This window comes from Nocardia sp. NPDC050412 (assembly GCF_044458825.1).
GTDB lineage: Bacteria > Actinomycetota > Actinomycetes > Mycobacteriales > Mycobacteriaceae > Nocardia.
In genome coordinates, this window is record NZ_JBITIJ010000006.1 from 325328 (window position 1) to 380523 (window position 55196).

A 55196-nucleotide genomic window follows, 5' to 3' on the forward strand; every position below is an offset into this window, starting at 1 on the left:
CTGCGGAGTTCGGCCCAGCACTGCGGAGTTCGGCCCAGCACTGCGGAGTTCGGCCCAGCACTGCGGAGTTCGGCCCAGCACTGCGGAGTTCGGCCCAGCACTGCGGAGTTCGGCCCGGCACTGCGGAGTTCGGCCCGGCACTGCGGACCGCCAGCGGGGCCGACGGTCCGCAGTGACCTATGCGAAATCCGTTATCCGAGAACCGGATAGTTGGCGCGGATCACCGACCGCGGGTCGCGCGCCCGCTTGATCTCCCGCAACCGCGCCAACGTCGACGAGTCGAATGCCGCGGCGGCCGTCTCCTCCGGGGTGAGGAAGGTGTAGGGCTTGAGTCCGCTGATATGCGCGCCGATGGCGTCGACAATCTCGGCACGCCGGGCCTTGACGGCCGCCGCGATATGCGGAAGGCCGAGTCCCAATGCGTAGAGCAGATAGGGCTCGGTGACCGGCCCACGCGCGCCACCGTCCGCGCGCGACCTGGCGAATGCGCCGCCGAGATGGCGGATCTGGATATCGACCAGCGGTGCGACCGGCTCGTCGAGCAGGGTCTTCACAACCGCGTCGCCGAGGTCGGTGAGCAGTTCGGCGCGCGACAGCGCCGGGCTGGGATCGGTTGGCTCCGTGGTGATTTCACCGAGATTCGCCACCGACAGCGCGCCGCGCTTATCGGCGAGCGGCCCGTCGATCGTGTCCAACCGGGTCAGCAGTGACCGGCCTATCTCGGGATCGCCGAGGTAGGCGACATCCAGCGCGACCATCGGCGGCGCATCCGGGAACTGGAACCGGTGCAACCACACCGACAGTTCGTCGGGTGCGTCGGCGGTGATCTCCTGGAACGCCTCGAAGACCTCCGCCGTGCGCGCGCCATGCCACATCACCCGCCCGCCGTAGAGCCCCGGAGCCGGGAAGAGGTCGAATTCGAGTGCGGTCACCACCCCGAAATCGCCACCGCCACCACGCAATGCCCAGAACAGTTCCGGATCGTCGGCGGTCACCCGCGTCCGCGTGCCCTCGGCGTCGACGATCTCGAAGGCGCGCACCGCATCCGAGGCCCAACCGTATTTGCGGCCGAACCATCCCAGCCCGCCGCCGAGGGTGTATCCGGTGACGCCGACCACCGGGTTGCTGCCGGCGAGTCCGGTCAGTCCGTGCGCCGCGGCCGCGGCCTGTACCGCGCCCCAGTTCGCGCCAGCGCCGACCTTCGCCACCCTCCGCTCGGCATCGATCTCGACGCTGTCCAGTCCCCCGGTGCGCAGCAGAATCGCGTCCTCGATGCCGCCCGCGGCGCCGTGCCCGGTCGGCTGCGCGACCACCTGTACTCCGGCCCGGCTCGCATGCGCCACTACCGCCGCGACGTCATCCGCGTCACTTGCCCGCACTACCGCGGCGACCGGCTGGGTAACCGTCAACGTCCACGGCCGCGCCGCCGCCTCGTAGCCCTGGTCGCCCGGCACGAGTACCCGGCCGGGTAGTTCAGCGCGCAGATCCTCGAATGTCATTGGTAGGTCCTCACTTCGCAGTTGTGCCTGCAAGAACTGCGGCCCGTGGATCGTGCCGCGACTACCCCAATGACGAAATAGGAGCGGTGAATGTAACAGCGGCCGCCCGACTTTCTCGGACGGCCGCTGCGAAATCAAGTTTTATCAGGCCCGTCGTCGGACTCGACGTCCTTCTTGTCGACCCGGGCGATACCGGGTTCGGTGCCCTCGTCGGCCGCCTGATCCGGCTCCGGATGGTCGGGCTCGAAGGTCGCGGGCAGGCCCTTGATATGCCGGTTCATCGACCGCACCAGCAGGACGGTCCCGGCGAGCAACAACAGAATGATCACCAGACCGAGCGGCGACGCCTTGCCGAATTCGGGTCCGGTTGGCGTGCCGGGAGATTGCGCGAGGAAAACCAACATCACCGGTGCTCGTCTTCGATACCGGCGAACAGATCGGTCTCGGGCAGCGTGGAGTCGACCCTGGACTTGGCCAGTTCGAATTCCTCGGTGGGCCACAGCCGCTGCTGCATTTCCATCGGAATCGCGAAGAACGCGCCGTTGGGATCGATCTGGGTGGCGTGCGCGCGCAGGGCGTCATCGCGCTGCGGGAAGTACTTGGCGCACTCGATCTGGGTGGTCACCCTGGTCATGCCGTCGGGGCGGCCCTGGCGGTAGGCGCGGGTGCGTTCCAGCCACTCCTGCAGCGGGAACGGCTCACCGATGCGCTCGTATTCGGCGGCGAAGACATCCAGGCGGGCCATGGTGAAACCGTGGTCGTAGTAGATCTTCAGCGGTTGCCACGGCTCGCCCGCATCCGGGAAACGGTCCGGATCGCCGGCCGCCTCGAATGCGGCCATCGACACCTCATGGCAGCGGATGTGATCGGGATGCGGGTAGCCGCCGTTCTCGTCATAGGTGGTCATCACATGCGGCTTGAATTCGCGCACCACGCGGACCAGCGCCTCGACGGCCTCCTCCAGCGGGACCAGCGCGAAGCAGCCCTCGGGTAGCGGTGGCAGCGGATCGCCCTCGGGTAGGCCGGAGTCGACGAAACCGAGCCAGGTCTGGCGCACGCCGAGTGCGGCGGCCGCGGCCTCCATCTCCTCGCGCCGGATCTCATCGATCCGGTCCAACACGCCGGGGGTATCCATTGCCGGGTTGAGGATGCTGCCGCGTTCGCCGCCGGTCAGCGTGACGATGAGGACATCGTGGCCCTCGTCGGCATACCGTGCGGTCGTCGCGGCACCCTTGCTGGATTCGTCGTCGGGGTGCGCATGAACCGCCATGAGCCGCAAGCCACTCACGTCTCGTCCACCTCATCAACCACCGTCATACCTCGTACTCTCCGCCGCCGGGGTCCGATCTGCCTGTCCCTATAGTTCCATTCGACAGACTTTTGTTCCGACGTACCCCCCGGAGTGAGACGGCATGAGTGAAACGCCCGGTGACACGCCGATCGACCGACGTGCCGACCGGTACGGAACCACGCCACGCCCGACACGCCGCTGGATTCCGTTCGCACTGGGTGCGGTCGTGCTCGCCGCGGGGCTCGGGGTCGCCTACGTCGGTTACCAGAAGTACGGACCGGAGGATATCGACGCCGAACAGCTCGGCTACACCGTGGTCGACGACTCCACCATCTCGGTCCATCTCAAGGTCACCCGCAAGGATCCGCAGCAGCCGGTGGTGTGTTTCGTGCGCGCGATGGCCAGGGACGGGTCCGAACTGGGCCGTCGCGAGGTGCTGATCGAGCCGTCCGGCAGCGGCACCGTTGAGCTGACGACCATTGTTCGCGCGTCGGCGCGGCCGGTGTCGAGCAGCATCTACGGCTGCAGCGATGACGTGCCGAAGTATCTGCGGGCGGGTTGATCCCGGGCAATAAACAACCGAGGCATCCACAAAATTAACGCCGACCTGCATGTTTGTGATTCATGCTAAAATGGCGTGATACACGGTTCCGGGGCTCGGAGCCGTGTTTGCTGCATTGGCGGCCAGCGCTGTGAGTTCCGGGTTAGTGAGTTTGCCGGACCTGAAGCCTGTCGGGGTTCGATGAACTTCCCCAGGATGGCACTAGCCGTCGGCTGGTGCGTGCCCGCCCCCTGTGGGCACTGCAGCGGATCAGGGAACCCGGCCTCGGTCGGGAACAACTACTAGGGAGTGATCGAGATGACTGAGACGCAAGTGACTTGGCTGACCCCGGAGTCGCACGACAGGCTCAAGGGTGAACTCGACGCGCTCATCGCCAATCGTCCGGTCATCGCCGCCGAGATCAACGAGCGCCGCGAAGAGGGCGATCTCAAGGAAAACGGCGGATATCACGCCGCGCGTGAAGAGCAGGGTCAGCAGGAGGCGCGCATCCGGCAGCTGCAGGAGCTGCTGAACAATGCCAAGGTCGGCGTCGCGCCCACCAAGTCCGGCGTCGCCTTGCCGGGTTCGGTCGTCAAGGTCTATTACGACGGTGACGAATCCGACACCGAGACATTCCTCATCGCGACCCGCGAAGAGGGGCTCAACGATTCCAAGCTCGAGACCTACTCGCCGAATTCGCCGCTCGGTGGCGCGCTCATCGACGCGAAGGTCGGTGACACCCGTGAGTACACGCTGCCCAATGGCAAGACCATGAAGGTCACGCTGGTCAGCGCCGAGCCGTACCACAGCTGATCGCAGGCCCGAAGCCAAGAAGAGCGGCCGCATCCGAGAAGTAAGGATGCGGCCGCTCTTCGTTTCCATATCTAGTTCGCCAGCGCCTGCTCGACATCGGCCAGCAGATCGCCGACATCCTCGATGCCGACCGAGAGCCGCACCAGATCGTCCGGCACCTCCAGTTGCGAGCCCGCGGTGGAGGCGTGCGTCATGGCGGCCGGATGTTCGATCAGCGATTCCACACCGCCGAGCGATTCGGCGAGGGTGAAGATCTTGGTGCGCGAGCAGAACTCGTGCGCCGCATCCTTGCCTCCGCTTAGCCGCACCGAGATCATGCCGCCGAAGCGCTTCATCTGCTTATCGGCGATGGCGTGGCCCGGATGCTCGGCCAGGCCGGGGTAGATGACCTGCGAAATGGCCGGATGCCTGGTCAGGAATTCGGCAATGGTCTCGGCGTTGTCGCAGTGCCGATCCATCCGCACCGCGAGAGTTTTGGTGCCGCGCAGGGTGAGGTAGGCGTCGAACGGGCCGGGCACCGCACCCGCACCGTTCTGCAGGAAGGCGAATGCCGCGTCGAGTTCCGGATCGTTGGTGATCAACGCACCGCCGACGACATCGGAATGCCCGCCCAGGTACTTGGTGGTCGAATGCGTGACGATATCGGCGCCGAGCAGCAGCGGCTGCTGCAGGTATGGCGTGGCAAAGGTGTTGTCCACCACCAGTTTCGCGCCCGCGATATGCGCGACCTCGGCCAGCGCCGGAATATCGCCGATGCTCAGCAACGGGTTGGTTGGGGTTTCGATCCAGATCAGCTTGGTGTTCGGGCGGATCGCGGCGCGCATCTCGTCGACATTGAATACGTGCGCGGGCGAATGCTCGATGCCCCACTGGCTGAAGACCTTGTCGATCAGCCGGAAGGTGCCGCCGTAGGCGTCGTCCGGGATGACGATGTGGTCACCGGGGCGCAGCGTCGCCCGCAGCGCACAGTCGGTGGCGGCCATGCCGGAGGCGAATGCGCGTCCGTAGCGGCCCGATTCGAGCGCGGCGAGGTTCGCCTCGAGCGCGGTCCTGGTCGGGTTGCCGGTGCGGCCGTATTCGTAGCCGTCGCGCAACCCGCCCACCCCGTCCTGGGCGAACGTCGAACTCGCGTAGATGGGCACGTTCACCGCACCGGTCCGTGCTTCGGGTTCGTATCCGGCGTGCACGGCTCTGGTGGAGAATCCCAGCTCAGCTTTGTTGATTGCTCGCTCGCTGCGCTCACTCATAGCGTCAGCCTAACCCCGGGCGATCGGCGGGCTATCGGCCGGATCATCGGTTGTGCCCGAACCCGGCTTTCGGCGCGGTGACGGCGGTAGGTTGAGCTTATGCTGAGCGTTGATGAATTGTTCGCGATCGATGCCCTGTTGACCGAGGACGAGCGCGAGATCCGCGATACCGTCCGCACGTTCGCGAACCATCGGTTGCGGCCGCAGATCGCGGAATGGTTCGAGGCCGGGACTTTTCCGGCCCGTGAGCTCGCGCCGGAACTCGGCAATATCGGGTTGCTCGGCATGCACCTGGAGGGTTACGGGTGCGCGGGCCTCTCGGCGACCGCGTACGGTCTGGCCTGCCAGGAGCTCGAGGCGGTCGATTCGGGTGTGCGCAGCATGGTTTCGGTGCAGGGTTCACTCGCCATGACCGCGATCCACAAGTTCGGCTCCGAGGAGCAGAAGCAGCAGTGGCTGCCGGATATGGCGGCCGGGCGCGCGCTCGGCTGTTTCGGACTCACCGAATCGGATTTCGGCTCGAATCCGGGTGGCATGCGGACCAGGGCCAAGCGTGACGGCACCGACTGGGTGCTCAACGGCTCCAAGATGTGGATCACCAATGGGTCGGTCGCCGATATCGCGGTGGTGTGGGCGCAGACCGAGGACGAGGGCAAGCAGGTGGTGCGCGGCTTCCTGGTCCCGGCGGAGGCGCCCGGATTCACCGCGCGCGAAATGCATCGCAAATTGTCGCTGCGCGCGTCGGTGACCGCGGAGCTGGACTTCGACGATGTCCGGCTGCCCGCCGATGCGGTGCTGCCGCAGTCGCGCGGCTTGAGTTCCCCACTCGCCTGTCTGAGCGAGGCGCGCTTCGGCATTATCTTCGGCGCGCTCGGCGCGGCACGCGACTGCCTGGCCGCGACCATCGAATACGCCCGGACCAGGGCGGTATTCGACAAGCCGCTGGCCGCCTACCAGCTGACCCAGGCGAAGCTCGCCGATATGGCGCTCGAGTACGGCAAGGGCCAGCTGCTCGCGCTGCAGATCGGCAGGTTGAAGGATCGCGGCGAGGTGCTGGCGGAGCAGATCAGCGCGGGCAAGTTGAACAGCACCCGGGAGGCCATCGCCATCGCTCGCGAATGCCGAACCATTCTCGGCGCGAACGGCATCACACTGGACTATCCGGTGCTGCGGCATGCGAACAACCTCGAGTCGGTGCTCACGTACGAGGGCACGGCGGAGGTGCACCAGTTGGTGCTCGGCAAGGCGCTCACCGACTCGAATGCATTCCGGTAACAGCCTTGCTGTCCGGTCGGCCGCTTGAATGAAACGTGACATTTCATAGCTGCTGCCCGGTTACCAGCACCGGCAGATGTCTTCGCTCGGCCCCGCGGTGCTCGAAGTGTCGGCACGGAAGAACTTTGAACCGGTTGGTGCCTTGGCGGGAGTAGTCGTCCTGGATGGGATGGTCGGGTTGCGGGACCTGGCCGCAGGCGGCTTACTTGGTTTATCCAGAGTTGTTGGTGGGCGGCGTCTTCGCGGCCGCGTTGGTAGGCCTGGGCGAGCTCACCGCCCCCCGCTCCACATCCGCGAATCCTGGTGCTCAACTGGCACATTCACCATCGCAGACTGGTCGCCCTACTTTCACAACCCGGATTACACCGCGTAGAGAACATTGTTACTGCCTGTCATCGCGGTGCCATCTCGGCGTCACCGAATTGCCAAGGGACGAGGCGCAAGCTATATCGCATCGAAATGTCCGTGGAGGTACACGATGCACGCGCTCTTACCCGCCGCCTCGAACTCTTTGGGAGCCAACCATGTTCGTGCGTAGTTACGCCCCGATCATCGAGGGCGCCCGAGCACTGCCGGATCAACGCGAATTGGTCGCCGCCTTCGGCGGACATCCGATCGAGGCGGGGCAGAATCATCCACTCATTCCGCTGGCACACGCACTCGCCGACCTGCACCGGCAGCGACACGGCGATCCGCTCGCCACGGCCGGAATAGATTGCCGCCGAGCCGAACTCGTCTCCACCATCGATACCTGGGTGATCACGCGAGTGCCGCAGCGGCAGTCGACCGCGCATATCCGCGCCGAATCCATCGGCGCGACCATGGATCGAATGGCCGCCGCCTACGTGCACGCCAGCCACCTACTGCATACCGCCGAGAAGGTCTCCGACGATCGCGTGCACGCCGCTTGGTACCGCCTGGCCCTACTCGCCGATCAGTGGACCGACCTCATAATCGGTGCCGCCCAAGACAACTCGCGCCCGCGCCGCACCGCGTGAGATCAAGATCAGGTGGTACTGGTGGCGAGGCTTCTCGACCAATGCCGCCATAGATTCCACCTGATCTCGATCCAGGTCGGGGTTAGATGGAGCCCGTGCTGAGGAAGCCGAGTAGGTCGTGGCGGGTGATCACGCCGACGGGTTTGCCGTCCTCGACGACCATCAACGCGTCGGTATCCGACAGTGCCTTGGTTGCGGCCGAAATCGGTTCACCCGAACCGATCAGCGGGAACGACGGGCTCATATGCTGGGCGACCGAATCCGTCAGGTGCGCACGGCCTTCGAAGACCGCCGACAGTAGATCCCGCTCGGTCACGCTGCCCGCGACCTCGCCAGCCATCACCGGCGGTTCGGCGCCGACGACCGGCATCTGCGAAACCCCGTATTCGCGCAGGATCTCGATCGCATCGCGCAGGGTCTCCGACGGGTGGGTGTGCACCAGATCCGGCAGCGCGCCCGATTTACCGCGCAGCACATCGCCGACCAAGGGCTCCGCCGCGCCGTCCATCCGATCACGCAGGAACCCGTAGGAGCTCATCCACTGGTCGTTGAAGATCTTGGACAGGTAGCCGCGGCCGCCGTCGGGCAGCAGCACGACCACGAGCGCGTCCGGATCGCGGCGGGCGACCTCGATGGCCGCGATCACCGCCATACCGCAGGAGCCGCCGACCAGCAGGCCCTCCTCACGCGCGAGTCTGCGGGTCATATCGAAGGAATCGGCATCGGAGACGGCGATGATCTCGTCCGGCACGGCCGGGTCATAGGCCGAGGGCCAGAAGTCCTCACCGACACCCTCGACCAGGTACGGCCGACCGGTGCCGCCCGAGTACACCGAACCCTCGGGGTCGGCGCCGACGATCTTCACCTTGCCGCCGGAGACCTCCTTCAGATACCGACCCGCACCGGTGATGGTGCCGCCGGTACCGACACCCGCCACGAAGTGCGTGACCTTGCCGTCGGTATCGCGCCAGATCTCCGGGCCGGTGGTCTCGTAGTGACTGTCCGGGCCGCCCGGGTTGGAGTACTGATCCGGCTTCCACGCGCCGTCGATCTCGCGGACCAGCCGGTCGGAGACGCTGTAGTAGCTGTCCGGGTGGTCCGGGGGCACCGCGGTCGGGCACACCACGACCTCGGCTCCATAGGCGCGCAGCACGTTGCGCTTGTCCTCACTGACCTTGTCCGGGCAGACGAACACGCACTTGTAGCCGCGCTGCTGCGCCACAAGCGCGAGTCCGACACCGGTATTGCCGGAGGTCGGCTCGACAATGGTGCCGCCGGGCCGCAGTGCGCCGGAGGCCTCGGCCGCCTCGATCATCTTCACGGCGATGCGGTCCTTGGAGCTACCACCCGGATTCAGATATTCGATCTTGGCCGCGACAATGCCGGCGTTGGATCCCACCACCGAATTCAATCGAACCAGCGGCGTATTGCCGATGAGGTCAACGACGTGATCAGCGATGCGCATGCCCCTATCGTTGCAGAAGGGGTCGGTATAGGTGCGCGCGCGTCTAGCGCGACAAATCGCACATGACCGTGATCACTTCCCTAGGATCGCAAACATGAAGCAGCCGAACATCGCTCGCGTCGCGACAGTTCTGGCCGGAGCGGCAGTGGCCGTCGGAGTCGTCGGGACCGCGCCCGCCCAAGCCGCGACCGTGCAATTCCCACAGGTGCCGACGCTGGCGCATGGCGGCCTCTGCTGGACGACCATCCGCACCTGGGCCGATACCAGTGCGCAGTGGCCGGGCCGGGCCGTACTGAATGTGCGCGCGGATCCGGCAGTGGGTCTCGGGCCCGGTGGCTATCCGCTGGCTCCGCTGTGCGAGGTCTACACCACCGTCTCCTGGCGCAATCTGAACACCGGTGCGACGGGCAGCTACGACAACAACGTGGTCACCGGCCTCTACGGCAGCATTCAGTACGCCCTGTTCCAGGACACCGGTCCCGGGCGCGTCGAGGTCACCGTCACAACCGATACCGCGAGCCTCCCCGCGCACGCGTGGTTCGACGTTCCCGGCGACCCACCCGCCTGAGCCGCGCCCAAGCCGGACCACACTGCGTCGAATTCGGCGCACCGCCCGGCTGCCGTAGCGGCGTGAAATCGGTAAATTCGTTCGAGTGAGTGCTCCTCGCATCGGGTGGAAGACGGCGGCAGTTACGGGTGCCGCGACGGTAGTGGCCGGTTCCGGCGCTGGGACCGCATGGTGGGCAACCTATCGACTGCTCATGGCACAGGCTGGGGTCGCGCGCGGGGTCATCGGACGCGATACCTCGAAACCGCCCGAGGCCGACGGCGTCTACACCGCGGGCTGTCTCGCGCCGCAGCCGTGGCGCACCGGTCTGCATGCCGACGTGCATCTGATGATCTTCGGCGATTCGACCGCGGCCGGGGTCGGCTGCATATCACCCGAGGAAGTTCCGGGCGTGCGCATCGCCCGCGGCCTGGCCGAGGCCACCGGGCAGCGAATCCGGTTGAGTACCAAGGCCATATCCGGCGCGACCTCGAAGGGCCTGTCCGGACAGGTCGACGCCATGTTCATCGCCGGTCCGCCGCCGGATGCCGCGGTCATTCTCATTGGCGCCAACGACGTCACCAAGAAGCACTCCATCCGCGCCTCCGCGGGCCGGCTCGCCGCCGCCGTTGCCCGCCTGCGCCGTTCCGACAGCATCGTGGTGGTCGGCACCTGTCCGAATCTCGGCACCGTCGTGGCAATTCCACAGCCGCTGCGGACCGTGGTGCGAAACTGGAGCGTCCGCTTGGCCCGGGCGCAATCCGTCGCGACCACGGTGGCCGGTGGCATCCCGGTGGCAATGGGTGATCGGCTCGCTTCGGAGTTCCGTGCCGCACCCGAGCAGCTGTTCTCCGAGGACGGATTCCACCCCTCTGCGGCGGGCTACGAACTGGCGGCCGCGCTGTTGCTCCCGGTCCTGATCGAGGCACTCGAGGAGACGACCCCGGGTTCCCGCCCAACAGGACGCGACGTAGATTCGATTCGAACGCACAAGTAACAAACGGTTCGAAGACCGCGTTTCGGACACCGTCCTGGCGCACCCTGACCGTCCGACAAAGGAGTCCTCATGCCCGAGGCCGTCATCGTTTCCTACGCTCGCTCGCCGATCGGCCGCGCCGGAAAGGGCTCGCTGGTGAGCATGCGGCCGGACGACCTCGCGGCCCAGATGGTCCGTGCGGCCCTGGACAAGGTTCCCGCGCTCGACCCCACCCAGATCGACGATCTGATCCTGGGCTGCGGCCAGCCCGCCGGTGAGGGCGGTTTCAATATGGCCCGCAGCGTTGCCGTGCAACTCGGCTACGACACCCTGCCCGGCGTTACCCTGAACCGCTACTGCTCCTCCTCGCTGCAGACCACCCGGATGGCATTCCACGCCATCAAGGCCGGTGAGGGCGATGTGTTCATCTCCGCCGGTGTGGAGACGGTGTCGCGCTTCCCGAAGGGCACCGCCGACGGCTGGCCGGACACTCACAACGCGCTGTTCGGTGAGGCCGAGGCCCGCACCGCCAAGCGCGCCGAAGGCGGCGCGGACGTGTGGACCGATCCGCGCGCGACCGGGATCCTGCCCGACGTCTACATCGCCATGGGCCAGACCGCCGAGAACGTCGCCCAGTACACCGGTATCACCCGTGAAGAGCAGGACCATTGGGGCGTGCGCTCGCAGAACCGCGCCGAGGAGGCCATCAAGTCCGGCTTCTTCGAGCGGGAGATCACCCCGGTGACCCTGCCCGACGGCACCATTGTCACCACCGACGACGGCCCGCGCGCCGGCACCACCTACGAGAAGATCTCACAGCTCAAGCCGGTGTTCCGCCCGGACGGCACCATTACCGCCGGTAACGCCTGTCCGCTCAACGACGGTGCCGCCGCGCTGGTCGTCATGAGCGACACCAAGGCCAAGGAGCTGGGCCTGACCCCGCTGGCGCGCATTGTCGCCACCGGCGTTTCGGGCCTGTCCCCCGAGATCATGGGCCTCGGCCCGATCGAGGCGGTCCGCAAGACCCTGAAGCACGCCAAGATGACCATCGACGACCTCGACCTGTACGAGATCAACGAGGCATTCGCCGTCCAGGTCCTCGGCTCCGCCCGCGAGCTGAACATGGATCTCGACAAGCTGAATGTGTCCGGTGGCGCCATCGCCCTCGGCCACCCGTTCGGCATGACCGGCGCCCGCATCACCGCCACCCTCATCAACAACCTCCAGACCCAGGACAAGCAGTTCGGTCTGGAGACCATGTGCGTCGGCGGCGGCCAGGGCATGGCCATGGTCATCGAGCGCTTGAGCTAGTTTCCCGGCACGAATTGGCCGCGGCCACCGGGATTCCGGTGGCCGCTTTCGTCTGAGATTCGGCACCGCACACTAAAAACAAAGGCGGTCACCGGCGTACCGGTGACCGCCTTCGCGCTGATCGGGCTAGTCGTTGTTGAAGTAGCTCAGCAGCCGCAGGATCTCGATGTAGAGCCAGACCAGGGTGACGGTCAGGCCGAGGGCGACGCCCCAGGCGGCCTTCTCCGGGGCCTGGGCGCGGATGAGCTGGTCGGCGGCGTCGAAGTCGAGTAGGAAGCTGAAGGCGGCGACCGCGATCACGACCAGGCTGAAGACGATGGCGAGCGGGCCGCCGTCACGCAGGCCGAGGCCGCCGTCGATGAAGAAGCTGGCGATCAGGTTGCCGACGATCAGGACCAGAATGCCGATCATCGCGCCGAAGATCATCCGGGTGAAGCGCGGGGTCACGCGGATCGCGCCGGTCTTGTAGACCACGAGCATGCCCGCGAAGACGCCGAAGGTGCCGAGCACCGCCTGCGCGATCATGGCACTGCCGCCGACGCCACCGAATTCGATATTGGTGAACATGAATGACAGCGCGCCGACGAACAGACCCTCGAAGACCGCGTACGAGAGCACGATTACCGGGTTGTCCATCTTCCTGGCGAAGGTCGCGACCAGCACCAGCACGAAGCCGATCAGGCCACCGCCGATGACGAACAGCGGCGCCAGTGCGGTGTTCGCGTTGGTCAGGCCGTAGGAGACGATCGCCGACAGCGCGAGCACACCGAGTGTGATGGCGGTCTTGGTGACCACATCGTCGATGGTCATGGCCCGGGTGGTCGGGGCCTGCTGATATTGGGGGTACTGCGGGTACTGCTGGGTCGTCTGGCCCACGCCCGTCACCCCTGACCCGAAGTTGGCATAGCCACTGCCCTCTTGCCGAGGGAGCTGTCTGAAAACCGGATTGCTAGTGGTGCGCACCGTGAATGCCTTTCTGGAGTCGTGGCTCACGTCGCCGTGGCCGTCAGTCCCGAGCCGTCTCATGCGAGCCGGTCGCTCGATATCCAACTAGGTTGTCCAACGTGTATCGATCCGGCCGAGTTCCCGAGCGACCCTTCGGTACGGACAAATCGGACTCTACTACCGCTGGACGTCGCGCAGTCCACGCACGGATCGCGTCACCGTGAATTTCCGATTGCGACCGATCACCTCGGTCTGGCCGACCATGCGCTGGACCACACCGCGATAGTTCAGATGTGAGTTGTAAACCGTCCACAGCTCGCCGCCGGGACGCAGTACCCGACCGGTTTCGGCGAACATCTTTATCGCCGAACCGGTGTGCACGGCGGCGCCGACGTGAAACGGCGGATTGCACAGCACCAGATCGGCGCTGTTGTCGGCGGCCGAGGACATGGCGTCGTCGCGTACCACGGTCACCCGATCGGCGACCTCGTTGACCTCCGCCGTCGCCCGTGCCGATGCCACCGCGGCGGCCGACTGATCGGTGCCGACCACCCGGATGCCGGGTCGCGCCTTGGCCAGCGCGACCGCCAGAATGCCGGTGCCGCAACCGAGATCGATGGCATCGCGAGCATCGGGTTTCATCCACTTGAAATGCTGCAACAGGAATCGGGTTCCGATATCCAATTTGGCGCCGGAGAATGCGGCACCGTGCGCGACCACGTCGATATCGATATCGTCGATCCGCTCACGTACCGGAAATGGCGGCGCGGCAACAGGTTTCGGCCCGCTCACCAATAGCGTGCGGGACTTCTGCCGACCTCGACTCGCGCGCACCTGCGAGAACGATTCGGCCAGTACATCGTTCATGGACTTGGTCAGATACTTGTCACGCCCGCCCGCGAATACGACTACCTCCGGATCCGCATAGCGGGCGATCGCGTCGGCGACCTCGGTGAGTCCGGCGAGCATGCGCGGTAGTCGCAACAGCACGACTTCGGCGTCGGCGAGCAACTCCTTGGAAAGCGCATGTGCCGCATAGCGGTCCGCGAGACCGAGCGCGCGGGCATTGTTGGCCAAGGCGAGTTCGCCGGTGAGCAGGTCCTGATGGACCCGCACATCGCGCAGCTCGTGCCCGGCGATCGCGCCGAGGGTGAGTGCGCCGTAGGCGTCGCCGATCACGGCGATCCGGCCGCTGCCAGCGGCATCGATGGCCTCGGCGGCGGCGTCGAGAATCAGCCGGTCGGCAGCATCCACGGCGTAGAGGTTCAGTGCCTCTACATCCGGATACCGCCGCAGTCGGCCAAGTACGTCCTCGACATCTCCCACACCTCAAGTGTGCTAGATCGTTGCCGATGGATCGCGGCCACCCCGGCATGTCGGCGACACTCCGATACCAAACACCCGGTCATCGCAAATCCCCGACGGCGCAGGGCACGGCCAATACCATCGGCCACATGCGTAACAGGATGGTGCTGCTGGTCGCCGCCGCGGCGACAGTGCTCGTCGCCTGCGGCGACGGCGGATCCAGCTCGAACACCACGACCGCCGCGCCGACCACGACCGGCACATTCACCGATGCGCCCGACACCGTGCCGCGGGATGCGCTGCCCAAGCGAGGCACTCCGTCCGGCGACGCGGGCGTGACCGTGACCGATATCCGGATCGGGCACCACGCGGGCTTCGATCGGGTGGTCTACGAACTCGGCGGCGCGGGCACGCCCGGCTGGATCGTGCAATACACCGGGCAGGCCATCCAAGACGGCAGCGGCAAGGTCGTCGATGTCGCGGGCCGCTCGATTCTGGAGGTACAGATCACCGGGTCGGCGTATCCGTTCGACAATGGCGTGACGCCGTATTCGGGTCCCGATCCGGCCACCGATCCCAGCGCGCCGGTAGTCGCGGGGGTGTACCGGAGTGGCGTCTTCGAGGGCACGACCCAATCATTCGTCGGGGTGAATGCCGATCGCCCAGCCTTCGAGGTCAGCACACTGACCAATCCGACTCGACTGGTCATCGATATCGCGGGTACCTAGCCGTGCCCGATACGGCCAGGGGGTATCGAAGCTTGCCGTGGGGCGCTCTCTAGAATGATGCTGTGGTCGAATCGCAGCCGCCTTCGCGCACTACCGGGCTTGTCCGGATGCTAGGCGTGTTGGTGCTGCTCGCAGGCGTTGTCGCCATGCACGCCGGAGTTTTCGTGGTCGCCCCCGCCGACGACGACCACCACATGGTGGCGACCATGGCGCTGCCCGTCGACCACCATGCGACCGCCGGACCGGACTGCACCGATGACGGTTGCGGCCACGCACACGGCGGCATGCACGCCTGTGTCTTCATCCTGACCGCCGCTGCGGTCGCCCTGATGCTCGTCCTGCTCTACTGGATCACCCTCGATCGACCGGGTGGCGGTGTGTCGAAACCGCGCCAGTGGCGGCCGATACGCGAACGCGCACCACCGTGGACCGTGCTGTCGCTGGCCGAATTGTCGATTCTGCGGATCTGACAGGCCCACCGCGCCCGTAACCGCGGACGCGGCTACCGCCTGCTCGAGAACGTTCATTTCGCAATTCCTCAGGAGCACAGACATGTTCATCACCCGTAGCCGAATCACCATCGCCATTGGCGCGACTACCACCGCCGCAGCGCTTTTCGCCGGAGGTTGTAGCAATGACAACTCCACGCCCGGTATGGATCACGGCTCGTCGTCGAGCCAGACCAGTTTCGGAAAGCCCGCTGCCCGAAGCGATTTCAACGATGCCGACGTGACCTTCCTGCAGATGATGTACCCGCACCACGCGCAGGCGGTCGAAATGGCGCGACTGGTCCCCAGCCGCACCCAGAACGAGCAGGTGCGCTCGCTCGCCGCGGGTATCGAACAGGCGCAGTCCCCGGAGATGGAGCAGATCACCACATTGCTGGAGAGCTTCGGTAAGCCCGCGCCGAGCACGGCCGGGCACGGCGGACACAGCATGGAGATGCCGAGCATGACCAGCACCATGAACATGCCCGGCATGACATCAATGCCTATGACCACAATGCCCACCACCTCGAATATGCCGGGCATGATGTCGAACGAGCAGATGAACGCGCTGGCAGCGACTTCCGGCGCCGATTTCGACCGGCAGTGGATGCAAATGATGATCGAGCACCACATCGGCGCGATCACCATGTCGAACACCGAACTCGCCAGCGGTATCAATCCGGATGCGAAGGCGCTGGCCACCGCCATCGTCGCCGCCCAGCAGTCCGAAATCGGCACCATGCGCGGGCTGCTCGGCCAGCGCTGACGCGGCGTCGCGGAGCACGCCGCAACGTACGCGATCCGGTGTGCTCCGCACCGACCGCACGGTCGGTGACCAGTGGTTTTTCGGCCGTTCGATATCGGTTGGTCATCGATACCGGTCCGGTCGGCTGACGTCGACGGCCGCGAACAAGTACGGTCTTTAGGTCCGGCTTTCCACGCGCCTCCAGCGGCCGGATGTTCGGAGGGGAGAGAGGGGAAACCGACATGCGACGACTAGAGCGGACCGGCCTCGTCGCTGCTGCGGCGGCCACCGCGGTGGGCGTCCTGACCATCGGCGCGTGCTCGAAGCAGATCAATGGCAGCGCGCAGGTCAACCAGACCGAACTGGCCGCCTACGCTTCAGAGGTCACGGCATCGTCGGTGGCCGCATCCTCCTCACGCGCGGCGGCGGCCGAACGCGCGGCGGGCACCGCGTGCGACACCTTCACCAGCGCGAACAGCAGCTCGATCCATACCTTCAACGACTACATCGACGCGAGCAATAGCAAGGGCGTCAACGATCCGGAGACCAACGCCAAGGCCAATGACGCCGTCACCGCGCTGCGCAACAACGCGCGCACCATCGACTCGAAGGTGACCTCCGATGTGCCGCTGGCCGTCGCGGGTCCGCTGCGCAGCTACCGCGACGACAGCAACGCCCTGGCCGACACGCTCGATCGGCGCGCGCCGACCGATACCCTCAATGCCGCGATCGATAAGTTCAACGCCACCAAGAACGTCGCCGAGGATGCGTGCAAAGCCTACTGACGCAGGCTAATTCTGGTGGGCGCGGTTGAAGAAGTCTTCGTGCAGTTCGTGGTTCCGCCGGTCGACTTCGCCGCATCGCCGGTGTGGCACAGGGGCTTTCGCCGGAGCTGATCTCGGCCGAGCGCGTCGGTCCGGTATCGAATCGCGGCTGAGCGAGGACGCCACCCGACGAGCGGCCCGCGGCGCTGAGCGCCGAAATCGGCAGATGCCAACGGCGGCAATGGTCGCCGAGGAACTACGTCGAGGAACTATGTCGGGGGATGAATCAGGCGCCGGGTGGGACGGTCGATTGCCAAGGTGCGGGCTGGTCCGGGGTGCGCGGCTGCGGCCGGCGGCGCTCGACGAGCACGAGGGCGATACCGGTCAGGGAGGCGGCGAGGGCGACGAGCGCGAAGATGAATGCGGTACCGGGAAAGCCGAGAACACCGATTACCGCGGCGGCGATCGCGACGAGTCCGCCGATGATCAACAGGATGAATCCCGGCCAATTTCTGGCGTCCGCCAACGTAATTCCCGGCTGGGGCTCGGTCGCGCGGGCGATATCCGGAGCGTCGTCGAGCGGGGGAATTTCCCACGGCCCTTCCGCTGTCATGGTGCTACCTCACATTTCGGTGTCAGGCTGGGTGCTTATGCCTGATGCCTATAAGGTGCCCCCGACGTGGTGATCCGAAACAGGCAGGTCGGCTAACCGACGGTGCGGCCGCACACTCGTGCGAACGCACGAGTGAGATCGTTGGCCGGGCGCTGCGGGGGATCGGCGCACGCCAGGCGACGATCTGATCGGATAGCACGAGAAGTGCACCGCGGGCGGTGATTCCGACCCGCTCCGGCCAGTCCCGCGCTTCGATCACCACCGCAGGAAGGGGTCGGAGCAGACGGTCGGCAACCTGCCTGCGGATGAACCGTCGGGTCAGCGGCTTTGGAAGGCGGTGCGGTAGGTGTGCGGGCTGGTGCCGACCACCCGTTTGAAGCGGTCACGGAAGGCGGTGGGCGAACCGAAGCCGACCTGGGTGGCGATGCGGTCGACCGGATGGTCGGTGGCTTCGAGCAGGTATTGGGCTTGGCGAATGCGGGCGCGATGCAGCCATTGCAGCGGGGTGGTACCGGTCTGTTCACGGAAGCGCCGGTTGAGCGTGCGCGGACTCATACCGGCTTGGGCCGCAACATCTTCCAAGGTGATTGCGGTCGCGGCGTGCTCCTCCAGCCAGCGCAGCAGCGGTTCCATCGACGCACCCTGTGGCGTCGGCGGCTGGTCGTGCACGATGAACTGCGCCTGTCCCCCTTCGCGTTCCAACGGCATGACCGCGAGGCGGGCGGCGTCGGCGGCAACGGCGGAGCCATGATCGCGCCGAATCATGTGCAGGCAGAGGTCGATACCGGCGGCAGCACCCGCGGAGGTGAGGAATTGACCGTTGTCGACGTAGAGCACATCGGGGTCGACATCGATGGCGGGATAGCGGGCGGCGAGGGTCGGGGCGGCGAGCCAGTGTGTGGTGGCGCGCAGTCCGTCGAGCAGACCGGTGGCGGCGAGGATAAAAGCGCCGACGCAGATGGAGGCGATGCGGGTGCCATTGGCCGCAGCCGTGCGCAGGGCCTCGATGACCTCGTCGGGGACCGCAACAGTGGGGTCCGCGCATCCGGGTAGGACGATCGTGTCGGCCTCGGCCAGTGCCTCCAATCCCCAGCGAGCCTTGATGGTGAACAGTTCGGTCTCGACGGTCGGCGTGGTCGCGCACACGCGGACCCGGTAGGCGGGGCGGCCGTCGGGTAGGCGGCTGCGGCTGAAGGATTCGATCGGCGTGGAAAGGTCGAAGGGCAGGACCTGGTCCAGTGCGAGGACGGCCACGGTGTGCATGCGGCTACCGTAGGCCATCGGTAGCTTTTCGCCAATGCTTGTGACCTGCGGCATTACATGTCTTTGCAGATCAGCCCCATTGGCGAGAATCCGTTGACATATGGCAATTCCGCCAGTTCCCGCGCCGCTCGGCGATCATTACCGTCAGCAGCACCGACAACATGAAGGAGCCGATACGGTGCTCGCCCAGTTCGTACTATTCGACGGATTCGACCCGCGCATCGCGAATGCGGTTGAGAAACTCATCGCCCCCGAGCGCCGCGGCACCGTCTGGCGCAATACCGGCCACACCCCCGCCGTCTGAGCGCCGCCCGTGACGAAACTTCTGCTCTCGCTGCATGTTCTGGCTGCCATCATCGCCATCGGCCCGGTAACGGTGGCGGCCAGTATGTTCCCCGCGACCGTCCGCCAGGTCCAGGCCGACCCGCACCGCTTGGCCATCGCCGGCAACCTGCACCGCATCTGCCGCGTCTACGCCACCATCGGCCTCGCCGTGCCGGTCTTCGGGCTGGCCACCGCCGCCAGTCTCGGTGTCCTCAGCGATATCTGGCTCACCGCATCCATCGCTCTGACCGGCGTGGCCGCCGGCATCCTCGCCCTGGCGATCCTGCCCGACCAATCCCGCATCCTCGCCGCCCTACCGCAAACCATCCCCGCCACCGCCCAATTGGCCATGCTCACCGGCATATTCAACCTCCTGTGGGCGGTGGTCACCGTCCTGATGATCGTCCGCCCCGGTTCGACGACCGGGGCGTGACCCGCTACTGGACTTCAAGACACAAGGACGACTTTGCCGGTGACGGTGCCGGATTCGGCGAGCTCCATAGCGCGGGCAGCCTCGGCCAACGGGATACGAGCGGCCACCTGCGCACGCAAGCTGCCCGCCGCGGCCAACTCGAATACCGCGCCGAGATCCGCCGCGATCGCGTTGCGGAACCGGGTACGGTCGCGCTTTCCCGCCCAGATATTGAAGAAGTGCGCATTCCGCTTGTTGGGCAACAGGTTCCACCAGATCAGTCGGCCCACCAGCGCGAGCACCGGAAGACGTGAGTTGCCCGGATCATTCTTGGTGACCGCGGTGCCATAGGAGACCAGCGTGCCGTGCGGCGCGAGCAGGCCGAACGAGTCGACGATCCCGGGACCGCCGACATGATCGAAGACGGCGTCGACCCCCTCCGGTGCCAGCGCCCGAACCTGCGCCACCACATCGCCGCGGTAGTCGATCGGCTCCGCGCCCAGCGCCGCCACGGCTTCGGCATGCCGTGCGGACGCCGTACCGATAACCCGAATACCGGCATGGCGGGCGAGCTGGACCAGCGTCGAGCCGACGCCACCATTTGCGCCGTGCACCAGAATGGTCTGGCCCGCCCGAACCTTGGCGATGCGATGCAGCATCTGCCATGCGGTAATGCCGTTCACGACAAAGGTCTCGGCCGCCGCGGGATCCAGCCCATCGGGGACCGGAACCAGATCGGCTGCCGCCAGCACGATATGACTCGACCAGCCCCCGACCTTGGTCAATGCGGCGACGCGTCGGCCGAGCAATGCCGGATCGACGCCGGGGCCGATCGCGGTGACCCTGCCGACGAGGTCATAGCCGGGCACGAATGGGAATGGCGGCTGGTCGTAGTACTTCGCGCGGCGCATCTGCTGTTCGGCGAAGGAGACGCCACTGGCCTCGACGGCGATCATGGCCTGACCGTCGGCCGGTGCGGGCAGCTCACGGTGGGTGACCTGCAAGCCCGCCGCGTCGACGGGGCCGGGCAGGAGAATCTGGGTTGCCAGGGTGATCATGGGTTTACCTTTCAGAGTGAGTGACTGAACAGTCACTCCACGGTTGAAAAAAAGCGCCCCCGCAGGGGCGAGACGTCAGGGCTGCAATAACTTCGGATAGTCCTCATTTCGTCGGGTCGACATGCCGGATACCGGCACTCAGCATTCGCGCCCAGTCGGTATCGAGACCGTCGAGCTCGAGCGTGGTGATCAGATGACAGAGTTGGCCGTAGGCGATAAAGCGCTGCACCGCCGCATCGTCGGCGCCAGAGCGCCTCTTCGCGAAAGTCGTCACGCGCTCGAGCCCGCGGCGCACCGCCTCGGCGACCTCCGGAATATCGACCGCGGATTGCGCGTGCACCTGCAGCAGCAACAGATTTCGATCGGCGATCAGCTCCGCATATGCCCCACCCATTTCGTGCAGGATTGCGTCGGACGCGGCGCCATCGGCCCGCGCGGCACCGGCGGACAGCGCTCGCTCCACGAGCTCGTAGCACCGGTCCAGCGCCGCGACGAACAGCGCGATCTTGCCGGGAAACAGCTTGAAGACGTAAGCGGGTGAGATATTCGCGCGCGCCGCAACGGTATTGATGGGCGTCCCGTGATATCCGGTCTGCGCGAATTCCGCGATCGCGGCATCGACCACCGCCTCGCGCCGGATCTCCGACGTAGAAAGAACAACACCGCGCCTACTCATGTGAGTGACTATACACTCACTCTCCTCGCTTCCGTCAACCCTCAGGTTTCGTCGGACCAGCGCTGAACCCAAACCTGAAGCGGCTCGAGGGATTCGACCAGATCGCGGCCGTCGGCCGTGAGTCGATAGCCCTTCGAATCGGTCTCGACAATGTTCACCTCGCGCAATTCGCGTAGCCGATCGTTCAGGACGCTGGCCGACACCCCGCCGGTCAGACTCTGCAATTCGCGGAAGGTGACGCTCGCACCCTCGCGTAATTCCCACAGCACCCGCAGCGTCCAGCGCCGTCCGAGCAGATCCAGCAGCGCCATGATCGGACGGCCGGTGCGCGAACCGCGCACGGGCTTGCCGACCAGCGGAGCCTTGCTTGCTTCGGATTCCGAAGCTACCATTGGCATCGTCCTTGCTCTGTTTTTCGAAGCATGACGACAAGTCTAGCGAGGTTTGATCGATGACCACCCGAATCGCCCCAATGCGCCCGCCCTACGCACCGGAGATCGATGCGCAACTGAAGAAGTGGATGCCGCCGGAAGCCGCATTCGAGCCACTTGCACTGTTCCGCACGCTCGCCGTGCACGACGAACTCTTCTCGCGAATGCGGCCACTCGGCGCCGGAATTCTCGGCCACGGCCGAGTGCCGCCGCGCGAGCGCGAGATCGTCATCCATCGCACCTGCGCTCGGGCGGGCGCCGAGTACGAATGGGGCGTGCACGCGGTGGTCCAGGGTCCGGCCGTCGGCCTGACCACCGTCCAAATCGACGCCGCCGCAAGCGGTCCGGCCGACGATCCGGCCTGGACCGCAGCGGACAGCATGCTCGTTCGACTGGCAGACGAACTGCACGACACCGGGGATATCTCCGATGCCGTCTGGACACGGCTGGCCGAACGCTACGAGGACGACCAGATCCTGGAGCTGATCATCATCGCGGGTTGGTATCGCTTGCTCAGCACCGTAATCAACAGTGCCCGAATCGAATTAGAACCCTGGGCGCGGCGGTTTCCTCAGTTCGGTGTCGCGGCCAGGTCGTAGACCGCGACATTGCCGATGTGGACAGCCCGGTAATGCGCGGCGACCCAATCGCCGATGTCCTTGTTGCCGATTGGTCGCCACGGCTCGTCTTCCGGAGCCGGTGGCGCGGCATCGCCTTGGTCGCGCACGCGCCAGGAATCGGGCAGTTGAACCTCCTGTGCCAGGTAATAGCGGACCTCGTGGGTGCGGACCAGCTCCTGGAACTGGTCGAGGGTTGGCACCGGGTCCTCGGAGGTGAAGCCGCCGATCGCGATAACGGCTGTGCGGCTGGCCAATTCGAGGGTGGCCGCGGTCGAGGAGCGGTCCACGGCCGCCGACCAGCGGGTCGTGGTGTCGCTCAGCATGCTGACAACTTGCGGCTCCGCGAAGTTGCCGCCCATGATCCGGCCCATCGGGGATTGCTGCTGGGAATCGGGTTTGCGCGCCTTGGCCGGGCCGACCGTCGGGCCGCCGCCGGTATGCGACTGCGGCAGCGTCGCCACCGCATATGCCGTCGAACCGCCCAGACCGGCGATGACGCCCGCGATCACCAGCACCGAGGTCACCCGGTCCCGTAGGCGCCGCCGCCCGGCGGCCAGAACCGATGCGACGACCAGGCCGACCGCAGCGAGCACCGAGACCGCGATAATCGTCCAGCGCAACCACAGCTGCCAATCCGAATTCCGCTGCAGCACAACGAATGCCCAAACACCAGCAGTGAGAATGAGTACGGCGGAACCGATTCGACCGAAGGTGTCGGCACGGCGACGCCACATTTCGTGCACACCGAGTGCGAACATTCCGGCCACGGCGGGCCCGATCGCCAGGGTGTAGTAGGCGTGCATGCCGCCCTTCATGGTGGAGAAGGCGAGGCCGTCGATGATCAGCCACAGGCCGAAGGTCAATGCGGCGCCACGGACCAGATCGGTGCGCGGTGCGCGCCACCGCGATGCCAGCACCAGGACGAAGGCGAGGATCGCCGCGGGCAGCAACCAGGAGATTTCATAGGCGATTTCACCGGTGAACAGCCGGTCCGGTCCCGAACCGAACCCGCCGAAGCCCGGTCCGCCTCCGGCATTGTGCGGCATTTCGTAACCGGGCGGCAGCTCGAAGCGGTTGCCGCCCTTGTGGTTGTGGCCGAGGAAGCGGGCGAAGCCGTTGTAGCCGAGCACCAGATCCATGAAGGTGTTATTCGTCGATCCAGCCAGATACGGTCGCGAGGATTCCGGCCACAGTATGGTCAGCAGCACGTACCAGCCGGACGAGACGACCAGCGCGGCCGCCGCGGCCAGTAAATGCCACAGCCGCGTGCGCAGTTCGGTCGGCGCGACGACCAGATAGGCGATGCCCAGTGCGGGCAACACCATCAATCCCTCGAGCATCTTCGCCAGGAATGCGAAGCCCAGCGCGACACCGGCCAGCATCAGCCAGCGCGCACTCGCCTGCCGCAGTGATCGGATCGTGCAGTACGCGCCGGCCGTCATGAGCAGGACCATCACCGCATCCGGATTATTGAACCGGAACATCAACGCGACCACCGGGGTCACCGCGAAGACGGTACCGGCGAGCAGTCCCGCGCCGCGGCTGTGCGCCGCCCTGGTCACCGCGCCATACATCAGCGCGACCGTCGCGACGGCCATGAGCGCCTGCGGTATCAGCATGCTCGCACTGCTGAACCCGAACAGCTGACCGGAAAGTCCCATCACCCACTGCGATACCGGCGGCTTGTCGACCGTGATGAAATTCCCGGGATCCAGCGAGCCGAACAGCAGCGCCTTCCAGTCCCGCGAGCCCGACCAGGCCGCGGCGGCATAGAAGCTGTTGCCCATGTCATTGACGGTGATATTCCACAGATAGGCCACCGCCGTCGCGATCAGTAGCACCGCCAACCCGATGCGCTCCCACCGCCGTATCGGGGGCAGCGCTGTCGCGGGTGCGGGCGGGCTCTTATCGGGTGGGGTCGTATCGGGTGGGGTCGTTGTTTCGGGCAGGGACGCCGGCGCACTGGTCGCTGTCACCTGGGGAGTATCACAGCCGTCCCGGTGGACCCCCTTTGCGTTTCCTGGCAGTCCGCTGTGAGCCTGCCCCCACCCCCTGTGAACATGGGATTCGAGCCGGCTCGGCCGTCAGGTGGCCGGGATTTCGTGTTGGAACCAGTCGAGGATTCGCGGGAGCGCGACGCGGGCGGTGGCGGAGTGGTCGATATCGCCGAGGTCGGTGAGGGTGGCCCGGTCGGTGCGCATGGCTTGCCGACAATGTTCGGCATTGGCGTAGAGCACATTTCGATCGCCGGTGGCGGCGTAGAGGTGGACGGGAACACGCGGCGTCCAGTCGCAGGTGCCGTCGCTGGCGGCCACAGCTTCGCGCGCGGTTCCGGTCGGATCTTGTGCCAGGGCAAGGAACTTCGGCGTCAGCAAGAGTTCGGGGCGCACGGGTAGGGCGGTGCCGATGGTGATCTCGTTCTGCTGTCCGTCGAAGAGCTGTTCGATGCGATCGGCAATGGGTTCCTGGAAGGCATCGGCGGGCCGGTCGTAGAGGTGGTAGATCCGGTTCATCGCGGTGATCCAGTAGGCGAGATAGAAGACCGCGACCGCCGGGAGGACACGACCCTCGATAGCGCCGGGCGTCTCGACGTGCTGGACGTCGTAGGGGCCGCTGATCGGTGCCAGCGCGCCAAGTCCGAAGCCAGGGGTGTCACCGCTCTGTAGCGCCTTGCCCAGCGCCGTCGCGGCCTGGCCGCCCTGGGAGAAACCGGTGACGAGGATATCCGGGTCGAGGTCGCGCTGCTGTCCGGCGGCCACGGTGCGGGCAGCGCGCAGCAGATCGACCGAGGCGCTGACCTCCGAGGGCGCGTGGGTGTAGGGATGTGTGCCCGGGCCTTCGCCGAGGCCGAGGTAGTCCGGCGCGACCGCCGCGTAACCCGCCGCGGCGAACATGATGGTGCGAGCCCGATCGAGGCGGGTGTCGTTCACCGAGGGCGCGTCGCTCTTGCGCACCAGCGTGCCGTGCTCATAGGTGACCACACGCAGCCGCCGAGAATCGGTACGCGGCAGGACGACAAGGCCACTCGCCGTTGTCGGATCGCCCTCCGGAGTGACGGTTCGGTAGACGACGCGGTAGGCATCGACGCCATTGCGTACGGCAGTGCTGATATTCGCCTCGCCCAGATAGGTCGTGGCCTGTTCCGCCGACAGCTGTGCAACCGGCGTGCTGCTGACAACCTCGCCGCGCGCGACCGCCGGTGCCTTATCGGACCCGCATGCCGGGGCCACGAGCAGGGCCGCGGCGAGCAGTGCGATTACCGAACGCGGTGTGCTGCGCATGGATGCGGGTTCCTCTCGAGCGACCACACAGATCATCGTGCCAGCCGCATTTGCGCGACTCGCCAGCCGACCGAGCATATTTGCTCAACATTCGCTGACGTGTTATCAACCAGGGATTGTCAGCCGTTTCGGCCCAGATCACCGAGCCGATGGCGTGTTTCGTTTGCAGGTCCCGGTTTGTGAGCGAAGGAGCGTTGCGGTGTTTGCGAAAAGTTCGCCTCTTGTCCTACCGATTATCGTGCCCGCAGTACTTATCAGCACCCTCTTCGGCTTGCGCGCTCCGGCACACGGCGAGGATGCCCGTCCGGATGGGAGCGTGCCACCGGCCGGCGCCAATGATTGGACCTGCCGCCCGTCGGCGGCGCATCCACAACCTGTTGTCCTGGTGCACGGCACCTGGGGGAATCAGAATTCCTGGGATGTGCTCGCACCACAGCTGAAGGCGCAGGGCTATTGCGTATTTTCGCTGAGTTACGGGCGCGCGATCTCCAGTATCCGAGGTGCGCAACCCGGCGTCTACGGCACCGCGGATATGCGCAACTCGGCCAGGGAAATCGCGGGATTCGTCGCTGAGGTGCGTGCGGCCACCGGTGCACCGAAGGTGGATATCGTCGCACACTCCCAGGGCGGTCCGCTGGCGCGGCAGTTCATGCGCTTCGAGGGCGGTGCGGATCAGCGGAATCCGGCGGATAACAAGGTGGACCATCTGGTCACCATCGCGGCGACCAACCACGGCACCACCGCGGAAGGGCTCGGCTTCCTACTGCCAACCGGCAGTGCGCAGGCGCCGATCCTCGGCCTGATCACGAGATATCTGGGCACGGCAGCGTCACAACAACTGATCGATAGTGAATTCCTGCGCAGCCTCAATGCCGGAGGCGATACCGAGCCCGGAGTCAAGTACACGGTTATCGCCAGCCATCTCGATCGGGTCGTCACTCCACCCGAGGCCACCTTTCTCACCGCCGGAATCGGGGCCACGGTCGACAATATCTGGGTGCAGGACCTGTGCCCGGACGATGAGTTCAACCATGGCGCGCTGCCGGAATCCCCCACCGTCGGCTACGTCGTGCAGAAAGCACTCGATCCGTCGTATGGCGGCCGCCCCTGCCATGGCTGACCTGCCCGAATTCCGGGTACCGACGCACTTGCGTTAACGCTGTTATCGTCGTTAGCACCCATGGTGCTCCGGTGGTGGGACCGTGCGCCGCGCCGTCCCCCGCGAGGAATGAACTTTTGTGAAATACGTTCCGCGTATCGTCCTGTTTCTGGCGATTCCCGCCCTGCTCTTCCTGGTGCCGTGGTGGACCTTGATCGGCGCCACAACCGACGGGCCGCTGTTCTGGCTCGGCTCGGCGGTTTTTCTGGCGGGTTTCGTATGTCTGCCCGCATCGATGTTTCTCGGCCATGGACCGAGGCAGCACGACGCGGCCTCCATTGTGGGCGACACGTTGCTCGGCCTGATGTGGGTGGTATTCAGCTGGTCGGTGATCGGCAATATCGTCGGGCTCGGACTCGCCGCCGGTGGCGTGGACGATCCGGCGCGTTCCAGGATCGTTGCCGCTGGGGTATTCGTGATCGCCGCCGCGCTGTCGGTGTGGGGTGTGATCGAGGCGCGCCGGGTGCCTCGGGTCCGCACCCTTGATGTCGCGATCCGCGGGCTCGGACCCGCACTCGACGGACTGCGCATGGTGGTCATCACCGATACCCACTACGCCGCGCTGGACCGGTTGCGGTGGTCGGAGAAGGTCGTCGATGTAGTGAACGCCCAGCAGCCCGATATCGCCTGCCACGCGGGCGATCTCGCCGACGGTTCGGTCGAGAAGCGGCATCCGCAGGTCGATCCGCTCGGCAAGATCGAGGCTCCGCTCGGCCGGTTCTACATCACCGGCAATCACGAATACTTCGGCGACGCGCCGGGCTGGATCGAGCATATGACCTCGATCGGCTGGCAGCCGCTGCACAACCAACACGAGACGATCACCCGCGGCGGCGACCGGCTGGTGCTGGCGGGCATCGACGACCCGACCGGCGTCAGCGTGCCCGGGCACGGGCCCGACCTCCCCGGCGCCCTCGCGGGGGCCCCGGACGCACCGGTCGTCCTGCTGGCCCATCAACCCAGGCAAGTTATCGAAGCCGCCGCGGCCGGGGTGGCCCTGCAGATTTCCGGCCACACCCACGGCGGCCAGATCTGGCCCTTCCACTATCTGGTCCGCCTCGAGCAACCGGTAGTCGCCGGTCTCAGCCGCCACGGCGAGCACACCCAGCTCTACACCAGCCGTGGCACCGGGTTCTGGGGTCCGCAATTCCGGGTCTTCGCGCCGAGCGAAATCACCGTCCTCGTCCTCCGCAGCGCCTGAATGAATGTTGCCCGGTAGGGGTATAGCTTCGCGTGGTGAACGCTATCGGGCACGCGCTATCCCTGGCCGGGTCGATGACCTGGGAGATCCTCTGGGCTCTCATTCTCGGCTTCGCGCTGTCCGCCGTCGTGCAGGCGGTGGTGCGTAAGTCGACCATTCTGCGCCTGATGGGCGACGATCGGCCGCGCACCCTCGCCATCGCCGCCGGGCTCGGCGCGGCGTCCTCGTCGTGCTCGTATGCGGCCGTGGCGCTGGCGCGTTCACTGTTTCGCAAGGGTGCGAATTTCACCGCCGCGATGGCATTCGAAATCGGATCCACCAACCTCGTTATCGAACTCGGCGTCATCCTGGCGCTGCTCATGGGCTGGCAGTTCACCGCGGCCGAATTCGCCGGCGGGCCGATCATGATCGTGCTGCTCGCGGTGCTCTTCCGATGGTTCGTGCGGTCCGAGCTCGTCGAGCAGGCGCGTCACCAAGCCGACCGCGGACTCGCCGGATCGATGGAAGGCCATGCCGCCATGGATATGGCGGTCGCCACCGAAGGCTCCTTCATACGACGGCTGCTGTCGCGGCCGGGACTAACGGCCCTCTCGCATGTGTTCGTGATGGAATGGGCCGCGATTCTGCGCGACCTCGTCATCGGACTGCTGATAGCGGGCGCGATAGGCGCATGGGTGCCGGAGACGTTCTGGCAGAACTTCTTCCTCACCGATCATCCACTGCTATCAGCCATTTGGGGACCGATCGTCGGGCCGCTGGTGGCGATCCTGTCCTTCGTCTGCTCGATCGGCAATGTGCCGCTGGCCGCAGTGCTGTGGAACGGCGGCATCAGCTTCGGCGGCGTCATCGCCTTCATATACGCCGACCTGCTGATCCTCCCGATCCTCAATATCTACCGCAAGTACTACGGCCTCCGCATGACCCTCACCCTGCTGGGCACCTTCTACGCCGCCATGGTCGGAGCCGGATATCTCGTCGAAATCCTCTTCGGCACAACAAATCTCGTTCCGACAGAGCGCAACGCCATGGTGATGACGGAAGGCATCCGCTGGAACTACACCACCTGGCTCAATATCGCCTTCCTCTTCCTCGCCGCGGTCTTGGTCACGATCTTCGTACGCACCGGCGGAATCCCGATGTTGCGCATGATGGGCGGCTCCCCCGACACCGAGCACGACCATGACCACCGATCACCGCACGGCGGCAGGTAATCCGTTCGCGGTCACCGCAACCAGCCGGACAACAGCGGCTCATCGTTGTGCTGGCAGCGGGTCGACGTCCCCGACAGTTCGGGGGCGGCGCAGTAACTAGGGTGCGGCGCCTCAGCGCGGCGTATTTCCGATGTAGCGACGCCAGGTCTGTTCGAGTTGGGCGGCCATGTCGATGGTCGGGTCGATCAGCCAGCGGGCCTGGAGACCGTCCGCGAGGGCGAAGAACATGGTTGCGGCGCTGTCGGTGTCGATATCGGTGGGGAGGGTGCCTGCTGTTTGCATCTCGCGCAGCGCGTAGGAGAAGGCTTGGACGCCCAAGCTATAACGTTGCCGCATGTAGTCGTGGGCGGGATGGGTCGGGTCGGAGGCGGCGGCCTGCATGTGGGTGAAAAGTTCGATCAGCCCGGGGACCTCGGTGTTGCGGCGGATCACCTCGATGAAGGCCTCGGGTGCGCAGCCATGCAATGCGGTGGCGACGTCGGATTCGTCGCGCTTGCGCAGCACGGCTATGAACAGTTCCTCCTTCGAGCCGAAGTAGTGCAGCAGCCCGCCCTGGCTCAGCCCGACCGCATCGGCCAGCTCGGCAACGGAGGTGGCCGAATAGCCGCGTTCGGCGATCGTGCGCAGCGCGGCATCGAGGATCTGCTCCCGTCGTTCTATGCCCTTGCCATAGGGGCCCCGTTTCGCCATCGGGTCAGTGTAGGCACGAATCGAGGGTGGTCTTGCCAGCGAAAACCGAGCGTTGTACGTTTTTTGTTCGAGGCAACCTCGACGAACAGGAGCACCATCCGATGCGACTCCGCACCCTCTGTGTGGCCGTTCTGGCCGCCGCACTCCTGCCGAGTTCCCCCGCCTTCGCGCGGCCGGAGCCGCCCGCACAGGTCGCGCCGCTCGACCCGGACTTCCTCTGGGGTGTCGCTGCCTCGGGCTACCAGTCCGAAGGCCATGCGCCGGACAGCAATTGGAGCCGCTATGTCGCGGCGGGCGAAACCGATGACCCGTACCGGGATTCGGTCGGCTTCTACAGCCGCTACGCCTCCGATATCGATCTGGCGGCCGGCCTGGGTGTGAAGGTGTATCGGATCAGCGTCGAATGGGCGCGCGTACAGCCGCGGCCGGGAGTGTGGTCGGAGGAGGGATTCCACTTCTACGACAATGTGATCGGGAAGATCAAGGCCGCCGGTATGCGGCCGATGATCACGCTGGATCACTGGGTGTTCCCCGGTTGGGAGGTCGACCGTGGGGGCTGGCACAACACCGATATGGTTTCGGACTGGCTCGCCAACGCCCGTACGGTCGTCGATCGCTACGCCGCCGACAACCCACTGTGGGTCACCTTCAACGAACCCACCTTCTACGGCGTGAACGAACTGCGCCACGGCGGACTCCAGATCACCGATGTGCCCGGTATGCAGGACCGACTCGCCCTGGCGCACAACGCGATCTACGACCACATCCACCAGGTGCAGCCCGAAGCCATGGTAACCAGCAATGTGGCCTATATCCCGGCGGCCGAGGATGTGGTCAACAAGCCGTTCATCGATAGAATCGCCGCGAAACTCGACTACATCGGCATCGATTACTACTACGGCATATCCCCCGATACCGTGACGGCACAGATCGACAACCTGACGAAGCTCTGGAACAACCCGCTGCAGCCCGAGGGCATCTACTATGCGCTGCAACACTATTCGCGCCAGTTCCCCGGTAAGCCGCTCTACATCGTCGAGAACGGCATGCCCACCGAGAACGGCGATCCGCGCGCCGACGGCTACACCCGCGGCGACGATCTGCGCGACACCATCTACTGGATCCAGCGGGCCGTGGCCGACGGCATGAACGTCATCGGCTACAACTACTGGAGCCTGACCGACAACTACGAATGGGGCAGCTACACACCACGTTTCGGCCTCTATACCGTGGATGTGCTGACCGATCCGACGCTCACCCGCAAGCCCACCGACGCGGTGCCCGCCTACACCGCGATCACCCGCAACAGCGGTGTTGCCGGCGATTACCGCCCGCCTCGGGCACCCCGGCCATGCTCACTGGTCGACGCCGCAGCCAGCTGCACCGACCCGGTCACGGTTCCGCGCTGAACGCAATCCGGCTTTTCAGCAGGGCTGCGGTGGCTGCGCTGTAGGCGTGACTGGCTTCCACTGGCCGCAGGGTCGGGTAGTTCGACCGATGCGTGACGATCACGCCGTTCGGGAGGGTTATGGTGCGATCCGGAACGGTGGCGACGCAATTGCCGCCGGATTTGGCGACGAGGTCGACGATCACCGTCCCAGGGCGGAGCGAGTCCAGTGCAGTGGCGTCCAGCAGCATCGGGCCGTGGGAGCCGCGGTGCACGGCGGCGCAGACAATGAGGTCGGGCGGATCGGTGGCGAGGTGGGCGAGAAGTCCATCCGGATTCGGCAGGAATGCCCTGGCACCGCGCAGGACTGCCGCGGATTCCTGCTCCTGGCGGTTACCCATCGCGATCGGCTCGTCGCCGTGGGCGGCCGCTGCGGCTATGGCGGAAAGTCCGGCCTGCCCGCAGCCGAGTATCAAGGCGCGCACGGGCGCCTCGGTCGACAGGAGTTGTCGCGCTTGCTCGTAGGCGACCTCGCCCGCTATCCGGCTCATCGCGGAGAGCGCATCGATATCGGGACGGGAGTGCGGGACGGTTTCATAGCCGACTGACTCGATGCCGCGTGCGCGAAGTGCCGCAATCAGGTCGCGGCGATGCAGCGGGTCCTGGAATCCGATCAGAGTCATACCGGGGCGTACCGAATCCAATTGGTAGGAAGGAGGTTTCACCCACACCACAACATCGCAGCGCGCGAAAATCTCGGTACGCTCGCCCAGTTGCGCCCCAGCGGCCACATAGTCCGCGTCGTCGAACCCGATGGACCGGCCCGCATCGCGCTCCACGATGACCCGCACTCCCGCGAGCCCGCGCACATCCTCCGGTAACAATGCGACACGCCGCTCCTCAGCAGCGGTCTCCCGCAGAACGCCGACAATCATCGTGCCGCAACATGTTCGATGACGAGCAGACCGCGCTCGGCCAGCACCTTGTGATAGGTCAGCCCATTCCGGATCGCGGACAACAACTGTTCGAGCCGGTCGAACAATTCGTCGACCAGATCCGCCGACTCGCGCCCCGGCGCCTTGCGCGGCGCCAGCACATTGAATCGGACACCGCGTCGCTCGGATCCGGTCCGATCCAGGGCGACGCTGTCGATCCCGGCACCAGCGAGCAACAGATCCGCTATCTCCGCACTGGTTTCGACACCTGCCTCGTCGAGGATCGCATCGTCGAAGACGACGGTGAGGAACATGCCCTGTCGACTGCCCAGCGGCCGAATGACTTTCGCGCCGAGGCGAGTATTTATCGCGTCGATGTGGCTGTGCGCGCGATCCAGCTGGTCGAGCATCCGTACACGGTTCTGCGCGAAGTAACTCTCGGGTGTGTGCTCGACAATCGCCCGCGCCAGATGCGTCGACTCGCGCTGGAAGGAAATGGTCAGCCGCTCGCGAATCCTGGCCAGCCAATCGGCGTTGCCCGAACAGGCCGCGCCCAATTTGCACGGACCGAAGGCGTTGTAGCCCTTGGAGTTTCCGGTAATGGTGAGCACCTGGTCGTACAACCGGCGCACGCCGTCGTCGGATGCGATCGCTACCGCGGCGATCGGAATGTGCTGTTCCACCATGCAATCGAAAGCCATATCGCAGATGACCGGTACCCCACTGGCAACCAGCACCCGGCCGATCGCCAGCAACTCCTCGGCCGAATAATCGGTGAACACCGGGTTCCCGGGCAGGGTGAGCAGCACCCCGCACAGTTCATCACGTTCGGCGAAGTAGTCCAGGCAGGATGCCAGCAGGTCCGGGTCGATCTTGAAGGAGTCGTCCGGCGCGACCGGGCAAGCCTCCATCCGCAGACCGTACTTCTCCACATGAATGCCCGAACTCTTGTACAGGCCTTCCGGATACACGATCACACCACCGGGACGGGCCAGCGTCGCGACCGCCTCCTCGAGCAGCATAGTGCTCGAATACGGGCAGACGATGACCTCCTCCGGCGCCACCCGGACTCCAGGTATCCCGTCGACCGGCTGCGCCAATCGCCCGAACAGCTTGTGCGCTGCCAACTCTCGCAATACCAGCGGCTGGCGCTTGTGATAGAGCGTGCCGTCGGCGTATTCGTCCGGCGGTTGGGTATGCATCAGTTCGCGCCATGCCAGATCCAATGCGGCCACGGCACTTTCGGCCAGGGGCAGCCCCGTCTCGCCGTGGTAGGCGTCCAGTACATCCGAATACCTCCGGTGGCCCGTCCCCGCGAACTGCGGTCGCGCACCCAGATGCCGCCGCACTTCCCGCTTCCGCTCCTCGGAGCGATTTGTGCGGGCGGCCAGGCTGGGTGCCGGTGTCCGCCAAGGCAGCCGATCGTTGTCAGCCTGCCGAGTCACGACACCTCACTTTCGAAAGACGGCTCTCCCGGCGCGGTCATCTCGCGCCAACTCTGTTCCAGCGCCGCACGGAACAGATCGCGGCAATCGCCCTCGGTGAGACGTTCATAACCGGCCAGCGCCGGTGATGCGACGATATCGTTGACGACAATGCCCGAACCGGCGAGCTTGAGCTCATAGAGCCGCTCGAACCGGCGCACCGCGAATGCGACATCGTGCTTCAGGGCCGAGAACCGGGTCGCCACGCGCGCCTGCCGGGAATAGTCGTATTCACCGACAGCGACGTACTTTTCGTCGACGATGAGCATGCTCTGCGCATTGCGCGCGTACTCACGCTTGACCAGTACGCTCTCCACACCAGAACGCGCCTGCTTCCACAATTTGTCGTCATAGGGCCAGACATCCTCGATCGTGTCGAGGACATACATGCGTCTCACATCGATTCGGGGCGGATGGGTCGTATCTGCCAGGCGCAGGATAGCGGCGTGATAGTCGTCGCCGACGTCGCCGCCGATGGTGCCCAGGTCGGCGGTGTGGATCGCGCGCACGGACGCCTTGGCCTGCTCGAGGATGATCAGCCAGTCACTGACGGTATTCCATTCCCAGACGGTCGCGCTGCGCGAGGGGATCTGCGCCAGGATTTCCTCGGCGCGCTCCAACTGTCGATCGGCGATCATGCGCAGCGGTTCGATCTCTTCCCGCGCGGAGGTCGCATCAATCAGACTGCCCGCGATGCCGAGTGCCCGCTCGACGAGTTCAGGGTCCTTGCCGAGCAGGACATTGAAGCGCATGCGCAGATCGTGATAGGCGCCGCCGGCGATCCCCTCGGCGATACCGTCGGTCGTGGGCAATTCCTGGCCGAGCGCCAGGCTGAGCCGTTCGCGCAGCGGTAGCGGTGGCACCCGAGTTCCGTTCTCGATCTGCTGGATCAGGCTGCGCGAACAACCAGTCTTGGCCGCGAGTGCGGCCTGGGTGAACCCGCGTTCCGTGCGGAGCCGACGGACCAGATCCCCGACCTGCTCACCGTCCTGCGCTGAGCCAGCCATTCCGCGCCTCCATCCTCACGCTCGGATTTTTCAATGCTCACGATGTGTCATCCGACGACATCATAGCCACGTTACGTCGCAAAACAGCGATAGCAATGTTGGAAGTTTTCTGATTGGTCGCTGGAATGCGCACCAGCGGGCGGATATTGCGCGAAGCGGCTTCGATACCTGTGACCTTGATTGCGCATGGCGTCGTTCAAAGCTGCTCTCGAGGAGCGAATTACGGATACACAACTCCGAATCTGCTTGAAACTAAGCAATATTGATCAAGAAATATCATCAGATAGCTTCTATGCTTAGTTGACATCCAGAAGTGGCGATCCATAGCATTGTTGTCAGCGTCACATCTGATCCGGAGATCGTTTTCCGGGACAGATGGTTTCGATCGACCAAGGGAGGGGTCATGACACTGAGGCTGACCGACTGGTTGATCACCAGCGACATCACCCCCGAAACCGCCCGCTACACCGGCTGCGGCTGGGTTTTGAGCTGGCTGCCCGGCCGAATACTGACACGGACGCAGGCCATGACCGGCATGGTCCTCGACGAGACCCTGAGCGATCCGGATCCCGAAGACTACGTGCTCGCCATGGAAATCGCCGCTATCCGGGCCGCCGACCTCGGCCTCGAATTGGCCAAGGCGGTCGTGCTGCTGCACGCCCGCATCGTCGAACGAGACCGTCGGCAAGCCGGCGCCAACTGCCGCATCGCGGTACCGACCACACCGGCCGCGTAACGGCAGTTGGCGCCGCGGAGGGGTCGGCGCCACCTGACGTCGCGCCGAAACAGGGTCCGGCTGAGTCGTACTCGCCGGGCCCTGTTTCGGGTGGGTCGGCGGCCACCGCCCCAGCGTCGCCCACCCCGTCAGCGAATTTCGGATTACGACCCGCTGCTCGCTGCCCGCACCGAACCGAACGTCTGCTTGAAGTCGGGGCACTCGACCAGCGGTTGGTGGGCGCAGGTGGCGGCATGACGGAGGCTGTCGCGCATGCGAGCGAGTCGAGCGATGTCCTCGTCCAACTGCTGAGCCTTCTTCGCCATATGGCGGCGCAGTTCGGCATCCGCGGGCGTGGCCACGAGGAATCGCGCGATCTGCGCGAGCGTGAAACCCGCTGCGCGAGCACAGGATACGAGCGCCAGGCGGTCGATCACCTCGGGCCGGTAGGTGCGCCGCAGACCGTTGCGTCCGTCGGATTCGATGAGCCCACGCTTCTCGTAGTAGCGCAGCGCAGACGGCGCCAATCCGGACCGCGCGGCCACTTCCGCAATATCGAGCATCATCACTCCTTGACTTGAAGCATGCTTCAAGTCAGACGATAGGCTAATGAGCGAAACAAGAGAAGAGCTGCACCCCCAAGTTCAGGGTTATCTGGACCGTCTCGCCCGTGCCGATTTCGGCTCGGTGCACACGTTCACCGCGGAGCAGGCACGCGAAGGATGGCGCCGACAGATCGCCCTACTCGGCGAACCGGAACCCGTCGCGAATGTCGAGAACCGAACCGTCCCGGGCATAGGCGAGCTCCGTATCTACACCCAGGATGGGGAAGGCCCCTTCCCCGCATTGGTGTTCTTCCATGGCGGCGGCTTCATGCTCGGCGATCTGGACACCCATGACGGACTGTGCCGCAGTCTGGCCAACGGTGCGGAATGTGTCGTCGTCTCGGTCGACTATCCCCTGGCTCCCGAACACAAGTTTCCGGCAGCACCCAACGCTTGCTACAGCGCGACACAATGGGTCGCCGAGCATGCGGCGAGCATCGGTGTCGACGCCACTCGCATTGCCGTTGGCGGCGACAGCGCAGGCGGCAATCTGGCGGCGGTCGTCGCGCACATGGCACGCGACAACGGCGGTCCGGCGCTGATCTTCCAACTGCTGATCTATCCCGATCTCGATTTCCGCAGAACGAATTTCAGCATCACGGAGTTCGCGGGCAAGTACGGCAATATCAGCCGCGACGCCCAGCACTGGTTCATGGACGGTTACCTGAACAATGCCGAGGAGAAACTCGACCCGCGGGTTTCCCCACTGCTTGCCCCCGACCTGGCCGGGCTACCTCCGGCACTGATTGTCACGGCCGAATACGACGCACTGCGCGACGAGGGCGAAGAGTACGGCCAGCGCCTCGAGCAGGCAGGGGTTCCGGTTACGGTCGCCCGCTATCCGGGGATGATCCACGAATTCGTCCGGCATCCCTTCGACGACAGCAAACGTGCCCGGCTCGACGCGGCGACGGCACTGCGGAAGGCATTCGCTCGGTAGCCAATTGCCTCAGGTGTCGTTCGAGGATGCTCGGGAAACGACAATGGGCATTCGCCAGGACAGTCGGAGCGGATTGTCGGAAGCGCGACGCACCAGCAGCCATTGGGCGACGGCCGCCATGGTCGAACCGAGCGAGGTCACCACGGCGAGAAATCCCCAGTGGGTGAGACCGGCGGATGCGTAGTTGGAGGTACCGGTGCCCGGGACGACGAGTTTGCCTCTACCGGTGGCCCAGTTCAGTATCTGTCCGATATGGCCGCCCAGGTCATAGGTGCGACCGGTCATCGCCTTGAGTTCGGCGCCTTTGCCATTGAGATAGATCAGGCAGAAGACGACGAAAAGTGCGGCACATGCCAGCGAAAAGGTCGTCAGGCGGGCAAGGAATTCGGTGCGAAGACGGATGTTCAGCACGATGGCGCAGAGCGCGATGATGATGGCGGCGCTGGCGAGAATGGCCCAGAGGCCGGTGACCGACGGGGTTTTGGGCTTCGCTTGCGACCAGACGTTCAGGTAGTTCGTGGTTATTTCGAGCCGACCGAAGGCATTGGCGGCGACCTTGCCGTCGGGCCCCTGTGCGGTAATCCACGACTGGAACAGCAGGATGAGTGTGGCCGTACTGCCGACCGCGGCCAGTATGTGGCCCCAATAACATCGGAGCGGTCCCAGCCGCGCCCGGAGCTCCGCCAGCTCCGCGGCGCGGCCTTGTGTCTGTCTCGCCCTCGCCGGAGCGGTCCCGTGTCGAGATGTGATAGCTCGGGAGGAGTTCGGCTGCTCCATGAGCTCAGCTTAAGTGGCGAAGAACACGCGAACTCACCTCCAGTGGGAACCTCGATCGGTGGGAACAGATCCGGTAGAGGAAGCCGCGCAACTGGGCGCCGGAGCCGTCCTGGTCTTTGTCTTCGACCGCAAATATGGCGTCTCCGGCGCCCAACCACCCGAGGTCTTCGCCCAAGCACTGGACCAAGCCGGGGCCGATCGAGAACCGGTCATTCAGACCATCAGCGGCACCGACGTCTGCGGGCCGGACGGACGCGAGTTACCCGAGCGAAATTGACCTGCGGCACAGTCCTTATTCGGTTTCATCAGTCGACTTCGCAGTGGGACCGAGCCGCACCACACCGGCGTCGAGATCAATCTCGACGCGCGGACGGTGCACCTGCCCATCGCTGTCCTCGCTGCCTTCATCGGCCAGCTTCTGCCCGGGGAACAGTTCGCCCATAACGCCCATAGTTCGACGATAGCCCTATCAGGTTTGCGCCATATTTCCGAAGTGAGCCCGTCCGCCGGATTACGCGGTTCGCAAGTTCGGCTATGCGCCAGCCATCTAATGTGCGCAGCAGATTCGCTGCGATGACGCCGCCTGCGGTCAAGACAGATTCGAGCATGCTCAGGTGGATGTAGCACCCGAAAGTCGCTGTCACGCTTGAAAAGTCGTCGATAGGCGCGGATCGACCGGCAGCTCACGAATCCGACGCAGCTCCTCGAGCACCAGATTGACGGCGGCACGTGGCGGCGCACCGCGGCGAATCACTGCGGTGATCGTGCGGGTGACGGGATTGGCGAGTTCCCGGGTCGCGACGCGATAGCGTTGATCGACCGCCAAGCCGGGGAGCATGGCGATCGAAAGTCCGGCTTCGACGTGCTGCAGCGTCATCATGTAGTTGCTGAACCGGCAAACCACCCGCGGTTCGAATCCGGATTCGCGGCACAGCCGGGTGGCCAGATTCGCCATATACGACTTCGGCATATCGAATGCCCACGGCTCGTCGGCGTAGGCGGCGAGATCGGCGGGCCCGCGGGCGGCGCGCTCCGGTGGCAGGACGAGCACGATCGGATCGGTGGCCAACGGCACGATATCCACATCCGAGCCGAGCGGATGTTCGACGAAATCGGTTGTGGTGATGATGATGTCGGCGTCGCCGACGCGCAGCGCGGGCATGCTCTCGTGCGGTTCCAGTTCGACCAGTTCGACATCGAGATGCGGATGCGTCTGCGCGAGGCGCGTCACCGCGGGCACGCACAGCGAATGGATGGCGCTCTGGAATGCGCCGAGTCGGACCGACCCGACCGGTTCCTCGCCGAGGCTGCGCAACTCCGCCTCGACGCCGTCCATCTGATCGAGGATGGTCCTTGCGCGGCGGGCCAGCATCAGCCCGGCGGGGGTGAGCCGGACTCGGCGACCGGTGCGTTCGAGCAGCTGGGTGCGGGTTTCGGCCTCCAGCACCGCGAGCTGCTGGGACACGCTGGACGCGCTGAGGTGAGCCGCCTGTGCGACCGCACGGACGGTGCCGAGCGAGTCGAGTTGGCTGAGCAGACGCAGTCGCCAAGGGTTCAACATGGATCCATTGTTGTGCGGCCGAGCCGAACAGCACAGCCGGAAATGTGAGCTGGACCCGATGCTCGGACGACCCTTACCGTCGGAATATGGCCGCCCCCACCTCCGCAGCACTGTCCACCGACGACTTCTGGGCCGATGCCGATCGGCACCTCGTCCGCTATGCGGGCGCTGGCGAATTCACCCGCGAAATCATCACTCGCGCCGCGGGCAGCTTCCTGTACACCGAAAGTGGCAGGGAGATACTGGATTTCACTTCCGGGCAGATGAGTGCGATTCTCGGACACGCACACCCGGATATCGTCGCCACGGTCCGACGCCAGGTCGGTGAGCTCGACCATCTGTTCAGCGGCATGCTGAGTCGCCCGGTCGTCGACCTCGCCCGGCGACTGGCCGAGACCTTGCCCGAACCGCTGGCGAAGGTTCTGCTGCTGACCACCGGTGCGGAGTCGAATGAGGCCGCTATCCGAATGGCCAAGCTGGTCACGGGAAAGCACGAGATCGTGTCGTTCGCGCGCTCTTGGCACGGTATGACGCAAGCGGCGGCGAGTGCCACCTATAGTGCGGGACGCAAGGGCTACGGCCCTGCAGCACCGGGGAATTTCGCCATCCCCGTGCCGCATTCGTATCGTCCCGATTTCACCACGGTCGCCGGCGAACTCGACTGGCGGCGGCAACTCGACTTCGCGTTCGATCTGATCGATGCGCAGTCGGTCGGGAGCCTCGCGGCCTGCCTGGTCGAGCCGATTCTCAGTTCCGGTGGCGTCGTCGAACCGCCACCCGGTTACTTCGCCGCGCTGCGGGACAAGTGTCGCGAGCGTGGCATGCTGCTGATCCTGGACGAGGCGCAAACCGGTCTGTGCCGCACCGGCTCCTGGTACGCATTCGAGCGCGACGGCGTCGTCCCGGACATCCTGACGCTGTCGAAGACGCTGGGCGCGGGACTGCCGCTCGCGGCCGTGATCACCAGTGCCGAAATCGAGCAGCGGGCACATCATCGCGGGTTTCTGTTCTTCACCACCCACGTCTCGGATCCGCTGGTCGCGGCGGTCGGCAATACCGTGCTGGATGTCCTCGTTCGCGACGGTCTCGACGAGCGTGCCGCGGAACTGGGCATGTTTCTCCGTCGCGGCCTGGAGCGAATCGGCCAGCGGCACAGCGTAGTCGGCGATATCAGAGGCCGCGGTCTGCTCGTCGGGTTGGAACTCGTCCTCGACCGCGAAACCAAGCAGGGCTCAGACGAACTCGGCGCATTCGTCACGCGCCGCTGCCTGGAACTCGGCTTGCACATGAATATCGTGCAGCTCCCAGGAATGGGCGGCGTCTTCCGCATCGCCCCGCCGCTGACCACCAGCGAAGACGAACTGGCCCTCGGCCTTTCCATCCTCGACCAAGCCATCGGCGACGCCGTCACCGACGGCTAGAGATCAATTTCCGTTGATACCGGTGGTGAGCCGAACCACGACCTTGTCATCGGTGACGTCCTGCACCGTGGCGCTGAGCCCATTGGCGGGTTGGGTCTGCCCAACCGGAATATCGACCTGCTGACCGCCAACCTTCAACGTGACGGTATTGCCTTTCACCGCAACGAGTTCTGCCTCGACCCCGAGCACACTCGCCTTGGCATTCACCCCACGCTTGAACGTGACCGTACAACCACTGACCTGACACTCGGACTTATACCCGGCCCCTTCGGACGAGCAAGCCGCCCCGGCAAGCGGTATAAGCAGGGCGAACGCGGACAATGCGAGCATCCGTGGCACAGACATGCGGGCCAGTGTAGGTGCCGATCGCCCCCCGTCGCGTCCTGAGTGCCCGCCAAACCGTGCCCCGGCATCCGGGCGCAGCTGCGTCCCGAACGCCACCCGGGCTTCGTCGTCGCCCGCACAGTTGGGCCGCCTGGCCGAGCGTTCGCCAGACAGTAGCTATGCTGGACATACACGTTTGCTGATCGAAATTCCGATGCACCGCTGCCGTAGCAACTCTCGCCGCCTCGGCATCAACAGGGATTAATACCGAATGGTATTCGGTCACCGAATATCGAAAAGTGATGATTCTGCACCATATCCAGCTCGCATGATATTTGCATACCGAAAGGTATTGATACCGAAGGGTATTCTTACCCGCGCACCCGGCGGAAATGCGTCACCCGTCCAAAAATCTGAAGAATTCGCCTTCCATCCTCCGTCCGCACTGTGTAGCGTCTGGACCGCTGGAATCCCCGAAATGATAGGCCGGGCGCGGTGATCGGTATCGACGACTGCTTGAAACGCATCATGGACATTCCCGGTGCGCGCAGTGTGACGATGGTTGACAGCGCGAGCGGTCTGGCGATCGCCGCGGCAGGACGGCACGACCTCGTCGATCAACACGAGGACGCCGCCACCACCACCGATGTGGTCCGCACGGTGCTCGGCTGTCCGGCGCTGGCGACCGATCGCGACGACGACCTCACCGAGATCATCGTCTGCGGCACCCGCGGCTATCACCTGTTGAATCTGGTGAACGGCGACTTCGACGGTCGCCTTTTCGTTCACGTGCTGTTCGACGAGGACACCGGAAATCTGGCCATCGCGAGATTTCGACTCCGCGCAATCCTCGGCGAATTGGTCGAGGACGCCGATGGTCGTTGACGTCGCGGCCGAACTGCGGCGATTGGAAAAGCAAAGATGCACCGGAGTGTTGTGCGCGGGCGATGGCGCATTTCACCTCGCGGACGGCGCGATAACCGCGGCCGACTGCCTGCGCACCACCGATCTGGAACGGCTCGCGACCGCGGCGGGTGTGGCGACCGCGGCGGAATGGCAACTGGCCGCAGCCGGCGGTCCGGGCGGTGTACCGATCCTGCCGCGACTGGAAACCCTGGCGTTGCTGTCGGTCTTCGACGCCGCCTACTTTCTGCTGGCCACGCCGGTCGTTCCCGAATTCCGATCGGCGCCGCCGCACTGGTTGGCCCCGGTCTGCCACATTCCGCCGCAGGTGCTGCTGCACGAATGCGCCCGGCGGGGTGACCCGGACGTCGAACCATGGCCCGCGGAACTGGTCGACCGCGCTCCCGTCGTGCCGGTGCGCCGCGTCCGGCGCAGACGGGTCACGCTCAGCGGCGGCCAGACCGAGGTACTCGCCGCCGCCGACAGCAGGCGCAGCGTCACCGGCATCGCCCGCGACCTCGGCCGAACCAGCTATGGCGCGCTGGTCGCGGTGCGGGAGCTGACCGCGGCGGGGCTGATCGAGCCGCCCGATCTGGGCACCGAGCCGCGGCAATTCCTCCCGCGCCGGGTGCGCCAGGCCCAGGTCGCTGCACCGCAGAGCTGGGAGCCGGTCGATCGCGATGTGCTCGTCCGCCTCCGCGCGGCGTTGGAGGAGCTTGCGTGACCGCGCGGAAGAAACTGCTCGGCGAGTTGATGGGAAGGTGGACGAAGGTGGCGATGTCCGGACCCGAACCGAATGCGGCGGTGCTGGCGGAGCTGAAGGCGCTACACGATCGTCTGCCTCATCTGATCGGCACGCTCGTCGCCTCCAGCGACGGACTGCTCGTCGCACACGATCTACCTCCCGATATCGAGCCGACCCGGATGGCCGCGCTGGCCTCGGCCCATCTGTCGCTGTCGTATCAGCTGGCCGCCACCGTGCACGGCGGAGGGTTCCACGAGGTCGTGGTGCACGGCAGCGGCGGGCACGTGGTGATCTACGCGGCGGGCTGGTCCTCGCTGATGGTGCTCGCCGGACCCGATGTGAATGTCGGCCGCCTGCACCTGGAATCGCGCCCGGTCGCCCGCGGCATCGCCGATCACCTGAGCGCCACCGACTCCGGAAAAGACCGGACCTGGAAAACCGATCGAAAGGAACCGATATGACGAATATGGATCTGGCGCTGAAGGACATGATGGGGATAGACGGCGCGATCGGCGCCGCCGTCGTCGATTACGGCAGCGGCATGGCCCTCGGCATGCTCGGCAGTTCCAAGGCCCTGGATCTGCAGGTCGCCGCGGCGGGCAATACCGAGGTGGTGCGCGCCAAGCTGCGGACCATCGAACAGCTCCAGATCAAAGAGGATATCGAGGATGTTCTCATCACGCTGACCGGTCAGTACCACATCATCCGCCCGATGACCGGCCGCAAGTCCAAGGGCCTGTTCCTCTACATCGCCCTGGACCGCGGCCGAGCGAATCTCGCGCTGGCTCGGCACCGCCTCAAGTCCATCGAAGAGGACCTCGAGGTGTGACCCTGCGGTGCAACACCTTTCGCAGCCGAGCGGTGTGGACCTCGACCGCACCGCCCGGCGTCGAGGTGACACCGAATCCGGATGCCGGATCGCTGGCACAAGAAATTTCAGACAAACTGCCTTTTGAGCTCTCGTTTGAGCACCTTGTGACTGGGCCCGAGCGGAAGTTCCGTGACGAACTCGACCCGCCGCGGATACTTGTGCTTGGCCAAATGCGCACGCCCGTAAGCGATCACATCTTCGGCGGTCACCGCAGCCGCGGGCACGACGACTGCGCAAACCTCCTCGCCATAGGTCTCATCCGGCACTCCGATGACGGCGACCGCCGCGATGTCCGGGTGCCGAAGTAGCGCCTCTTCGACCTCGGTCGGGTACACATTGAACCCGCCGCGGATGATCATGTCCTTGATCCGGTCGACGATCGTCAGATAGCCATCGGCATCCTTGATACCCAGATCACCGGTGCGGAACCAGCCGTCGACCACCGCCGCGGCCGTGACCTCCGGCTTCCCGAGGTACCCGTTGAACACATTGTGGCCGCGGATGACCACCTCTCCGAGTTCACCGGCGGGCAGCAGTGCAATCCGCTTCGTTTCGGACGGATCCGCGATCTCCACATCCACACCCCACACCGAATGTCCGACCGTCCCCGGTTTCACACCGAAGTCGGGCTGGTTCACCGCCGCCGTCGGCGAGGTCTCCGACAGCCCGTAGCCTTCCAGGATCCGCGCACCGAAGACCTCCTCGAAGGCCTCCAGCACCGACGAAGGCAGCGATGCGCCACCGGAGATGCACAACCGCAGTAGCGGCGGATCCGACAAGTCACGGGCGGCACCGATCAGACCGACATACATGGTCGGTACGCCGTGAAAAGTGTTGACGCTCTCGGCTTTCATCAGACCGATCGCCTCGGCCGCCACGAAGCGTGGCAAAAGCACCAGGGTGGCGCCGGCCCGCCAGGTCGCATTCATCGAGACAGTCTGACCGAATACATGGAACAACGGCAGCGCGCCGAGCGCCACATCATCGCTGCGAACATCATTGGCGTCGAAGGCATTCACCGTCGCGTTCAGCACCATATTCAGGTGACTGAGCTCGGCCCCCTTCGGCCGGCCGGTGGTTCCGCTGGTGTAGAACACCACGGCCGGATCCTCGGGTCGTCGCGTGATGTAGTTCGCGATAGGTTGTGCATCAAGGGAATTCGGCTCGACCAGCGGCACTTCCGCAGCTGTCGCGGCCGCTCGACCGACCTCCGCGAACCGGGGATGACACACCAGTAGGCGGGCATCGCTGTCGCGCAGCACATGCTCGGCCTCCCCCGCGGTCAACAGCAGATGCACCGGGACCACCACCGCCCCCGCGGCGATAATCGCATAGTAGCGGCCGGAAACTCGGCGGTGTTCGGGCACATCAGCGCCACCCGGTCGCCCGGCCGCACACCGAACTCGATCAACGCGGCGGCCTGGCTCCGCGCCCGGTGCCAAAGCTCGGCGAACGTGATCCGCCGCGCGCCCTCTATGAGTGCGATCCGATCGGGTCGCCGTCTCGCCTGTTCGGCCAGGACGCTCGCCAAGGACAGTGTCGCGTTCATGCCGCCTGCCCGGTGAATCTTGTCATCGCTCTCCAAAACTAGCAGCGCAAGTTTTCGGTCAACCGTACGGGATGAAAACTAGCGACGCAAGTTTTATGCGCTGCTGCAAGAATGCGAGCGCCGAGAGGAGGCGATAGATGGCCAGACCGCGCCGACCGCTGCTCACCCACGAGCGCATCATCGAGACCGCATTGGCCCTTGTCGACACGGATGGGCTGACGGCGGTTTCCACCCGCCGCCTCGCCGCCGAACTCGGCGTGCAGGGACCATCGCTGTACAACCACGTCGGCACCAAGGACGAAATCATCGATGCGGTGGTCGATTCCGTGCTCGGCGAGGTGGATACCTCGATGTTCGGCGAACTTTCGGCCGATAATCCGGACTGGCGATCGGCGCTGCGCCGCTGGGCCCATTCCTATCGGAGCGCGGTCGCCGCACATCCCAATATCGTCCCGGCACTGGCGAGCGGCCCCGGCCTCCGGCCCAATGCATTACGGATCGCCGATGCCGTATTCGGCGGTTTGGTCGCGGCGAATTGGCCGCGCCGGGAGGCCACGACCGTGGGCACGCTCATGCGCTATTTCCTCACCGGTTCTTCGCTCGGTTCCTTCGCCGCGGGCTTTCCCGCCGACGCCGAGGTCTATGCCGAGGAGTATCCGCACCTGAACGAGGCGCATCTGCTCGCCGAGCGGCAGTTGCGAATCGATCGGGACGCATTCGAGGTCGGTCTCGAATCGCTGCTGGATGGGCTCGAGGGTCGGTACCGGTTGCTGGTGCGCAGCGGATAGCTCGATCCCGATGCGCTGGTAGGCATCCCGAGGCGTCTGTCTATCGGGTCACAACCGGCGCGATCGTCGAGGCCCTACCGACGCAGCGCCGTGGGCGATATTTGGGCCGCGAAAACGCCTACGAGAGAGCAAGTTTCATCGAATTCGTCTGCACCGGCGACACTCGGATCACAGCTGTTTCACAAGCTTCGTGTGCATGGGGTCACGTTGCCCGACAGACCGCGGAGTCCTAACGTAACTTCCTGTTAACAGACGATGTCGTCTGTACCAATTCCTATTATTCGTCCCAGGAGGACATGCCCCGCAGCGTCCGCTTCCTCGAATCCGGAAGTGGCACAGCAGGTGTGGTTAGAAATGGCACACACAACGCCTTGGCAAGAAAAAGATGTTCAGCTCGGTCGCCCCGAGAACGATGACGATCTCATCGGCGAGGTGACCGCACAACGTTTCGACCTACGATCCGACTGGGGCTATCTATGTGCCCCGGGTCTGAGTCTGCTCACCTTCCTACTGTTGTTCCAGCCCTGGATTTCGGCAACCGGGCCGAACGGCACCGTCAGCTCAAATGCCTTCGGCCGAATCGACGGATTCACCACCGGCTCATTCCAATCCGTGGTGAGCATCAGCAGCACCTGGGCCGTCCTCACCACCCTGGCGGTCGCCGGTACGGTCGTTTCGACAGTCATGTATTTCCGGGTCCGCAACCGGCTGCTTTCCTACCTGGTGCTCGGCTGCAGCAGTGCGGCCGCCCTTTTCGTGCTCGCCGCCTTGGCCTACCTCAACGGCAAGGTGCCGGAGCTGCGCGAAATCACCGAATCCGCGAACCGCACCGGAATTTTCAGCTGGCTCTTCGGTGATAATTCGGCAACGGACTTCGGCGGTGAGCACCGAATTGCCAGCGCTGGTCTCGATTTCGCCGCGACGCTCGGCGCCATAACCGCGTGTGCTGCCGCATTGGCCGCCGGTGCCATGAGCCTGCGCAAACAAGGCTTCACAGTTCGCCTGATCTCGGCTCCCCAGCCGAATATCGCCGCAGCGGAAAATCCGTCGGAGCCGTCCGACCAGAAGACGTCGGAAGCCAATATATTCCTCTGGGAACAACTGGCTTTCGACGATGACCTGGCCGTCTACGACCCCCAGGTGCGCCGCCGAATGGTCCGTCGAACCAGGACAGCCGCCCGCCGCCCACCGGCCCGCGAAACGGCACTGACCAGGTAACGCCCACGCGCGCAACGAGAGCAGCAGACACAAGAGGGCCGGGCGGCCAATAGGCGCCCGGCCCGCTTGCATTGTGTTCGATTATCTCCGATGCGCGACCTATCACGGGAACGGCGAGAAGAAGCCGATCGCCGCACCTATGGCTGCGCCGATCGCGCATCCGAAGATGGCGCCGACCAGGAAGAACCAGATTCCGATCGCAACGCCGACCAAGCAACCGATGGTTGCGCCGACTGTGATCGAAATCGGTCCCCAGGCCTGGTGCACGCCGGGCATATTCTGGGAGTTGACAGCCTCAGTTGTCGGTCCGCCGACCGGCGTGAGGGTCAATTGCGTGCTGGTGCTGTCCAGCGACGGTGTCACCGCGAGGCTTTGTCCGGCCTCGGTACGCAGTGTCGTCGGGATGCTGCCGACTACCGCGCCATTGTCCGCGAGGACCGTGATGGCATCGGGTGCGACGATGAATCTGCCGGAGGCCAGGCTCACCAGCGCGCTGGTGTGGTCGGCTGCGAGGGTCGTTGTGTAGGCGATCGGGCCATCCGCAGCGTTGAGGCTGACATCGGTCAGCATCCCCTCGCCATGTGCGGTGGCGGTGGCTATGCTGGTCGCCGCGACGGCCATAAAGGCGGTCGCTATCAATTTCTTGACGAACATTGGACTTCCAATCATTTCCGATTTCCATGACGTTCCCCGACAAACGGCACCGGATAGCTATAATGATGCTCCGCCGATTTGATTGATGTCGATAACTTGTTTCCGGGATCGGAGTCGGTTTTCACCCCCTAGGGGTATGCGAATCCAGTTCCCTTCGAATACATGTCGAGGGGTCGATTCCATTTCTCGGCCGAGTGCCGGTCGAACTATGCAAGGGCCGACGAAACGCCGGAAAATCGATCGCCGATCGGCGCGAAAGTCAGGTACCGCACTACTCGATACTTCCGTGCTCGATGAGCCCACACTCATTGGGTGTCCACCGGTAAGAACATCGTCATCTGTCTCGACGGAACAGGCAATCAGGTCCGCGCCAGCGGTTGCACGAATGTGGTCCGCCTGTTCGAGATGCTGGACCTGAGCGATGCCACGAAACAAATCGCGTACTACGACCCGGGCGTTGGTACGTTCAGCGCTCAGGGCGCTTGGACGCCACCGGCCCGGTGGGTGTCCCGAGTGCTGGGGCTGGCGGTCGGCAGCGGACTGCGTTCCAATCTCGCCGAGGCCTACTCCTATCTAATAGCGCACTGGCAGCCGGCGGACCGAGTGTTCATATTCGGTTTCAGCCGCGGCGCGTATACGGCGCGAGCGCTGGCCGGACTACTACATGAGCCGGGCCTCTTGCGTCCGGGCAGTGAGAATCTCGTGCAGTACGTCGTCAGCGCCTACACCCGCAAGACCACGAACTGGCCGGAACTTCGCCGATACGCCCGCACCTTCTGCTCGAAGTCCACCGACGGCAGTTTCTCGATTCCTATCGAATTCCTCGGCGTATGGGACACGGTCAAGGCGGCCGGACTGCTGCGCTGGGAACTCAAATGGCCTTTCACCCGGCAGGTGCCCAATGTGGTGAAGGCGCACCATGCCGTTTCGATCGATGAGAAGCGTCGTCCATATGAGGAATATCTGGTCACCCCGAAGGGAAACCGGCCGATTCTCACCGAGGCCTGGTTCGCCGGTGTCCACTCCGACGTCGGCGGCACCTTCGAGGACGATCCGAAGCTGGCCGAAATCGCGCTCAAGTGGATCACCGACGGTGCGCTCGAGGCCGGATTGCTGCTGCGCGCCGGGGCGTACCTGGATACCTGCGCGATAAGCCCCGCACATGCGAACGGCAGCGTGCACCGGATGGGCTGGATCTGGGCCCTGCTCACCTACCACCGACGCAAGGTTCCCGCGGGTGCTCGGGTGCACGCGAGCGTGCGGTCACGGTGCGAGAGCGACACGACGTATGGAAAACGAATCCCCCGAGATGTCAGGTGGGAGGACGAACAATGGACGAAACTGCGAATTTAGCGGAGTACGCGAACGGAATCTGTCCGCCTGCTCGACGCAGGCTGCGTACCTTCGCATTCGACCCGATGTCCACGCGTCTGTCCGGCCAGTTCCTCACCCTCGATATTCCGTTCGAACACATCCGGGGGCCGGGCCCCGACGGCGCACTCGTGCAGGTGGTCGACTTCGACGCCAGCCGTAACGCGTGGTACGAGCCGGTCGACCTCAACGATCCATACATATTGGCGCAGGACGGACTTCGTCCGACCGAAAGTGACCCCCGTGCGCACCAACAGGTCGTCTACGCGGTCGCGATGAGTGTGATCGAGCGGTTCGAACGGTTCATGGGACGTCGATTCCGGTGGCACCGCGACCAGATCCTGCGTCTGGTCCCGCACGCCTTCGAGGGGCGCAACGCCTATTTCGATCCGCGCCGCCGCGCCTTGCTATTCGGCTACTACCAAGCCGATGCCGATAATCCGGGTGCGAATCTGCCCGGACAGGTCATCTTCACCTGCCTGTCGAGCGACATCATCGCGCATGAGGTGACGCATGCGATCGTGCATCGAATCCGGCGGCTGTACAACGAAGGGACCAACCGCGATGTCTTCGCCTGGCACGAGGCCGTCGCCGACTTGATCGCGCTGTTCCAGCATTTCGCCCACCGCGACGTGGTCCTCAACGCAATCGCGACCACGTCGGGAGAACTCGAGAAGAGCGCCGGACTGCTGGATTTGGCGAGGGAGTTCGGTGAATCCACCGGACGCGGCGCGGCATTGCGTTCGGCGATAGAGGACCGCAGTCGCACGCCCGAACGATTTCGCGCGGCACAGGAGCCACACGAACGCGGTGCGTGTTTCGTCGCAGCGGTATTCGACGCGTACTTGGACGCCTACCAGAACTCGATCGCGGACCTGCTGCGGATCGCCAGTGGCGGCACCGGAGTTCTACCGCCGGGTCGTCTGCACCCTGATCTGGTATCTCGGATCGCGGACGAGGCGGTCAAGACCGCGGATCGAATGCTCGGGATGGTTGTGCGGAGTTTCGACTACCTCCCGGTACTGGACGTCAATTTCGGCGATGTCGTCCGGGCGATCGTCACCGCGGATCGCGGACTCTATCCGGAGGACCGGCAACACCTGCGCAGCACCCTCGTGGAGGCGCTGCGGCGGCGCGGCATCTGGCCGATAAGTGTCACCTCACTGACCGATGAAGCGCTGGTCTGGCAGCGGCCGGACACCCGGTTGAACCTCGGCGACGGCGATCACCAGGTGGATTTGTCCCGGGTCATCCTGTCCGCATCGAAGGACCTGGACCCGATCGGCATTCCGGGCGAATTGCGTACCCCCGCCGTACCCGACGGCAACGGCACCTCCGGTCGGGACGACTCCTCGACCAGGCGTTCGGTTTTCGAGCAGGTCGCCCAAGAGCTCATCGGCTGGGCCGACTCGAATGCCGCCCGAATCGGGCTGGATCCGAACTTCAAGATCAGCTGCGAAGGCATCCACGTCTCGTACCGAATGGCGGGTGACCGGTTGCCGCGTCCCGAATTGGCCATTCAGCTGCTGCAGCGTCGCGCAGATCTCGAGGATGCGGGCCAAGGCAAGCAACAACCGGTGATCCGCGCCGCAACCGCGCTCGTCGTCAGCGCCGACGGGAGTGTGGACTACGTGATCGCCAAGCCGCTGCCGTTCAGCGACGAATCGTCGGCGGCTGACGACACTGCCATCGCGTTCCACCGAGCGGGCAAGCTGCGGCTGGCCGCGATGCGGGAATGGTTCGACCGACTGGAAGCCGACGACGCACTGAGCGCATGGACCGCCGAGCACGCGATCCACCGCCTCGACTTCGCTGCTATCCACGCGCAAACAGATCAGTAGGTGCGACATGTCAACGCCGACAACCATTGCCATCCGGATGTACAACGTCGGATTCGGCGACGCCTTCACCGTGACCGTGCGGCGCAACAATGAAACCTGGCGCATGCTGGTCGACTGCGGCGTGCACAGCCAGGGCCAGGCGCGCCCGATACGTGACTCCGTGCGGGCCATCATCGCCGACCTCACCGCGGCCGATCCGCACCATCGACCGCATCTCGACATTGTGGTCGCCACCCATCACCACGCCGATCACATCACCGGATTCGCCTGCCGGGAGTGGGAGCAGGTGAGCGTGGACGAGGTGTGGGTGCCATTCGTCGAGGATCCCGATGACGAAGACGCGCGACGAATCCGCAGCGGTCAGGTCGAGGCCGCGAACGGTCTGCTCGCGCTCATCGAACAGCGCGGCAACGGGCATCGCATGTCGACCTCCGTCGAACAGGCGCAGGCCTTCGCGGTGAACTCGCAGGGCAATGCCGCCGCGACCGATCGTCTCCTCGGCCGCAATTTCAGCGGATTCGCCGCACCTCACCGGGTGCGGTACCTGCCGAGCAAGAACGAATCCGAGAATACGATCGCCGTGGATCGCGTCGGGCTGCTCGCGCATATCCTCGGACCGCCGCGCGATGCCCGATTCCTGAAGCGCATGGATCCGCCCGCGAAGCAATCGTGGCCCCTGGTACGCGCGGGCGCGTCCGCGGCGACCGACGGCGGGCCGACACCGCTGTTCAACCGGCGCTATATCGCGCGGACTCCCTTGCCGAGCCGCCTGCTTCAAGCGAAGGCGGCGCTGGAGCTGGACGAACTCGTCGACGATGACGATCGACTGCTGCGCGCCGCCTCGGTTCTGGAGAACGCGGTGAACAACACCAGCGTCTTCTTCGTGCTGGATATCGCCGGAACCAGGCTGCTTTTCCCGGGCGACGCACAGCAGGGCGCATGGGAGCACGTCCTGTCCGATCCACGCAATGTCGATCTCGTTTCCCGCCTGGCCTTCTACAAGGTCGGACATCACGGTTCGCACAATGCCACGCCCCGGCGTTTCGTCGAAAATGATTGGCAGACAGACGGTTACGCGATGATTCCATTCGGACTCGTCAAGCGATGGGCGAAGACCATTCCGAAGAAATCGCTGGTCGATTCGCTGGTGAGTCACGAGCACACCGTCATACGAGCCGACGAGTCCCCCGATGTCGTCCCCGGCAAAATCGCCGTCAATGGTGACCTGTGGAGCGAGGTGACACTCACAGCCTGAGCCAGCGTCCATCGGGCGCATTGGTTCTCCCCGACGCGGCTGCACCACCTAGTGCCCGGCTCGAGGCGGCTGAGGACGCCGAGCCGGGCCCTTCAAGCCAGCGAAATCGGATCAGAAGACGAACTGGCTGCCGTAGGCCGTGGTCTGCGTAATCCCCACCGGGGTACCCACCGAGGCGGTTATGAAAGGGACGGCCGATACCGGTGAGGCACACTGGCCGACGTTCAACGCGGCGTTGTTGAAGATGAAGTGGTACGGGAACACAGTCTTGTCGTCCAGGTTGGCCGTCACTGTCGTGACGGTGGTGATCTGGCCCGGTGCCAAAGTGGCTTCCAGTACCTCTGCCAGGCCCAGGGTCCCGCCGACCGTCGGTCCGAGGCTCGCGCTGGGCGGGGAGGCGCTCGGGGTTGTCGTTTCGATACTCGGGATTGTCGTTTCGATACTCGGGGTTGTCGTTTCGATACTCGGGGATGTGGTTTCGATACTCGGCGAGGTGGCGGCGGCGCTCTGGGACGTGGTGGCGGCGCTCTGGGACGTGGCGGCGGCGCTCTGGGACGCGGCGGCGGCGCTTCGGGACGCGGCGGCGGCGCTTCGGGACGCGGTGCTGGCACTCGGTGTTGGCACCTGCGTGGGCGTCACACTCGGCGTTGTGGACACCTGCGTGGGCGTCGCACTAGGCGTTGTAGGCACCGGCGTGGGCGTCGCAATCGGCCTCGGCACCGGCGTGGGCGTCACACTCGGCGTTGTGGGCACCGGCGCGAACGTCGCAATCGGCAGGCGGGCGGCAACGTTCGCCGGGCTGAACTCGGGGGAAATACTGGCCAACAACCCCTGATTGGGATCGATTCCGACGGTGAAGCCGTTATCCACACTGATCGCGCAGCCGAGGACGAACCCTGCGACGGCCTGCCCGGACGTCACCGCAGCGCCCTCCACGCTCAGCGAGTAGTCGCCGGACAACTGCGCGGCATGCGCGAATGTCATGAGGTAGGTCGGAGTCCGGTCGCCGGGTGGGTCCACTCTGACGTTGTCCACCGATGCTGTCAGGTGAATTCCGGCGCCGGATATGTCCGCACTGGGCGGCGGTTGCGCTCGGCTCGGCTCGGTGCCACCGGGCCACAGCACCACGACAGCCAGGACGGTCGCGACCACGCTGGTCGCGATAACGACGGATGGAGGTCGCATAGTTGGTCCTGTTTCGAATCGGATGTACACCAACGGCGGCGAAATCGCTTGCACAGACTCAAATAGCTAACGACTGGCAATCGTAGCGGTGCGCTGGCCCGCTGCGTTCAGTTGGCCGGGCGTGTCGCGCACCGGTTACAGCGAGCCACGGATTTGCTACAGGATTCGACAATTCGCCCCGGCGCTGCTGTGCGGGCCGCTTAAGCTAACTGCGCCGCAGCATGCGACAAACACTCGAGGTCGACAATCACCAATAGATAGACGTCCAGGAGGTACGGAATGCCGGAAGCCGGTCGTAGGCGTGGATCACGTCCAATATTGATTGCGAGCATGTTGCCACTGGCGGTTCTTTTCGGAACCGGAGTAGCCAACGCATCCCCGGACGTCACCGCGCAAGCACCTGTCACGCCACCGACGACAGCGGACTGGCTATCGCTGAGGCAGCACGAGCAGGGGCAAAGTCCTTTCCCGTTGCCGGCCCAACTCGATCTACTCGGCCGGTCGCCGGTCGACATCGCACCGTTGGTCGACACGCGCCGTGGCGATCGAGCTGTCGGCCGAGTGAATCCGCTCGCCGCCGACAGTTGGACCCGGGTCGAGGCGGTGGACGCGCCGGGCTCGCCGCCCGCCGTGGATCAGGAGCCGATCCAGGCGCTCTGCGAGCACGTCCCCGTAGATCCCCGCAGATGCACCATCACCGCCGTCGACGCGGCCGTCGGTGCGGGAATCGGCGCAGGCATCGCTGCTGGAGTTTCCGCACCCGTCGCGATATCCGCCGGAATGGTCGGCGCGGCCGCCGGGTTCGTCGCCGGTATCCCCTTCATGCCGACCGGCTTGGTTGTCGGCCCGCTCCTCGGCGCAGCCGTCGGCGTCGCCGTCGTAGCCGGACCCGCGGCCCTGCTCGGTGGGGTGCTCGGGGCGTCGGTCGGGGCGATAGTGGGCATCACCACGCCCCTCCCGCTAGCGGACGGCTCAACCGATGGATCCGGCGCGCCCACCACCTCGCCGAGATAAAAACGGTCATCGATCCAGTCGTGCGTTGAGAATCCGGGCGATCTGGGCAATCGCACCCGGTTCGGTCATCGCGAGGTGGGTCGCGTCGATGTCGAAAATCGAAATCTGCCCGCGGACCACCTGCGCCCATCCCTCGGGACCCGCGGCGTCGGATCGCCTTTCACGTGTCGCGGTGAAGTAGAGCATGTCGCTGTCCAAGACCGCAGGCCGCCACCGACTGGCCGCCCGGATCGCCAGGTTGTAGGCGTCGGTCAGGCGCTCGATCCTTGCGGCGTCGACACCGAGGTTGCCTCCCAGGTGCCGTTCGATCAGATCGGCGGCCTCCTCGGCGGTCGCATCGGGACTCACGAAATCGACGCCCATGACCGGACCGAGATTGCTGATCAGTTCTCCGGCCGTGACGGCGGAGAGCGTCGACTCGTCGACACCGCCCACCTCGGCGTCCAACAGTGCCAGTAGCGCGACCTGTTCACCGGCGGCGCGCATCTCGACAGCAATGGCATGGGCGATCGCACCACCCAGCGACCAGCCGAGTAGGTGATAGGGACCGTGTGGCTGAACCGCGCGAATCTCGTCGAAGTAGCGTTCGGCCATTTCTTCGATCGACGTCGGACCGGGTACCTCGCCGCCGACTTGTGGCGCCTGAATTCCGTAGATCGGTCGACCGTCGCAGAGATACCGGTCGAGTGTGCGATAACACCACGACAGGCCCACGGCCGGGTGGATACAGAACAGTGGTGGTCGCTCCCCGGCGGTCCGGATCGGCAGC

General features: G+C 65.2%; 59 protein-coding genes and 1 pseudogene (1 of these 60 cut by a window edge). 32 read left to right on the forward strand and 28 right to left on the reverse strand.

Annotated elements, in window-relative coordinates; translation table 11 throughout:
* Window positions 1-191 precede the first annotated feature (191 nt).
* The 3 genes from ACIBI6_RS19235 to mca all read right to left on the reverse strand — a co-directional run bounded on the left by ACIBI6_RS19235 (window position 192) and on the right by mca (window position 2769).
* Window positions 192-1499 (reverse strand): FAD-binding protein, encoded by a 1308-nt coding sequence (locus ACIBI6_RS19235; protein ID WP_364341311.1) that lies wholly within the window; start codon window positions 1497-1499, stop codon window positions 192-194.
* Between the two features lie 134 nt (window positions 1500-1633).
* Window positions 1634-1903 (reverse strand): hypothetical protein, encoded by a 270-nt coding sequence (locus ACIBI6_RS19240; RefSeq protein ID WP_364341380.1) that lies wholly within the window; start codon window positions 1901-1903, stop codon window positions 1634-1636.
* The gene (mca, locus tag ACIBI6_RS19245) at window positions 1903-2769 is read right to left on the reverse strand and encodes a mycothiol conjugate amidase Mca (protein WP_364341378.1); all 867 of its coding nucleotides are present in this window, start codon (window positions 2767-2769) and stop codon (window positions 1903-1905) included. The genes ACIBI6_RS19240 and mca overlap by 1 nt, the downstream gene beginning before the upstream one ends.
* A gap of 142 nt (window positions 2770-2911) precedes the next feature.
* Between mca and ACIBI6_RS19250 the strand changes: the two genes are divergently transcribed.
* Window positions 2912-3352, forward strand: a complete 441-nt coding sequence (locus tag ACIBI6_RS19250; protein ID WP_364341309.1) for a DUF4307 domain-containing protein — start codon at window positions 2912-2914, stop codon at window positions 3350-3352.
* Between the two features lie 297 nt (window positions 3353-3649).
* Window positions 3650-4144, forward strand: coding sequence for a transcription elongation factor GreA (gene greA / locus ACIBI6_RS19255; protein ID WP_040695247.1), 495 nt, complete (start codon window positions 3650-3652; stop codon window positions 4142-4144).
* Between the two features lie 71 nt (window positions 4145-4215).
* Here greA and ACIBI6_RS19260 read toward each other — a convergent pair whose 3' ends face one another.
* Window positions 4216-5391 carry a cystathionine gamma-synthase gene (locus ACIBI6_RS19260; protein WP_364341306.1) on the reverse strand — a complete coding sequence of 392 codons (1176 nt, stop codon included), beginning with the start codon at window positions 5389-5391 and terminating at the stop codon, window positions 4216-4218.
* 99 nt (window positions 5392-5490) lie between these two features.
* Here ACIBI6_RS19260 and ACIBI6_RS19265 point away from each other — a divergent pair, with 99 nt between their 5' ends.
* Window positions 5491-6666 carry an acyl-CoA dehydrogenase family protein gene (locus tag ACIBI6_RS19265; RefSeq protein WP_396957247.1) on the forward strand — a complete coding sequence of 392 codons (1176 nt, stop codon included), beginning with the start codon at window positions 5491-5493 and terminating at the stop codon, window positions 6664-6666.
* Window positions 6667-7190: 524 nt separating this feature from the next.
* Window positions 7191-7664: a DUF4254 domain-containing protein gene (locus ACIBI6_RS19270; protein WP_364341301.1), complete on the forward strand. Its 474-nt coding sequence runs from the start codon at window positions 7191-7193 to the stop codon at window positions 7662-7664.
* Between the two features lie 82 nt (window positions 7665-7746).
* On the opposite strand, the gene ACIBI6_RS19275 is transcribed toward ACIBI6_RS19270, so the two are convergent.
* Window positions 7747-9129: a cystathionine beta-synthase gene (locus ACIBI6_RS19275; protein WP_364341299.1), complete on the reverse strand. Its 1383-nt coding sequence runs from the start codon at window positions 9127-9129 to the stop codon at window positions 7747-7749.
* A 94-nt stretch (window positions 9130-9223) separates the two neighbouring features.
* Here ACIBI6_RS19275 and ACIBI6_RS19280 point away from each other — a divergent pair, with 94 nt between their 5' ends.
* From ACIBI6_RS19280 to ACIBI6_RS19290, 3 genes are all read left to right on the forward strand, one after another.
* Window positions 9224-9697 (forward strand): hypothetical protein, encoded by a 474-nt coding sequence (locus ACIBI6_RS19280; protein ID WP_396957248.1) that lies wholly within the window; start codon window positions 9224-9226, stop codon window positions 9695-9697.
* A gap of 85 nt (window positions 9698-9782) precedes the next feature.
* A complete protein-coding gene (locus ACIBI6_RS19285) occupies window positions 9783-10673 on the forward strand; it encodes an SGNH/GDSL hydrolase family protein (RefSeq protein WP_364341295.1) in 891 nt (296 codons plus the stop codon).
* A gap of 69 nt (window positions 10674-10742) precedes the next feature.
* Window positions 10743-11963 carry an acetyl-CoA C-acetyltransferase gene (locus ACIBI6_RS19290; RefSeq protein WP_396957249.1) on the forward strand — a complete coding sequence of 407 codons (1221 nt, stop codon included), beginning with the start codon at window positions 10743-10745 and terminating at the stop codon, window positions 11961-11963.
* Window positions 11964-12089: 126 nt separating this feature from the next.
* Here the strand turns inward: ACIBI6_RS19290 and ACIBI6_RS19295 are convergent, their stop codons facing one another.
* Both ACIBI6_RS19295 and ACIBI6_RS19300 read right to left on the reverse strand, forming a co-directional pair.
* Window positions 12090-12926: a Bax inhibitor-1/YccA family protein gene (locus ACIBI6_RS19295; protein ID WP_364341290.1), complete on the reverse strand. Its 837-nt coding sequence runs from the start codon at window positions 12924-12926 to the stop codon at window positions 12090-12092.
* Window positions 12927-13085: 159 nt separating this feature from the next.
* The gene (locus tag ACIBI6_RS19300) at window positions 13086-14234 is read right to left on the reverse strand and encodes a methyltransferase (protein WP_364341288.1); all 1149 of its coding nucleotides are present in this window, start codon (window positions 14232-14234) and stop codon (window positions 13086-13088) included.
* Between the two features lie 128 nt (window positions 14235-14362).
* On the opposite strand from ACIBI6_RS19300, the gene ACIBI6_RS19305 reads away from it, so the two are divergent.
* From ACIBI6_RS19305 to ACIBI6_RS19320, 4 genes are all read left to right on the forward strand, one after another.
* Window positions 14363-14941 (forward strand): hypothetical protein, encoded by a 579-nt coding sequence (locus ACIBI6_RS19305; RefSeq protein WP_364341286.1) that lies wholly within the window; start codon window positions 14363-14365, stop codon window positions 14939-14941.
* A 62-nt stretch (window positions 14942-15003) separates the two neighbouring features.
* A complete protein-coding gene (locus tag ACIBI6_RS19310) occupies window positions 15004-15411 on the forward strand; it encodes a DUF6153 family protein (RefSeq protein WP_364341284.1) in 408 nt (135 codons plus the stop codon).
* Between the two features lie 82 nt (window positions 15412-15493).
* A complete protein-coding gene (locus tag ACIBI6_RS19315; protein WP_396957250.1) occupies window positions 15494-16195 on the forward strand; it encodes a DUF305 domain-containing protein in 702 nt (233 codons plus the stop codon).
* 221 nt (window positions 16196-16416) lie between these two features.
* On the forward strand, window positions 16417-16959 hold the full coding sequence (locus ACIBI6_RS19320; protein WP_364341280.1) for a hypothetical protein: 543 nt from the start codon (window positions 16417-16419) through the stop codon (window positions 16957-16959).
* A gap of 265 nt (window positions 16960-17224) precedes the next feature.
* Here the strand turns inward: ACIBI6_RS19320 and ACIBI6_RS19325 are convergent, their stop codons facing one another.
* Together ACIBI6_RS19325 and ACIBI6_RS19330 are read right to left on the reverse strand one after the other, a co-directional pair.
* On the reverse strand, window positions 17225-17551 hold the full coding sequence (locus ACIBI6_RS19325; protein ID WP_364341278.1) for a hypothetical protein: 327 nt from the start codon (window positions 17549-17551) through the stop codon (window positions 17225-17227).
* Between the two features lie 318 nt (window positions 17552-17869).
* Complete coding sequence (locus ACIBI6_RS19330; protein WP_396957251.1) at window positions 17870-18814, reverse strand: GlxA family transcriptional regulator; 945 nt, start codon at window positions 18812-18814, stop codon at window positions 17870-17872.
* A gap of 100 nt (window positions 18815-18914) precedes the next feature.
* Between ACIBI6_RS19330 and ACIBI6_RS19335 the strand changes: the two genes are divergently transcribed.
* Together ACIBI6_RS19335 and ACIBI6_RS19340 are read left to right on the forward strand one after the other, a co-directional pair.
* The gene (locus ACIBI6_RS19335) at window positions 18915-19118 is read left to right on the forward strand and encodes a hypothetical protein (protein WP_396957252.1); all 204 of its coding nucleotides are present in this window, start codon (window positions 18915-18917) and stop codon (window positions 19116-19118) included.
* A gap of 9 nt (window positions 19119-19127) precedes the next feature.
* Window positions 19128-19571 (forward strand): hypothetical protein, encoded by a 444-nt coding sequence (locus tag ACIBI6_RS19340; protein ID WP_364341272.1) that lies wholly within the window; start codon window positions 19128-19130, stop codon window positions 19569-19571.
* 14 nt (window positions 19572-19585) lie between these two features.
* On the opposite strand, the gene ACIBI6_RS19345 is transcribed toward ACIBI6_RS19340, so the two are convergent.
* The 3 genes from ACIBI6_RS19345 to ACIBI6_RS19355 form a co-directional block, all read right to left on the reverse strand.
* Window positions 19586-20608, reverse strand: coding sequence for a medium chain dehydrogenase/reductase family protein (locus ACIBI6_RS19345; RefSeq protein WP_396957253.1), 1023 nt, complete (start codon window positions 20606-20608; stop codon window positions 19586-19588).
* A gap of 103 nt (window positions 20609-20711) precedes the next feature.
* On the reverse strand, window positions 20712-21284 hold the full coding sequence (locus ACIBI6_RS19350; RefSeq protein WP_396957254.1) for a TetR/AcrR family transcriptional regulator: 573 nt from the start codon (window positions 21282-21284) through the stop codon (window positions 20712-20714).
* Between the two features lie 41 nt (window positions 21285-21325).
* Window positions 21326-21676: a helix-turn-helix domain-containing protein gene (locus ACIBI6_RS19355; RefSeq protein WP_364341266.1), complete on the reverse strand. Its 351-nt coding sequence runs from the start codon at window positions 21674-21676 to the stop codon at window positions 21326-21328.
* Between the two features lie 59 nt (window positions 21677-21735).
* On the opposite strand from ACIBI6_RS19355, the gene ACIBI6_RS19360 reads away from it, so the two are divergent.
* Window positions 21736-22314 (forward strand): carboxymuconolactone decarboxylase family protein, encoded by a 579-nt coding sequence (locus ACIBI6_RS19360; RefSeq protein WP_364341264.1) that lies wholly within the window; start codon window positions 21736-21738, stop codon window positions 22312-22314.
* On the opposite strand, the gene ACIBI6_RS19365 is transcribed toward ACIBI6_RS19360, so the two are convergent.
* The gene (locus ACIBI6_RS19365) at window positions 22287-24311 is read right to left on the reverse strand and encodes an ArnT family glycosyltransferase (RefSeq protein ID WP_396957255.1); all 2025 of its coding nucleotides are present in this window, start codon (window positions 24309-24311) and stop codon (window positions 22287-22289) included. The two genes, ACIBI6_RS19360 and ACIBI6_RS19365, sit on opposite strands and share 28 nt — an antisense overlap.
* A gap of 108 nt (window positions 24312-24419) precedes the next feature.
* Window positions 24420-25616: a hypothetical protein gene (locus tag ACIBI6_RS19370; protein ID WP_396957256.1), complete on the reverse strand. Its 1197-nt coding sequence runs from the start codon at window positions 25614-25616 to the stop codon at window positions 24420-24422.
* Window positions 25617-25815: 199 nt separating this feature from the next.
* Between ACIBI6_RS19370 and ACIBI6_RS19375 the strand changes: the two genes are divergently transcribed.
* The 3 genes from ACIBI6_RS19375 to ACIBI6_RS19385 all read left to right on the forward strand — a co-directional run bounded on the left by ACIBI6_RS19375 (window position 25816) and on the right by ACIBI6_RS19385 (window position 29187).
* Window positions 25816-26736 carry an alpha/beta fold hydrolase gene (locus ACIBI6_RS19375; protein ID WP_364341258.1) on the forward strand — a complete coding sequence of 307 codons (921 nt, stop codon included), beginning with the start codon at window positions 25816-25818 and terminating at the stop codon, window positions 26734-26736.
* A gap of 118 nt (window positions 26737-26854) precedes the next feature.
* Window positions 26855-27976: a metallophosphoesterase gene (locus tag ACIBI6_RS19380; protein WP_396957257.1), complete on the forward strand. Its 1122-nt coding sequence runs from the start codon at window positions 26855-26857 to the stop codon at window positions 27974-27976.
* Between the two features lie 32 nt (window positions 27977-28008).
* Complete coding sequence (locus tag ACIBI6_RS19385) at window positions 28009-29187, forward strand: permease (protein WP_364341254.1); 1179 nt, start codon at window positions 28009-28011, stop codon at window positions 29185-29187.
* A gap of 111 nt (window positions 29188-29298) precedes the next feature.
* On the opposite strand, the gene ACIBI6_RS19390 is transcribed toward ACIBI6_RS19385, so the two are convergent.
* Entirely contained in the window at window positions 29299-29877 is a 579-nt protein-coding gene (locus ACIBI6_RS19390; RefSeq protein ID WP_364341252.1) for a TetR/AcrR family transcriptional regulator, read from the reverse strand.
* Window positions 29878-29978: 101 nt separating this feature from the next.
* Here ACIBI6_RS19390 and ACIBI6_RS19395 point away from each other — a divergent pair, with 101 nt between their 5' ends.
* Window positions 29979-31286 (forward strand): family 1 glycosylhydrolase, encoded by a 1308-nt coding sequence (locus ACIBI6_RS19395; RefSeq protein WP_396957258.1) that lies wholly within the window; start codon window positions 29979-29981, stop codon window positions 31284-31286.
* On the opposite strand, the gene ACIBI6_RS19400 is transcribed toward ACIBI6_RS19395, so the two are convergent.
* Genes ACIBI6_RS19400 through ACIBI6_RS19410 form a run of 3 tightly spaced genes read right to left on the reverse strand, consistent with a single transcriptional unit; the run spans window position 31270 to window position 34690 of the window.
* Window positions 31270-32199 (reverse strand): hypothetical protein, encoded by a 930-nt coding sequence (locus ACIBI6_RS19400; RefSeq protein WP_396957259.1) that lies wholly within the window; start codon window positions 32197-32199, stop codon window positions 31270-31272. The two genes, ACIBI6_RS19395 and ACIBI6_RS19400, sit on opposite strands and share 17 nt — an antisense overlap.
* The gene (locus tag ACIBI6_RS19405; protein ID WP_364341246.1) at window positions 32196-33644 is read right to left on the reverse strand and encodes a pyridoxal phosphate-dependent aminotransferase; all 1449 of its coding nucleotides are present in this window, start codon (window positions 33642-33644) and stop codon (window positions 32196-32198) included. The genes ACIBI6_RS19400 and ACIBI6_RS19405 overlap by 4 nt, the downstream gene beginning before the upstream one ends.
* Window positions 33641-34690: a helix-turn-helix transcriptional regulator gene (locus tag ACIBI6_RS19410; protein ID WP_364341244.1), complete on the reverse strand. Its 1050-nt coding sequence runs from the start codon at window positions 34688-34690 to the stop codon at window positions 33641-33643. Before ACIBI6_RS19410 ends, ACIBI6_RS19405 begins: the two co-directional genes overlap by 4 nt.
* A gap of 403 nt (window positions 34691-35093) precedes the next feature.
* Between ACIBI6_RS19410 and ACIBI6_RS19415 the strand changes: the two genes are divergently transcribed.
* Entirely contained in the window at window positions 35094-35426 is a 333-nt protein-coding gene (locus ACIBI6_RS19415; protein WP_364341242.1) for a hypothetical protein, read from the forward strand.
* Window positions 35427-35569: 143 nt separating this feature from the next.
* On the opposite strand, the gene ACIBI6_RS19420 is transcribed toward ACIBI6_RS19415, so the two are convergent.
* Window positions 35570-35968 (reverse strand): MerR family transcriptional regulator, encoded by a 399-nt coding sequence (locus ACIBI6_RS19420; RefSeq protein ID WP_364341240.1) that lies wholly within the window; start codon window positions 35966-35968, stop codon window positions 35570-35572.
* Window positions 35969-36014: 46 nt separating this feature from the next.
* Here ACIBI6_RS19420 and ACIBI6_RS19425 point away from each other — a divergent pair, with 46 nt between their 5' ends.
* The gene (locus tag ACIBI6_RS19425) at window positions 36015-36950 is read left to right on the forward strand and encodes an alpha/beta hydrolase (RefSeq protein WP_396957260.1); all 936 of its coding nucleotides are present in this window, start codon (window positions 36015-36017) and stop codon (window positions 36948-36950) included.
* Window positions 36951-36959: 9 nt separating this feature from the next.
* Here the strand turns inward: ACIBI6_RS19425 and ACIBI6_RS19430 are convergent, their stop codons facing one another.
* Entirely contained in the window at window positions 36960-37727 is a 768-nt protein-coding gene (locus ACIBI6_RS19430; protein ID WP_364341237.1) for a hypothetical protein, read from the reverse strand.
* A 58-nt stretch (window positions 37728-37785) separates the two neighbouring features.
* On the opposite strand from ACIBI6_RS19430, the gene ACIBI6_RS19435 reads away from it, so the two are divergent.
* Window positions 37786-38004 (forward strand): hypothetical protein, encoded by a 219-nt coding sequence (locus tag ACIBI6_RS19435; RefSeq protein WP_396957261.1) that lies wholly within the window; start codon window positions 37786-37788, stop codon window positions 38002-38004.
* Window positions 38005-38019: 15 nt separating this feature from the next.
* Here ACIBI6_RS19435 and ACIBI6_RS19440 read toward each other — a convergent pair whose 3' ends face one another.
* Window positions 38020-38169 carry a hypothetical protein gene (locus tag ACIBI6_RS19440; RefSeq protein WP_364341233.1) on the reverse strand — a complete coding sequence of 50 codons (150 nt, stop codon included), beginning with the start codon at window positions 38167-38169 and terminating at the stop codon, window positions 38020-38022.
* Between the two features lie 198 nt (window positions 38170-38367).
* A complete protein-coding gene (locus tag ACIBI6_RS19445; RefSeq protein ID WP_364341231.1) occupies window positions 38368-39288 on the reverse strand; it encodes a LysR substrate-binding domain-containing protein in 921 nt (306 codons plus the stop codon).
* Window positions 39289-39374: 86 nt separating this feature from the next.
* On the opposite strand from ACIBI6_RS19445, the gene ACIBI6_RS19450 reads away from it, so the two are divergent.
* Entirely contained in the window at window positions 39375-40709 is a 1335-nt protein-coding gene (locus ACIBI6_RS19450; RefSeq protein WP_364341229.1) for an aspartate aminotransferase family protein, read from the forward strand.
* 3 nt (window positions 40710-40712) lie between these two features.
* Here the strand turns inward: ACIBI6_RS19450 and ACIBI6_RS19455 are convergent, their stop codons facing one another.
* Window positions 40713-41054 (reverse strand): hypothetical protein, encoded by a 342-nt coding sequence (locus tag ACIBI6_RS19455; RefSeq protein ID WP_364341227.1) that lies wholly within the window; start codon window positions 41052-41054, stop codon window positions 40713-40715.
* Window positions 41055-41549: 495 nt separating this feature from the next.
* Here ACIBI6_RS19455 and ACIBI6_RS19460 point away from each other — a divergent pair, with 495 nt between their 5' ends.
* Genes ACIBI6_RS19460 through ACIBI6_RS19475 form a run of 4 tightly spaced genes read left to right on the forward strand, consistent with a single transcriptional unit; the run spans window position 41550 to window position 43510 of the window.
* Complete coding sequence (locus tag ACIBI6_RS19460) at window positions 41550-41918, forward strand: hypothetical protein (protein WP_364341225.1); 369 nt, start codon at window positions 41550-41552, stop codon at window positions 41916-41918.
* The gene (locus ACIBI6_RS19465) at window positions 41908-42660 is read left to right on the forward strand and encodes a hypothetical protein (protein ID WP_364341223.1); all 753 of its coding nucleotides are present in this window, start codon (window positions 41908-41910) and stop codon (window positions 42658-42660) included. Before ACIBI6_RS19460 ends, ACIBI6_RS19465 begins: the two co-directional genes overlap by 11 nt.
* Window positions 42657-43142 carry a roadblock/LC7 domain-containing protein gene (locus ACIBI6_RS19470; RefSeq protein ID WP_364341221.1) on the forward strand — a complete coding sequence of 162 codons (486 nt, stop codon included), beginning with the start codon at window positions 42657-42659 and terminating at the stop codon, window positions 43140-43142. Before ACIBI6_RS19465 ends, ACIBI6_RS19470 begins: the two co-directional genes overlap by 4 nt.
* Window positions 43139-43510 (forward strand): hypothetical protein, encoded by a 372-nt coding sequence (locus ACIBI6_RS19475; protein WP_364341219.1) that lies wholly within the window; start codon window positions 43139-43141, stop codon window positions 43508-43510. The genes ACIBI6_RS19470 and ACIBI6_RS19475 overlap by 4 nt, the downstream gene beginning before the upstream one ends.
* A 107-nt stretch (window positions 43511-43617) precedes the next feature.
* On the opposite strand, the gene ACIBI6_RS19480 is transcribed toward ACIBI6_RS19475, so the two are convergent.
* Window positions 43618-43911, reverse strand: coding sequence for a hypothetical protein (locus ACIBI6_RS19480; protein WP_396957361.1), 294 nt, complete (start codon window positions 43909-43911; stop codon window positions 43618-43620).
* A 171-nt stretch (window positions 43912-44082) separates the two neighbouring features.
* A pseudogene (locus ACIBI6_RS19485) lies at window positions 44083-45101 on the reverse strand (AMP-binding protein); the annotation flags it as partial.
* 137 nt (window positions 45102-45238) lie between these two features.
* Between ACIBI6_RS19485 and ACIBI6_RS19490 the strand changes: the two are divergent.
* Complete coding sequence (locus ACIBI6_RS19490; protein WP_364341215.1) at window positions 45239-45889, forward strand: TetR/AcrR family transcriptional regulator C-terminal domain-containing protein; 651 nt, start codon at window positions 45239-45241, stop codon at window positions 45887-45889.
* A 354-nt stretch (window positions 45890-46243) separates the two neighbouring features.
* Window positions 46244-47107: a hypothetical protein gene (locus ACIBI6_RS19495; protein WP_364341213.1), complete on the forward strand. Its 864-nt coding sequence runs from the start codon at window positions 46244-46246 to the stop codon at window positions 47105-47107.
* Window positions 47108-47209: 102 nt separating this feature from the next.
* On the opposite strand, the gene ACIBI6_RS19500 is transcribed toward ACIBI6_RS19495, so the two are convergent.
* Window positions 47210-47776, reverse strand: coding sequence for a hypothetical protein (locus ACIBI6_RS19500; RefSeq protein WP_364341211.1), 567 nt, complete (start codon window positions 47774-47776; stop codon window positions 47210-47212).
* Between the two features lie 297 nt (window positions 47777-48073).
* Between ACIBI6_RS19500 and ACIBI6_RS19505 the strand changes: the two genes are divergently transcribed.
* The 3 genes from ACIBI6_RS19505 to ACIBI6_RS19515 all read left to right on the forward strand — a co-directional run bounded on the left by ACIBI6_RS19505 (window position 48074) and on the right by ACIBI6_RS19515 (window position 52228).
* A complete protein-coding gene (locus tag ACIBI6_RS19505) occupies window positions 48074-49114 on the forward strand; it encodes a DUF2235 domain-containing protein (RefSeq protein WP_364341209.1) in 1041 nt (346 codons plus the stop codon).
* 65 nt (window positions 49115-49179) lie between these two features.
* Window positions 49180-50973 (forward strand): hypothetical protein, encoded by a 1794-nt coding sequence (locus tag ACIBI6_RS19510; RefSeq protein ID WP_396957262.1) that lies wholly within the window; start codon window positions 49180-49182, stop codon window positions 50971-50973.
* 7 nt (window positions 50974-50980) lie between these two features.
* On the forward strand, window positions 50981-52228 hold the full coding sequence (locus ACIBI6_RS19515) for a hypothetical protein (protein ID WP_396957263.1): 1248 nt from the start codon (window positions 50981-50983) through the stop codon (window positions 52226-52228).
* 111 nt (window positions 52229-52339) lie between these two features.
* On the opposite strand, the gene ACIBI6_RS19520 is transcribed toward ACIBI6_RS19515, so the two are convergent.
* On the reverse strand, window positions 52340-53413 hold the full coding sequence (locus ACIBI6_RS19520; RefSeq protein ID WP_396957264.1) for an MspA family porin: 1074 nt from the start codon (window positions 53411-53413) through the stop codon (window positions 52340-52342).
* 330 nt (window positions 53414-53743) lie between these two features.
* Here ACIBI6_RS19520 and ACIBI6_RS19525 point away from each other — a divergent pair, with 330 nt between their 5' ends.
* On the forward strand, window positions 53744-54427 hold the full coding sequence (locus ACIBI6_RS19525) for a hypothetical protein (protein ID WP_364341201.1): 684 nt from the start codon (window positions 53744-53746) through the stop codon (window positions 54425-54427).
* Between the two features lie 6 nt (window positions 54428-54433).
* On the opposite strand, the gene ACIBI6_RS19530 is transcribed toward ACIBI6_RS19525, so the two are convergent.
* Window positions 54434-55196, reverse strand: the end of a protein-coding gene (locus ACIBI6_RS19530) for an amino acid adenylation domain-containing protein (protein WP_396957265.1). The gene runs 17453 nt beyond the window's last position; 763 of the gene's 18216 nt are visible here — the last part of the coding sequence; its start codon lies off the right edge, out of view; it ends in the stop codon at window positions 54434-54436.

Excerpts from the sequence above, each read along its gene's own strand:
- greA (WP_040695247.1), top strand. The coding sequence starts at position 3,650 with ATGACTGAGACGCAAGTGACTTGGCTGACCCCGGAGTCGCACGACAGG.
- ACIBI6_RS19415 (WP_364341242.1), top strand. The coding sequence starts at position 35,094 with ATGACACTGAGGCTGACCGACTGGTTGATCACCAGCGACATCACCCCC.
- ACIBI6_RS19265 (WP_396957247.1), top strand. The coding sequence starts at position 5,491 with ATGCTGAGCGTTGATGAATTGTTCGCGATCGATGCCCTGTTGACCGAG.
- ACIBI6_RS19490 (WP_364341215.1), top strand. The coding sequence starts at position 45,239 with ATGGCCAGACCGCGCCGACCGCTGCTCACCCACGAGCGCATCATCGAG.
- ACIBI6_RS19515 (WP_396957263.1), top strand. The coding sequence starts at position 50,981 with ATGTCAACGCCGACAACCATTGCCATCCGGATGTACAACGTCGGATTC.
- ACIBI6_RS19330 (WP_396957251.1), bottom strand. The coding sequence starts at position 18,814 with ATGCACACCGTGGCCGTCCTCGCACTGGACCAGGTCCTGCCCTTCGAC.
- ACIBI6_RS19395 (WP_396957258.1), top strand. The coding sequence starts at position 29,979 with ATGCGACTCCGCACCCTCTGTGTGGCCGTTCTGGCCGCCGCACTCCTG.
- ACIBI6_RS19325 (WP_364341278.1), bottom strand. The coding sequence starts at position 17,551 with ATGACAGCGGAAGGGCCGTGGGAAATTCCCCCGCTCGACGACGCTCCG.
- ACIBI6_RS19520 (WP_396957264.1), bottom strand. The coding sequence starts at position 53,413 with ATGCGACCTCCATCCGTCGTTATCGCGACCAGCGTGGTCGCGACCGTC.
- ACIBI6_RS19315 (WP_396957250.1), top strand. The coding sequence starts at position 15,494 with ATGTTCATCACCCGTAGCCGAATCACCATCGCCATTGGCGCGACTACC.
- ACIBI6_RS19475 (WP_364341219.1), top strand. The coding sequence starts at position 43,139 with ATGACGAATATGGATCTGGCGCTGAAGGACATGATGGGGATAGACGGC.
- ACIBI6_RS19410 (WP_364341244.1), bottom strand. The coding sequence starts at position 34,690 with ATGGCTGGCTCAGCGCAGGACGGTGAGCAGGTCGGGGATCTGGTCCGT.
- ACIBI6_RS19270 (WP_364341301.1), top strand. The coding sequence starts at position 7,191 with ATGTTCGTGCGTAGTTACGCCCCGATCATCGAGGGCGCCCGAGCACTG.
- ACIBI6_RS19450 (WP_364341229.1), top strand. The coding sequence starts at position 39,375 with ATGGCCGCCCCCACCTCCGCAGCACTGTCCACCGACGACTTCTGGGCC.
- ACIBI6_RS19420 (WP_364341240.1), bottom strand. The coding sequence starts at position 35,968 with ATGCTCGATATTGCGGAAGTGGCCGCGCGGTCCGGATTGGCGCCGTCT.
- ACIBI6_RS19465 (WP_364341223.1), top strand. The coding sequence starts at position 41,908 with ATGGTCGTTGACGTCGCGGCCGAACTGCGGCGATTGGAAAAGCAAAGA.
- ACIBI6_RS19455 (WP_364341227.1), bottom strand. The coding sequence starts at position 41,054 with ATGTCTGTGCCACGGATGCTCGCATTGTCCGCGTTCGCCCTGCTTATA.
- ACIBI6_RS19290 (WP_396957249.1), top strand. The coding sequence starts at position 10,743 with ATGCCCGAGGCCGTCATCGTTTCCTACGCTCGCTCGCCGATCGGCCGC.
- ACIBI6_RS19320 (WP_364341280.1), top strand. The coding sequence starts at position 16,417 with ATGCGACGACTAGAGCGGACCGGCCTCGTCGCTGCTGCGGCGGCCACC.
- ACIBI6_RS19500 (WP_364341211.1), bottom strand. The coding sequence starts at position 47,776 with ATGATTGGAAGTCCAATGTTCGTCAAGAAATTGATAGCGACCGCCTTT.
- ACIBI6_RS19390 (WP_364341252.1), bottom strand. The coding sequence starts at position 29,877 with ATGGCGAAACGGGGCCCCTATGGCAAGGGCATAGAACGACGGGAGCAG.
- ACIBI6_RS19445 (WP_364341231.1), bottom strand. The coding sequence starts at position 39,288 with ATGTTGAACCCTTGGCGACTGCGTCTGCTCAGCCAACTCGACTCGCTC.
- ACIBI6_RS19335 (WP_396957252.1), top strand. The coding sequence starts at position 18,915 with ATGGCAATTCCGCCAGTTCCCGCGCCGCTCGGCGATCATTACCGTCAG.
- ACIBI6_RS19350 (WP_396957254.1), bottom strand. The coding sequence starts at position 21,284 with ATGAGTAGGCGCGGTGTTGTTCTTTCTACGTCGGAGATCCGGCGCGAG.
- ACIBI6_RS19480 (WP_396957361.1), bottom strand. The coding sequence starts at position 43,911 with ATGATCATCCGCGGCGGGTTCAATGTGTACCCGACCGAGGTCGAAGAG.
- ACIBI6_RS19240 (WP_364341380.1), bottom strand. The coding sequence starts at position 1,903 with ATGTTGGTTTTCCTCGCGCAATCTCCCGGCACGCCAACCGGACCCGAA.
- ACIBI6_RS19510 (WP_396957262.1), top strand. The coding sequence starts at position 49,180 with ATGTCCACGCGTCTGTCCGGCCAGTTCCTCACCCTCGATATTCCGTTC.
- ACIBI6_RS19360 (WP_364341264.1), top strand. The coding sequence starts at position 21,736 with ATGACCACCCGAATCGCCCCAATGCGCCCGCCCTACGCACCGGAGATC.
- ACIBI6_RS19440 (WP_364341233.1), bottom strand. The coding sequence starts at position 38,169 with ATGGGCGAACTGTTCCCCGGGCAGAAGCTGGCCGATGAAGGCAGCGAG.
- mca (WP_364341378.1), bottom strand. The coding sequence starts at position 2,769 with ATGGCGGTTCATGCGCACCCCGACGACGAATCCAGCAAGGGTGCCGCG.
- ACIBI6_RS19495 (WP_364341213.1), top strand. The coding sequence starts at position 46,244 with ATGGCACACACAACGCCTTGGCAAGAAAAAGATGTTCAGCTCGGTCGC.
- ACIBI6_RS19305 (WP_364341286.1), top strand. The coding sequence starts at position 14,363 with ATGCGTAACAGGATGGTGCTGCTGGTCGCCGCCGCGGCGACAGTGCTC.
- ACIBI6_RS19425 (WP_396957260.1), top strand. The coding sequence starts at position 36,015 with ATGAGCGAAACAAGAGAAGAGCTGCACCCCCAAGTTCAGGGTTATCTG.
- ACIBI6_RS19400 (WP_396957259.1), bottom strand. The coding sequence starts at position 32,199 with ATGATTGTCGGCGTTCTGCGGGAGACCGCTGCTGAGGAGCGGCGTGTC.
- ACIBI6_RS19430 (WP_364341237.1), bottom strand. The coding sequence starts at position 37,727 with ATGGAGCAGCCGAACTCCTCCCGAGCTATCACATCTCGACACGGGACC.
- ACIBI6_RS19280 (WP_396957248.1), top strand. The coding sequence starts at position 9,224 with ATGAAGCAGCCGAACATCGCTCGCGTCGCGACAGTTCTGGCCGGAGCG.
- ACIBI6_RS19260 (WP_364341306.1), bottom strand. The coding sequence starts at position 5,391 with ATGAGTGAGCGCAGCGAGCGAGCAATCAACAAAGCTGAGCTGGGATTC.
- ACIBI6_RS19235 (WP_364341311.1), bottom strand. The coding sequence starts at position 1,499 with ATGACATTCGAGGATCTGCGCGCTGAACTACCCGGCCGGGTACTCGTG.
- ACIBI6_RS19275 (WP_364341299.1), bottom strand. The coding sequence starts at position 9,129 with ATGCGCATCGCTGATCACGTCGTTGACCTCATCGGCAATACGCCGCTG.
- ACIBI6_RS19250 (WP_364341309.1), top strand. The coding sequence starts at position 2,912 with ATGAGTGAAACGCCCGGTGACACGCCGATCGACCGACGTGCCGACCGG.
- ACIBI6_RS19345 (WP_396957253.1), bottom strand. The coding sequence starts at position 20,608 with ATGATCACCCTGGCAACCCAGATTCTCCTGCCCGGCCCCGTCGACGCG.
- ACIBI6_RS19370 (WP_396957256.1), bottom strand. The coding sequence starts at position 25,616 with ATGCGCAGCACACCGCGTTCGGTAATCGCACTGCTCGCCGCGGCCCTG.
- ACIBI6_RS19355 (WP_364341266.1), bottom strand. The coding sequence starts at position 21,676 with ATGGTAGCTTCGGAATCCGAAGCAAGCAAGGCTCCGCTGGTCGGCAAG.
- ACIBI6_RS19525 (WP_364341201.1), top strand. The coding sequence starts at position 53,744 with ATGTTGCCACTGGCGGTTCTTTTCGGAACCGGAGTAGCCAACGCATCC.